Source organism: Bacteroides sp. AF39-16AC (assembly GCF_003602735.1).
GTDB lineage: Bacteria > Bacteroidota > Bacteroidia > Bacteroidales > Bacteroidaceae > Bacteroides > Bacteroides uniformis.
Map to the genome: position 1 here is coordinate 1 of NZ_QTLN01000030.1, position 46,455 is coordinate 46,455.

The 46,455-nt window shown below is 44.1% G+C and carries 43 protein-coding genes and 1 tRNA gene; 7 read left to right on the top strand and 37 right to left on the bottom strand.

Features of this window, described 5'->3' with window-relative positions:
- From DW039_RS18190 to DW039_RS18245, 12 genes are all read right to left on the bottom strand, one after another.
- A partial coding sequence (locus DW039_RS18190; protein WP_120382210.1) for a polysaccharide biosynthesis protein occupies positions 1–704 on the bottom strand: 704 nt, incomplete at its 3' end.
- A gap of 42 nt (positions 705–746) precedes the next feature.
- Positions 747–1,706: a glycosyltransferase family 2 protein gene (locus DW039_RS18195; RefSeq protein ID WP_118274886.1), complete on the bottom strand. Its 960-nt coding sequence runs from the start codon at positions 1,704–1,706 to the stop codon at positions 747–749.
- Positions 1,707–1,714: 8 nt separating this feature from the next.
- Positions 1,715–2,851: a hypothetical protein gene (locus DW039_RS18200; RefSeq protein ID WP_133302543.1), complete on the bottom strand. Its 1,137-nt coding sequence runs from the start codon at positions 2,849–2,851 to the stop codon at positions 1,715–1,717.
- A complete protein-coding gene (locus DW039_RS21525) occupies positions 2,826–4,070 on the bottom strand; it encodes an O-antigen ligase family protein (RefSeq protein ID WP_250722215.1) in 1,245 nt (414 codons plus the stop codon). Before DW039_RS21525 ends, DW039_RS18200 begins: the two co-directional genes overlap by 26 nt.
- Positions 4,033–5,154 (bottom strand): glycosyltransferase family A protein, encoded by a 1,122-nt coding sequence (locus tag DW039_RS18210; RefSeq protein ID WP_120382196.1) that lies wholly within the window; start codon positions 5,152–5,154, stop codon positions 4,033–4,035. Before DW039_RS18210 ends, DW039_RS21525 begins: the two co-directional genes overlap by 38 nt.
- 303 nt (positions 5,155–5,457) lie before the next feature.
- A complete protein-coding gene (locus DW039_RS18215) occupies positions 5,458–6,492 on the bottom strand; it encodes a glycosyltransferase family 2 protein (protein WP_120382197.1) in 1,035 nt (344 codons plus the stop codon).
- Positions 6,489–7,934 carry a lipopolysaccharide biosynthesis protein gene (locus DW039_RS18220; protein ID WP_120382198.1) on the bottom strand — a complete coding sequence of 482 codons (1,446 nt, stop codon included), beginning with the start codon at positions 7,932–7,934 and terminating at the stop codon, positions 6,489–6,491. Before DW039_RS18220 ends, DW039_RS18215 begins: the two co-directional genes overlap by 4 nt.
- Positions 7,935–7,949: 15 nt before the next feature.
- Complete coding sequence (locus DW039_RS18225) at positions 7,950–8,891, bottom strand: UDP-glucuronic acid decarboxylase family protein (RefSeq protein ID WP_178069633.1); 942 nt, start codon at positions 8,889–8,891, stop codon at positions 7,950–7,952.
- Positions 8,892–8,912: 21 nt separating this feature from the next.
- Entirely contained in the window at positions 8,913–10,229 is a 1,317-nt protein-coding gene (locus DW039_RS18230) for a UDP-glucose/GDP-mannose dehydrogenase family protein (RefSeq protein WP_120382199.1), read from the bottom strand.
- 20 nt (positions 10,230–10,249) lie between these two features.
- On the bottom strand, positions 10,250–10,636 hold the full coding sequence (locus DW039_RS18235) for a hypothetical protein (RefSeq protein WP_238338814.1): 387 nt from the start codon (positions 10,634–10,636) through the stop codon (positions 10,250–10,252).
- 309 nt (positions 10,637–10,945) lie between these two features.
- Positions 10,946–11,428, bottom strand: a complete 483-nt coding sequence (locus DW039_RS18240; RefSeq protein ID WP_118274867.1) for a UpxZ family transcription anti-terminator antagonist — start codon at positions 11,426–11,428, stop codon at positions 10,946–10,948.
- Between the two features lie 45 nt (positions 11,429–11,473).
- The gene (locus DW039_RS18245; RefSeq protein ID WP_120382200.1) at positions 11,474–12,007 is read right to left on the bottom strand and encodes a UpxY family transcription antiterminator; all 534 of its coding nucleotides are present in this window, start codon (positions 12,005–12,007) and stop codon (positions 11,474–11,476) included.
- A gap of 1,394 nt (positions 12,008–13,401) precedes the next feature.
- Between DW039_RS18245 and DW039_RS18255 the strand changes: the two genes are divergently transcribed.
- The 3 genes from DW039_RS18255 (at position 13,402) to DW039_RS18265 (ending at position 15,607) form a co-directional block, all read left to right on the top strand.
- A complete protein-coding gene (locus tag DW039_RS18255) occupies positions 13,402–13,866 on the top strand; it encodes a DUF4494 domain-containing protein (protein WP_005831367.1) in 465 nt (154 codons plus the stop codon).
- Between the two features lie 79 nt (positions 13,867–13,945).
- Positions 13,946–14,611, top strand: coding sequence for a YggS family pyridoxal phosphate-dependent enzyme (locus DW039_RS18260; protein ID WP_039162784.1), 666 nt, complete (start codon positions 13,946–13,948; stop codon positions 14,609–14,611).
- 18 nt (positions 14,612–14,629) lie between these two features.
- Positions 14,630–15,607: a dihydroorotate dehydrogenase-like protein gene (locus DW039_RS18265; protein WP_035448822.1), complete on the top strand. Its 978-nt coding sequence runs from the start codon at positions 14,630–14,632 to the stop codon at positions 15,605–15,607.
- Between the two features lie 94 nt (positions 15,608–15,701).
- Here DW039_RS18265 and DW039_RS18270 read toward each other — a convergent pair whose 3' ends face one another.
- Complete coding sequence (locus DW039_RS18270) at positions 15,702–17,606, bottom strand: nucleoside-diphosphate sugar epimerase/dehydratase (RefSeq protein WP_120382201.1); 1,905 nt, start codon at positions 17,604–17,606, stop codon at positions 15,702–15,704.
- 184 nt (positions 17,607–17,790) lie between these two features.
- Positions 17,791–19,116 carry a PhoH family protein gene (locus tag DW039_RS18275; protein WP_005831374.1) on the bottom strand — a complete coding sequence of 442 codons (1,326 nt, stop codon included), beginning with the start codon at positions 19,114–19,116 and terminating at the stop codon, positions 17,791–17,793.
- A 168-nt stretch (positions 19,117–19,284) separates the two neighbouring features.
- Here DW039_RS18275 and DW039_RS18280 point away from each other — a divergent pair, with 168 nt between their 5' ends.
- Positions 19,285–20,538: a folylpolyglutamate synthase/dihydrofolate synthase family protein gene (locus DW039_RS18280; RefSeq protein ID WP_016274347.1), complete on the top strand. Its 1,254-nt coding sequence runs from the start codon at positions 19,285–19,287 to the stop codon at positions 20,536–20,538.
- Here the strand turns inward: DW039_RS18280 and DW039_RS18285 are convergent.
- The 7 genes from DW039_RS18285 to dnaN form a co-directional block, all read right to left on the bottom strand.
- On the bottom strand, positions 20,506–20,880 hold the full coding sequence (locus DW039_RS18285; RefSeq protein ID WP_005831379.1) for a RidA family protein: 375 nt from the start codon (positions 20,878–20,880) through the stop codon (positions 20,506–20,508). The two genes, DW039_RS18280 and DW039_RS18285, sit on opposite strands and share 33 nt — an antisense overlap.
- Positions 20,881–21,106: 226 nt before the next feature.
- The gene (locus tag DW039_RS18290; RefSeq protein WP_120382202.1) at positions 21,107–22,810 is read right to left on the bottom strand and encodes a serine protease; all 1,704 of its coding nucleotides are present in this window, start codon (positions 22,808–22,810) and stop codon (positions 21,107–21,109) included.
- Positions 22,811–22,813: 3 nt separating this feature from the next.
- A complete protein-coding gene (gene rlmB, locus DW039_RS18295; RefSeq protein ID WP_005831382.1) occupies positions 22,814–23,554 on the bottom strand; it encodes a 23S rRNA (guanosine(2251)-2'-O)-methyltransferase RlmB in 741 nt (246 codons plus the stop codon).
- A gap of 28 nt (positions 23,555–23,582) precedes the next feature.
- On the bottom strand, positions 23,583–25,253 hold the full coding sequence (recN, locus tag DW039_RS18300; protein ID WP_120382203.1) for a DNA repair protein RecN: 1,671 nt from the start codon (positions 25,251–25,253) through the stop codon (positions 23,583–23,585).
- A gap of 26 nt (positions 25,254–25,279) precedes the next feature.
- Positions 25,280–26,509: a bifunctional phosphopantothenoylcysteine decarboxylase/phosphopantothenate--cysteine ligase CoaBC gene (coaBC, locus tag DW039_RS18305; RefSeq protein WP_061412197.1), complete on the bottom strand. Its 1,230-nt coding sequence runs from the start codon at positions 26,507–26,509 to the stop codon at positions 25,280–25,282.
- Positions 26,510–27,280: a 3'-5' exonuclease gene (locus DW039_RS18310; protein WP_005831385.1), complete on the bottom strand. Its 771-nt coding sequence runs from the start codon at positions 27,278–27,280 to the stop codon at positions 26,510–26,512. It abuts the gene before it with no gap.
- A gap of 138 nt (positions 27,281–27,418) precedes the next feature.
- The gene (dnaN, locus tag DW039_RS18315) at positions 27,419–28,543 is read right to left on the bottom strand and encodes a DNA polymerase III subunit beta (RefSeq protein WP_005831387.1); all 1,125 of its coding nucleotides are present in this window, start codon (positions 28,541–28,543) and stop codon (positions 27,419–27,421) included.
- Between the two features lie 187 nt (positions 28,544–28,730).
- On the opposite strand from dnaN, the gene DW039_RS18320 reads away from it, so the two are divergent.
- Positions 28,731–29,099 carry a DUF3127 domain-containing protein gene (locus tag DW039_RS18320; RefSeq protein ID WP_005831391.1) on the top strand — a complete coding sequence of 123 codons (369 nt, stop codon included), beginning with the start codon at positions 28,731–28,733 and terminating at the stop codon, positions 29,097–29,099.
- Positions 29,100–29,266: 167 nt separating this feature from the next.
- On the opposite strand, the gene DW039_RS18325 is transcribed toward DW039_RS18320, so the two are convergent.
- From DW039_RS18325 to DW039_RS18345, 5 genes are all read right to left on the bottom strand, one after another.
- Positions 29,267–30,901, bottom strand: coding sequence for a DUF3352 domain-containing protein (locus tag DW039_RS18325; RefSeq protein WP_120382204.1), 1,635 nt, complete (start codon positions 30,899–30,901; stop codon positions 29,267–29,269).
- Between the two features lie 72 nt (positions 30,902–30,973).
- The gene (locus DW039_RS18330) at positions 30,974–31,741 is read right to left on the bottom strand and encodes an MBL fold metallo-hydrolase (RefSeq protein WP_005832365.1); all 768 of its coding nucleotides are present in this window, start codon (positions 31,739–31,741) and stop codon (positions 30,974–30,976) included.
- A 70-nt stretch (positions 31,742–31,811) separates the two neighbouring features.
- Positions 31,812–32,798, bottom strand: coding sequence for a UDP-N-acetylmuramate dehydrogenase (gene murB, locus DW039_RS18335; protein ID WP_120382205.1), 987 nt, complete (start codon positions 32,796–32,798; stop codon positions 31,812–31,814).
- A 17-nt stretch (positions 32,799–32,815) separates the two neighbouring features.
- Complete coding sequence (locus tag DW039_RS18340) at positions 32,816–33,664, bottom strand: DUF4348 domain-containing protein (RefSeq protein WP_120382206.1); 849 nt, start codon at positions 33,662–33,664, stop codon at positions 32,816–32,818.
- Between the two features lie 20 nt (positions 33,665–33,684).
- Entirely contained in the window at positions 33,685–34,641 is a 957-nt protein-coding gene (locus DW039_RS18345) for an NAD-dependent epimerase/dehydratase family protein (protein WP_005831407.1), read from the bottom strand.
- Positions 34,642–34,794: 153 nt separating this feature from the next.
- Between DW039_RS18345 and kbl the strand changes: the two genes are divergently transcribed.
- Positions 34,795–35,982 (top strand): glycine C-acetyltransferase, encoded by a 1,188-nt coding sequence (gene kbl, locus DW039_RS18350; RefSeq protein ID WP_120382207.1) that lies wholly within the window; start codon positions 34,795–34,797, stop codon positions 35,980–35,982.
- A gap of 141 nt (positions 35,983–36,123) precedes the next feature.
- Here kbl and DW039_RS18355 read toward each other — a convergent pair whose 3' ends face one another.
- From DW039_RS18355 to purU, 9 genes are all read right to left on the bottom strand, one after another.
- A complete protein-coding gene (locus DW039_RS18355) occupies positions 36,124–36,606 on the bottom strand; it encodes a ferritin (protein ID WP_005831414.1) in 483 nt (160 codons plus the stop codon).
- A gap of 142 nt (positions 36,607–36,748) precedes the next feature.
- Complete coding sequence (gene lysA, locus DW039_RS18360) at positions 36,749–37,909, bottom strand: diaminopimelate decarboxylase (RefSeq protein WP_005831416.1); 1,161 nt, start codon at positions 37,907–37,909, stop codon at positions 36,749–36,751.
- 153 nt (positions 37,910–38,062) lie between these two features.
- Positions 38,063–39,382 (bottom strand): aspartate kinase, encoded by a 1,320-nt coding sequence (locus tag DW039_RS18365; protein ID WP_005831418.1) that lies wholly within the window; start codon positions 39,380–39,382, stop codon positions 38,063–38,065.
- Between the two features lie 123 nt (positions 39,383–39,505).
- On the bottom strand, positions 39,506–40,213 hold the full coding sequence (locus DW039_RS18370) for a cell division ATP-binding protein FtsE (protein WP_044467697.1): 708 nt from the start codon (positions 40,211–40,213) through the stop codon (positions 39,506–39,508).
- Positions 40,214–40,236: 23 nt separating this feature from the next.
- Complete coding sequence (gene hisIE, locus DW039_RS18375) at positions 40,237–40,842, bottom strand: bifunctional phosphoribosyl-AMP cyclohydrolase/phosphoribosyl-ATP diphosphatase HisIE (RefSeq protein WP_009038209.1); 606 nt, start codon at positions 40,840–40,842, stop codon at positions 40,237–40,239.
- 121 nt (positions 40,843–40,963) lie between these two features.
- Positions 40,964–41,719 (bottom strand): imidazole glycerol phosphate synthase subunit HisF, encoded by a 756-nt coding sequence (gene hisF, locus DW039_RS18380; RefSeq protein WP_005831425.1) that lies wholly within the window; start codon positions 41,717–41,719, stop codon positions 40,964–40,966.
- Between the two features lie 56 nt (positions 41,720–41,775).
- Positions 41,776–42,498 carry a 1-(5-phosphoribosyl)-5-[(5-phosphoribosylamino)methylideneamino]imidazole-4-carboxamide isomerase gene (hisA, locus tag DW039_RS18385; protein WP_005831427.1) on the bottom strand — a complete coding sequence of 241 codons (723 nt, stop codon included), beginning with the start codon at positions 42,496–42,498 and terminating at the stop codon, positions 41,776–41,778.
- Positions 42,499–42,518: 20 nt separating this feature from the next.
- On the bottom strand, positions 42,519–43,109 hold the full coding sequence (hisH, locus tag DW039_RS18390; protein ID WP_008664882.1) for an imidazole glycerol phosphate synthase subunit HisH: 591 nt from the start codon (positions 43,107–43,109) through the stop codon (positions 42,519–42,521).
- Between the two features lie 89 nt (positions 43,110–43,198).
- The gene (purU, locus tag DW039_RS18395) at positions 43,199–44,056 is read right to left on the bottom strand and encodes a formyltetrahydrofolate deformylase (RefSeq protein WP_005831431.1); all 858 of its coding nucleotides are present in this window, start codon (positions 44,054–44,056) and stop codon (positions 43,199–43,201) included.
- Between the two features lie 359 nt (positions 44,057–44,415).
- Here purU and DW039_RS18400 point away from each other — a divergent pair.
- Positions 44,416–44,489 (top strand) — tRNA-Asp (locus DW039_RS18400).
- A 267-nt stretch (positions 44,490–44,756) separates the two neighbouring features.
- Here the strand turns inward: DW039_RS18400 and DW039_RS18405 are convergent.
- Both DW039_RS18405 and DW039_RS18410 read right to left on the bottom strand, forming a co-directional pair.
- Entirely contained in the window at positions 44,757–45,554 is a 798-nt protein-coding gene (locus DW039_RS18405; protein WP_120382208.1) for a TerB family tellurite resistance protein, read from the bottom strand.
- Between the two features lie 43 nt (positions 45,555–45,597).
- Positions 45,598–46,158: a hypothetical protein gene (locus DW039_RS18410; protein ID WP_120382209.1), complete on the bottom strand. Its 561-nt coding sequence runs from the start codon at positions 46,156–46,158 to the stop codon at positions 45,598–45,600.
- Between the last annotated feature and the right edge of the window lie 297 nt (positions 46,159–46,455).

The following is a 46,455-nucleotide window of genomic DNA, read 5'->3' on the forward strand; positions in this document are numbered from 1 at the left end:
TCCAAGGTGGCGGCAGGAGCCTTCTGCACGAACAGGTCACCGTTATGCCCGTGCTCAAACGCATAGATTACCAAATCCACGGCATCGTCCAGCGTCATCATGAAACGGGTCATGTTGGGGTCCGTTACCGTAATGGGCCTGCCGTTCTTTATCTGCTCCACCCACAAGGGAATTACAGAACCGCGGCTTGCCATCACATTGCCGTAACGGGTACAGCAGATGGTTGTACCGGCTTCCTCACCCAACGCACGGCCCTTGGCTATGGCAACCTTCTCCATCATGGCTTTGCTGATACCCATGGCATTGATGGGATAGGCGGCCTTGTCGGTAGAAAGCACCACCACATTCTTTACACCATGCGCTATGGCGGATTCCAGTACATTGTCCGTACCGATCACATTGGTCTGCACAGCCTGCAACGGAAAGAACTCGCAACTGGGAACCTGTTTCAAGGCGGCGGCGGAAAACACATAATCCACTCCCATCATGGCACCGTCCACAGACTGGCGGTCACGGACATTACCAATGTAGAATTTTACTTTGGGATTTTGCAGGTGATGACGCATGTCATCCTGCTTTTTCTCGTCACGACTAAAAATACGGATCTCTTTGATATCACTATCAAGAAAGCGACGAAGAACAGCATTACCAAAGGAGCCTGTTCCACCGGTAATAAGTAGTACTTTATTTCTAAATATTGACATATTTTTAAGTTTAATTTTTTCTAACTTACAATTGAAAATTTACTAAATTTTATAAATGTATTTTTTTACTAAATCTGCATTGTCTTTCAACAACAAAATCTGACTTTTAATAGAATCTAATTTAGTTCTTTTACTCCTATACTCCATATACCCCTTTACGTAAGGTACTATTGATTTAGGATAAAATAGTATTAAAAAAAGAGGCATCACAAAATTAACAACACAAAGAAACACATTCCACAAAATGAAAATATTCCTAATATATTTGTACTGAATATAGAACCGGTTTCGAAAGATTCTTTGCTGATAACTTTTAGATTTGTCAAAAAGCCGTTTTGCAGCCCCTACTGATGCAGAACCAATATGCCATGCGCGCGTTGTAACAACACATTTCGTATGCCACCCCATATAGGCTAACAGAAATCTAAGGTCCGTATCCTCCCATCCCGTTTCAAACATTTCATCAAAAAAAGAACCAGTCATTTTCTGTACAGATAAGATTGTACTTCTCCGATATATAGGAAAACTACCAGAAACTCCAAATGTATACCCATCTACTATTCCCATGTCCCCCAATTGCAAATGCAATTTAATTCCTAAAGCACCAGATGAATAAGTAGACTGTAATAACTTACCATTCTTCCAAGGATATTCTACTCCCGCCACACATCCCAAAGTGCTGTCACAATCAAGAGCTTTGACACATTCTTCTAAATAATTAGAATCAAGATAGACATCAGTATTAAGTAGCAGAACATATTCACCTTGCGCATGTGAAATACCAATATTCATACCTCTTGCAAAACCATAATTGAGATTGTTTTCCACATATATAAAAGTAGGATATGCTTTCTTTACTTCTTCTAAAGAACCGTTTGAAGAACCATTATCAACAAAAATGACCTCAAAATCTTTAAAACTCTGTGCACATATTGCTTTCAAACAATCTTTCAAATAATTATCACTATTCCAATTTAATATAACTATACTGACTTTAATCATATTATAAATCAATTAAATAGATGTTTCAACTCAAAAATAAAATCCTGATCTAACTTAGTCAATATAGAATTATCATATTTAAAATATTCTGTATTGATAGACTTCACTGCTTTAGCGAATGATTCTGGAGTGACTTCTTCTGAAAACACCACATATTCTGAGACCTTTGATTTTTTAATGCATGTCAAAGGTGAAGACACTGGTAACAAACCATTTGACATATATGCCAAAACTTTAGATGGAAAAGTATAATTTGACATTGAGTCATCTAAAAATCTAGTACAAATCCCTATATCACATTTAGCAAGAAAAGTAGCATATTCATTACCAGATAAACAACCATCATATGATACTATCTTAAATCCCATCTGTCTATTAACCTCCTCAATCCTACACTCCAAATCAAGTATTCCATCTTTTGAGCCATATCCCAAAATATGCATATAGTACTTATGAGATAAGAAACGACACATATCAACTGCCATCAATGCATCCTCATGACCGATAACTCCAGCATATAGAAGATGAATTTTACCATCTCCTAATGACGTTTTAGGCATATCCGCTTTGGAATATATACCATAGCATACCACTCCTTTCTGAGAAAACCCCGACAGTTTGGAAATTAAATCATTAATCAATAGATATCCTGCCGCATTTCTTAGATATTTTTTTTCTTTTTCTATTTTCAATTCACCATTGGAATAAACAGCATTAAATAGTTCTTCTACTTCAAAATAAATTTTCCGGTTACTGAAAAAACGGAAAACTTTAATGGGAAATACATAGGCTAATGAATGGTAAATTAAAACACAATCATCTTGTTTTACTTTAAAAATTAAATAATGCCATAATTGGCAATACATCCATAAACGAGACAGCACTTTCAATAATACATTGGAACGACAAAAAGTAGAAATGAATTTTAGGGTTTCTGCCTTATCAATCTTAATTGTGAGAGACTTATATATAAAAAAGGGATGTTCAAAATCTCCTTCAGAAAGAGATAATATATTAACTGTATAACCTGCTTTCTTTAAAGCTGATTTTATATAATCTATTTTAGTTACACCTGAAGGTTGAGTAATAATCCGCCTGCCCAAATCTGACTGTGTGTAGCTACAAAGATAATGGAGAGTACACATTCTTTTTTGAATTTAAAGTAAGATACTGCGTATATAGTAATATAGCTATTAAAAAAAATTTCTGCTCATTTATGCCAACATTTATAGTAAAACCAAATAAAAGAGGTAACATAAAAGCATATTCTTTCCAGGTCGTATGAAATCTTTTACGAAACATAAATAAAAACATAATATATGCAACAAATCCATAGGCATATATTAAATACAAATGCCCATTATGTGGTCTCCTTAAAAGACCATCTATATAAATATTGCTACCATTTCCCCATAAAACATATTGAAATATGTTTTTATTCTCCAAAAAGTCTATCCAAATTTTAGTTCTCGAATCGGAGGAATTTGATTCAAATCTGTCAAGTGCAAGATTCATATACTCCTCCAAAAATGTAAAGTCAACAACCAAAAACAAACAGAGTACCAGGCCGAATAATGTCAATACAAAAAAGAGTTTTGTCAAAGAAAAACGCCTTTTAATATTAAAAATTAAAATAAGACAAAAAGAAGAGATATAACAAATCCAAGATCCGGAACTCATTATTAATATCAAGCAAAATACAATAAGCAAGGACAATGTCAAAAAACGGCTAATCGAAAAAGAGATGTTACAACATAAAAATGTATAAATAGCGATTATTATATATCCAATATTATTAGGATCAGACCACAAGAAACTATACCTGTATATATACCCAGTACTATCATCTAAAATTTCCAATAAAGCATCTTTAGGATTTAAATATTCCTTAATTTCAATAAACAAATTAAAATCAAATAAATATAAAGCACCCAATACAGCAACATATAAAAGAAACCCCAACAAATACTTTTTAATCGACACAATATATGTTTCAAATATATGAATAAAGAAAAAGAAAAAAGACATATTCATAATGTATTGAAACATTCTTTTCACATTTTCCGATATACCATTAAAAAATAAAGATTCAGGGATTGTATAAATTGATATAAAGGTACTTACAATTATCATATATGAGAATATACGATATGCAGAGAAATCTTTTCTATTAAAAATATTACGCTTTTGAAGTAAGAACCAAATAAATATTGGTATTTGCGAATAAGCCATAGCCATCCTACTCATATATGGCAAAAAAAGAATATCAAAAACAGAAAAATGAAATAGAAATATCTCAATTTGAGAGATAGAAAACTTAAATACCCTATTTAAATATTTTTCTCCAAATCTTGTAACACACATATTTAATCATATCAGGAACATACATTTTCATCCGTAATGTTTCCTTTTTAAGTATTGCTAAACTCTGTTTTTTATACTCGTTTTTGGTAGTCAAATAAAAAAAGCCTCCTCCTTCATTTGTTAAAATATTATATTCAAATGGAATATGAATAGAAGCAAAAGAAATTATTGGCTTTTTTATAGTTTTCGATGTTATGACATAATTAGTATCAATATTGCATACATCTTTTGTAGAATATAAATCAAAGCAAACATCATATTCTCTGTCGTTTAGTATCAGATTTCGTTTTCTCATTTGGAAAAAACAATCATATACATAAATACTGCTTTTATCAAAATCACGAAATAAATATTTTTTATTAATCCCAAAGAATAATGAAGTAGTACAAATATTACTTTGATTTGTATGATGAACACCAGAAGATCCAAAATCGTTTGTAAATGAAACATATGGATAAACAAAATATTTATCCAAATCTATCATATAAGCTATATAGAACTTCTTCCAAGAATGAGTCCACAATTTAACTGACGCAGGGATATTAATATCCTCAAGACTTTTATTCAACGATAACCAACTTCGAAATGAATGCCATTGCCGTTTGGTCCATAATTGCCCCCAAGAAGATGGCCACTGAATAAAAAATGTATCATAATTATCTTGAAAAGGATAAAACTGATAAAAACCTATTTCCGTATATTTATAACTAAAGAGAGAAATACCTGCAATATTATCATTATTCAGGTAATAATAAGCCGCTTGCTTTGCATAATTATAAAAGTCTTTTGCAACATACAAGTCATCCTCTAAGACTATTACAGCATCATATTCATCTACTAAATCTCCGCAAGAAAGAATATTCTGTTTTAGTCCAATATTACTAGGATGAAGAATTATTTTTTTTGATCCAAATTCCCATTGAAAACTTTCAGCTAAATATCGTATATTATTTATTCCAGAATAATCAATTGAAAATATCAAATCAACCTCTTCTCCAATATAATTAGCACCTTCTAATGATACTAATAATCTATTTAATGAATCTACTCGATTGTAGCAAGGTATTACTATTCCTATATTCATATTATATTATGCAATCAAATTCATACAAACTACTCAACTTCATCTATTAACGATAGCCATTTCAGATACTTTGTTATTACCTTTCAAGAGAGTAAACTCCTTATGAGTATCAGCAAGCATCGAATAGCGATATATATCTACGAGCTACATAACAGCGGTCTTACATCATAATTACGAAATTATAACTAGCTTTTATAATGATTACCCAAACAACTGTACTATATTCCTCAAATTAAATCCTCTACAAAACAAGATTTATCTCTAAAACAAAAAACAATAATGTAAGTAACTAATATTCAATTATCAACCTCCTATTTTTTTTATTCTACAATAAACTCTTTGCATTAAAATAAAAGCAGAATCTATTTTATTAGCAACAAAAGGGTTTAAATACAAATAAGGCCACATAATGCCATAAAAAGGTTGTTGATTTACAGTCCTTATATATTTAACAGAATATGATGGTATTAAATTGAGGTATTCTTTTTTCTGCTTATATGATAAATTCCTAGCTGAAATAATATCGCGCACTAAATTAATTTTCTTTAACAGAAAATAATATGTTAAATTCATATCTTTCAAATACCCTCTACTCAATATGTAATACTCCATCTTATCCAAAATTCCAATATACTGAACCAGCCTTTGTTCTTTCATTACTTTTCTCTGCATATCATACGTTACCGAATGTTGATTATTTACGGTATAGAAATAGGTCACTTGAGATGTTTGACACAATATTTTTATAGGTTTAAATAATTGGAAAGTAAAAAAGACATCCTCATTAACATTTGATGGTATACATTCAACCTCCCATGCTCTGAGCATCGAAAGTCTATATAACTTATTCCACGTTTGAACATAAAAACCTTTTGCAAAAAAGAATTTACCAAAAACATCGTTACCTTGATAACAAATGTCCTTCAATATATTCTTAGCAATTGATTTTCCTTCTACATCACAATAAGAAAATGAACCAATAACAATGTCCGCATCATTCTTACAAGCCATATGATATAATGATAATATACAATCTCTTGAAAGACAATCATCACTATCCATGAAAAACAAGTATTCACCTTTCGCTTCTCTAATTGCGGAATTTTTAGTTGCTCCAGTACCCTGATTTACAACATGGTCTATTATGCGAACATCTTTCCCCCTTGGATGTGTTGATACAATCTCGCTGACAATTTCCATACTACGGTCTGTACCCTTATCATCCACTATCAAAAACTCGATACTATCAAAAGTCTGATTTAGAGCAGAAAGTAATGCACGCTCTACATACTTTTCCACATTGTAAACGGGCATAGCCAATGTTACCTTGTAATTCATTTATTATATTTTTTGATTTTCAAATAAGATAGCAAGTAGCTGAATTCTTTAATACGAAAAACGAAACTGAAAAAGACTAGACATACTGCACCAATCAAAAGTCCACCAAACAACTGAATATATACATTTGAAATTATCAACAAAAAAAGATGAGTTACTACGCCCACTCCAATTGATACAAGGAAAATTGGCAATATAGCTTGAAACTGTTGTCGGAAGCCGGTGTTCATAACCTTTTTCGTAAAAACTATAATAATTCCCATATCAAGTATATTATAGGATAAGATTCCGAGACATAGGATTTTCAATCCTAAAGGCATAGTTAGCAATAGAATTACGATTGCCACAATCTTCTTTATTATTTCAGCTTTCAAAAAATAGTCGGAACGCCCCCTTACATTCAGCATCTGATTGTTTATCACCATTACCGGATACCACATATAAGCAATGCAAAGTATGGATAACAATTCTGACATGGATACCCATTTATCAGTAAGCAGAACCAAAACCATCGGTTTTGAGAGAACTGCCAATCCCACCATCAATGGAAAAATTATATAGCAAGACATTCGCAGATACTGAATGAACGAACTACTTAATCGCTCTTCATCATGCTGCATTTCACACTGAATTGGATAAATGGCTCTTGTAATCACACCGACAATATTCACTGACGGATATTGAGCTAAAGAATAGCTCCGATTATAATATCCAACATCAGTCGCAGAGTATTTACGACCAATCACCAAGGTATATAAGTTCAAATAAATAGTATGCAGTAATCCTGATAGCAGCAATTTTGATCCAAAAGAGAACAATCCTTTAAAAGACTGCCATGAGAAAATAAAAGCCGGCATCCATCTTGCAAACACCCATAGCAATAGTGTATTCAGCAAATTATTAAGCAAACTCTGACAAACCAATGCCCAGACTCCATAACCATAATAAGCCATGGTAATGCCACAAATACCACTTACAATAACAGCAATAAGTGATGCCTTAGCCTGTGTCTTAAAATTCAATTGAATAGTCAGCTTAGCACGCTGGACTATTGATAATGCAGATATAATTATATTAAGGCCTACCCACTTCGTTATTATATCCAGTAGCGGTTCTTTATAAAATAGCGCAATATAAGGAGCGGAGAGAAACAGTATCAGATAGACTACTAACGAAACTACAATATTAAAATAGAACACTGTGGAGAAATCGATTTCTGTCCTATCCTTCTTCTGTATCAGCGCATTCGAGAATCCACTTTCGATAAATGTCTGGGCTATGGCCAAAAATATTCCCAGCATTGCTATCAGCCCATACTCCGAGGGAGCTACCAAACGGGCAATGATAATACTCAGCACAAACTGTATGCCTTGCACGGAGAAACGTTCCACCGCACTCCACAAAACACCCCTTACAGCCTGGCTTTTTAAAGAGTCCGACATGAAACAAATTACTGCTTACTTGCTTATTTTTCCAGCAAAATACGCAATCGTCTTCTTCAAGCCGTCTTCCAGCTTTATCTGCGGTTCCCAACCATCCAGTTTCTCTTTTGCCAAACTGATATCCGGCTTGCGTTGCTTCGGGTCATCACCAGGCAACGGACAAAAGACAATTCTGGATTGTGAATCCGTCAGTTCTATCACCTTCTCAGCAAGCTCCAGCATTGTGAATTCACCCGGGTTACCCGTATTCACCGGACCGATAAAGCTGTCATCCGTCGCCATCATACGCACCATCGCCTCAATCAAATCATCGACGTATTGGAAACTTCTGGTCTGACGGCCGTCACCGTAAATTGTAATATCCTCGCCTTTCAAGGCTTGGACAATGAAATTCGATACCACACGACCGTCATTCGGATTCATACGTGGACCGTAAGTATTGAATATCCGGATTATCTTGATGCGCACGCCATTCTGGCGGTGATAATCCATGAATAGGGTTTCAGATGCACGCTTACCTTCATCGTAGCAGGACCGAATCCCGATAGGATTGACATTACCCCAATAACTTTCTACCTGAGGATGAATGGCAGGATCACCATAAACCTCGCTCGTGGATGCCTGAAGTATTTTGGCTTTCGTACGTTTTGCAAGCCCCAGCATGTTCATGGCTCCATAAATGGAGGTCTTCATCGTCTTTATAGGATTATACTGGTAATGGGGAGGTGAAGCCGGACAAGCCAGATTATAGATCTCATCCACTTCGGCATGATAGGGAGTGGTGACGTCGTGGCGTACCAATTCGAAATTATGATCATCGAGCAGATGACGAATGTTGTCCTTACTGCCCGTAAAATAGTTGTCAAGGCAGATTACGTCATTGCCTTCCGCCAACAAACGTTCACAAAGATGGGAACCGATAAAACCCGCTCCACCAGTTACTAATACTCTTTTCATTTCCAATACAGATAATCAGGATTACTTTTGACCGATGCGGGAATAAATGAAACCCAACTCTTGCAATTCCTCGCTGTCATAGATGTTACGGCCATCTACTACAATATAATTGTTCATTGCTTTATGAATGATGGCCCAACTCGGCATACGGAACTGTTTCCATTCCGTCAGCAAAGCCACAGCATCCGCATCTATCACAGCTTCATACATGTCCTTACAATATGTAACCGTATCGCCGATACGCCGTTTGCACTCGGCCATTGCAACTGGGTCGAAAGCCTTCACTGTAGCACCCGCTTCCAGCAGTTTTTCTATAACTACCAAAGCTGGAGCCTCGCGCATATCATCAGTCTCTGGCTTGAAGGCAAGTCCCCATACAGCAACCGTTTTACCTTTCAAATTTCCATTGAAAGCAGCATTCAGTTTGTCGAACACAATACTCTTCTGTTTCTCGTTCACAGTCTCCACGGCTTCAATCACCTGCATGTGATAACCGTTCTCAATGCCGGTATGTACCAGGGCCTTCACATCCTTGGGAAAGCAGGAACCACCATAACCACACCCGGCATAAAGAAAGCGGCTACCGATACGGGAATCAGTCCCCATACCCTTACGGACATTGTCTACATTAGCTCCTACACGTTCGCAAAGATTCGCTATATCGTTCATAAAGCTGATGCGCGTGGCAAGCATGGCATTCGCCGCATATTTGGTCATTTCAGCAGAGGGGACGTCCATCATCAGAATGGGATAACCGTTCAGCGTAAAAGGACGGTAGAGCCTTTCCATCAGTTTACGGGCACGTTCACTCTCCACACCTACCACAACACGGTCAGGAGCCATGAAGTCCTTGATGGCAGCCCCTTCCTTCAAAAATTCAGGATTAGAAGCAACGTCAAACTCGATGTTTACACCCCGTTTGTCCAGTTCTTCCTGGATGGCGGTACGCACTTTCTTGGCTGTACCTACCGGAACCGTACTCTTTGTTACCAGAACAACATGTTTATTAATATTGCGCCCAATCGTGCGGGCTACCTCCAGTACATATTTCAAATCGGCACTACCATCTTCATCGGGAGGAGTACCCACTGCACTGAACACCACTTCCACTGCATCTAGGCAAGTGGTTAAATCCGTAGTGAATTGAAGACGACCGGCTTTTACATTACGCTCTACCAGTTCATCCAGCCCAGGTTCATAGATGGGCATGACACCATCTTTCAACTTTTGAATTTTCTTCTCGTCAATATCAACACAAATAACATTGATTCCCATCTCAGAGAAACAGGCTCCTGATACCAGGCCTACATAACCGGTACCAACAATTGCAATATTCATATATTTATAGTGTAACTAAATTATTCCTTGATTTTAAAGAGACTGCGCAAGCTGTCTTGTAAGGGGTCTGAAACCCAGAACACATTACGCTGCTCCATATTGGTATCTCCATAACCTATGACAGCAGAGGTATACATGGGGTAGGAAGTTCCCTTGCTACGATTGTTTTTCCAATGGAAAGCACGGAGGTTCAGCAGATTATTCCATAAAATTTCTGGAACGCCAAGCTGCTTCAGTTTAAAGACCGGATAGATATGGTCTATCTCCCAACCGAAAATACTTTCATGATTATTGAATTCATTATAGGCAATCCATGCACCGCAAGCATCCTGACGGACACGGGTAGCATCATAGCCAGAAATAATTCGTGCAGACTGCCAAACTATATCTTTTAAGTCACCAGACATATACAAATTAGAATTGATATTCTTTCTTTCATACTTTCCATTACTTCGCTAAAAATGGAAAGCTAACTAAACAGTTTTCTCGACAAAATATTCAACAGTTCTTCGGAGCCATATATTCTCAAAAAGAAAAGTACAAATGGTATTACCCACATTTAGACATCAATGATTCACAAAAACAATATGCTATCTCAAACCTACACATACACATTAGTTAAAAATATTTCACAGCCTACATTTGTTAATATTTTAAAATTCACTCAAGATGGAAAGCCACTTATAGATATATAGTTTTTCTATAGCTATTATTTTCTATTCCATCATCTCAAACGGACAAGGATTTTCTTCAATATTATTCAACTCCTCTATTATTTCCACTTCTTCCACAGTCAAGGCCGACTTATCCCAACTAGATATAATGGTATGAGCCTCCTTCAGCAAGGATTCTTCATAAACTTCCCCATAAGTATAAGACAATAGGCGTACCTTAAGCAAAGAATCTGGAAGTTCTTCTAAAACATTATAAATACGGTCTAAAATCAACTGCTTTTTCTGTTCTTTATCTCCGTAATCATAAATAGTAATATTATACCCCATCAATAGAGCCAGACACAAATTCGCCTCCTCTTCAACATCGGAACTTTGAGCAGAAAAAAGAGAATCGGACTTAACAAGCACTTCCTTATTCAACCGGCAAAAAGTGTCGGAATAGACCGGCTCACCGTCCATACCAAGATACATCAGTTCATGAGCTGCATGCTGAAGCTCAAGAGCACGGGAAGTTAAATCATTCATTATTATGATATATGATTAAAATATAAGATTATACTTATTTAGAAGTCACCCGATTATTTTCAGATAGGATTTGGGGACTTTGATACTTGCCGTCAAAAGATCTTTAATACGGATAACGACGTATGTTTTATTGGCTTCGATGGCAACCTCACCTTCAATACCGCTGAGTTCGCCTTTGATAACTTTTACTTTATGCCCAACAGTAAGAATTTCGCTATCGAGGCTGACACCGTCAGGATTCAGATCCATTACGAACATAAAGTCCTCCATTTGCTTATCTGGTACCACTAGCATGGAATGTGTAGCAAGGTCTTTCATATAAAAAAGGGGGACATTATAAATGTTGGAAATATCGCAGGCTGTCTGCTTGGTAGAATGAACAAATATCAGATTGCGGATTACCGGAACTTCGCTACGCTTACGACGATACTTCAATTGAGAAATGACAAAGCGCGTGGGAAGATAATAGTCAAGCTCCAAAAGCTCTTCCGATTTAAGTCGGTCCAAAGATTTCCGGACTGTGAATTCCTGCTTGTCACGGGTGCGAGCCGCAAACCAATATTTCTGTTGTTCAGTCACTTAGAAATTTTCTTTCGAATGAATTAGCTCAGTTCCGGGTGCGCTTCGCGGTTTGAACGAGACATTTTCCCACCCAAACCGTATTGTACACTTTTGCAATGATAATAAGCTATTAAAGAAGATATTAGACTCATAAAAGTGTCCAATAAACGTTCGTTTAATGAACGCAAAGATAAGCTGTATTTTTTGAACTAACAAAATGTTTAATAAAAATATTCCCAAAGTGATTTCTGTTTCATATTAATCTATTGAATTGCAGTAGTGTACGTCTAACATTTAACATATTAAAGTTCTGTTCCTTTTTAACTTTTATGCCTCTACTTATTTTCTTAAAAATAGACGTTTATTAAACGAACGTTTAAAAAACACCTCATCATTTCCAATATATCATTCTACATTCCAATATCTTACCCTTATAAATGCATTATTGAAGTTTCGTAAATATACCTACTGATAAATGGGAATTTATCGCACAGAACGCAAATGAAATAAAAGCCCACTTCCATAACCTATGGAGAGAGTGAAAGCCCATGGATTTCTATCTAAAACACAAGCATTCCTTTGCGTTTCGCCCTTGCTTGGTCTACTGTTGCATAAGGAGTTAGTGACGCCTAACGGCCATAAACAACCCTGCTAATGGCCATGAAGCAATCGTTTAACGACCATAAGCAGGGTTGTTCATGGCCGTTAGGCGTCACTAACTCCAAGGCTTTTACAGATGAAGTACGTAGCCCGCGCCTATTGCGCACAAGGTGCAAACGTATTGTACAGCAACTTAAAAGACATCAGACTCCACTATTCATAGTCGGGCAAACTCGAAAATGCAGGAAAACTACACTGACCGATTTATGTAACCCACGCGCGGTATTATATTAAAGAACAATAAGTTACGACAAAACTCAGACGTTTTCGGCAGGTGGAAGCAAATTTTGCTTCCACCTTTTCAGGTTGCTTCCACCGCAGAGTAAATGCCGATGGATAGGGAGATGCAGGAGGTGGGTGGAAGTGTGGAAGCAAAACAGATGCAAATTTATGTTTCAGCAACACGCCTCAAGTTTTAAAAAAGATGTAGTACAAAGGCATAAAACATAATAAGTGTTACAAATACACACTTTATGCCCCGACACTCTTGCAAATGTCGAAAAAGTCCGTACCTTTGCAATGTGTTTTTCATAGTATTAGATTTAAGGTTAACAAAGGTTGGAGTACAGCGGTACTCCTTTTTTTATGCCCATACGTACCGTCCCGGTTCTCCAATAAATTTTTCACGTAAAATGCAAGGCAACTTTTTATATCCATTTAGTTTTTGGCTATCTTTGCACTGCTTTCGGCGGGCATAGGCACGCATAAAGCAACTTAACTAACAATAAATCAATAATTAAAAACAGAAAATTATGGCAATGCATACATGGTTTGAATGTAAGATCCGTTACGAGAAAACAATGGAAAATGGAATGAACAAGAAGGTGACCGAACCGTACCTGGTGGATGCCCTCAGTTTTACGGAAGCGGAAGCACGCATCATCGAAGAGATGACGCCGTTCATTTCGGGAGAGTTCACCGTATCGGACATCAAACGTGCCAACTATAGCGAATTGTTCCCCAGCGAAGAGGAAGCTGCCGACCGCTGGTTTAAATGTAAACTGGTTTTCATCACACTGGACGAGAAAAGCGGTGCGGAAAAGAAAACCTCTACCCAGGTATTGGTGCAGGCTGCCGACCTGCGTGATGCAGTGAAGAAACTGGATGAGGGCATGAAAGGCACAATGGCCGACTATCAGATAGCATCTGTAGCGGAAACCGCCATTATGGATGTATATCCGTACAGTGCAGAGCCCGACGACAAACCGGAAGTTTAATTTAAGTGATGAGTTATAAGTTATGAATTATTATTGCGAGCCATAACTTATAACTCATAACTCATAACTCAAAAAAACGATGATTGCAGAGAATTTAAAACAAGTACTGAGCGAACTGCCTGAAAAGGTACGGCTGGTGGCTGTTTCCAAATTTCACCCCAACGAGGCGATAGAAGAAGCGTATCGTGCCGGCCAGCGTGTGTTCGGAGAAAGTAAGGTGCAGGAAATGACTGCCAAATACGAAAGTCTACCCAAAGACATAGAATGGCATTTCATCGGGCATCTGCAAACAAACAAAATAAAATATATCGTTCCTTACGTAGCGCTGATTCATGGCATAGACTCCTACAAGCTGTTGGCCGAAGTGAACAAGCAGGCTGCCAAAGCCGGAAAAACCGTCAACTGCCTGCTGCAGCTGCACATTGCCCGGGAAGAGACCAAGTTTGGATTCAGCTTTGACGAATGCCGGGAAATGCTGGCAGCCGGTGAATGGAGAAAGCTCAATCATATCCGGATATGCGGATTGATGGGCATGGCCACAAATACGGACAATGACGAACAAATCAAAACTGAGTTTTGTTCTTTAAGTAGCTTCTTCAATGAAGTGAAAACCAAGTGGTTTGCCGATGCAGAGTCATTCCGGGAATTGTCCATGGGAATGTCTCACGATTACCACGAGGCCATTGCAGCCGGGAGCACCTTAATACGTGTAGGAAGCAAGATTTTTGGAGAAAGAAACTATTAACCATAAAAAATCATTATCATGGCAACATTAGAAACTACTTTTGCAGGGCTGAAACTCAGAAACCCCATTATCGTCAGCAGCTCCGGACTGACAGACAGCGCCGCCAAGAACCAGAAACTATCTGAGGCCGGCGCAGGTGCCATTGTGCTAAAATCACTCTTTGAAGAGCAAATCATGATGGAGGCTGACTGGATGGGAGACCCGAACATGTACCCCGAAGGCAGTGACTACCTTGTAGGATATATCCGCGAACATAAGCTGGGTGAATATCTGAACCTGATTAAGGAAAGCAAAAAGGTTTGCAATATCCCCATCATAGCCAGCATCAACTGCTATCAGAATGCCGACTGGGTGGAATTTGCCGCCAAAATAGAAGAAGCCGGTGCAGACGCACTGGAAATCAATATCCTTGCACTGCAGACGGATGTACAATATGTTTACGGCAGTTTCGAGCAACGCCACATCGACATTCTGAGCCACATCAAGAAGACGGTCAAGATACCCGTCATCATGAAGCTGGGTGACAACCTGACCAACCCGATAGCGCTGATAGACCAGCTGTACGCCAACGGTGCCGCCGCAGTAGTGCTGTTCAACCGCTTCTACCAGCCGGACATCAACATTGAGAAAATGATACAAGTATCCGGTAACGTATTCAGCAATGAAGCCGATTTGTCTAAAGCCCTGCGCTGGATAGGCATCGCTTCGGCAGCCGTAAACAAACTCGATTATGCTGCTTCCGGTGGTATCCACTCGCCCGAAGGCGTTGTCAAGGCAATATTGGCAGGTGCTTCGGCCGTAGAGATATGCAGTGTGCTTTATCAGAATTCAGCTACCATCATTGAAGAATACATCCGCTTCCTCAACTTGTGGATGGACCGCAAAGGTATGGAAACCATCAGCCAGTTCAAAGGTATTCTGAACGTAAACGACCCGAAGGGAGTCAATACCTTCGAACGTACACAGTTCTTGAAATACTTCTCTTCACATGAATGAGACAAAAGGCTGACAAGAAGACAATAAAATTGAAAGGGTGATAACACTACAATGACGTTATCACCCTTTCATTTTATACTATACCGCTATCTTTTTATTTCTTCTTATCCAGCGCCTCAAAGCAGGAATTCTTGCTCACGAACTCCGGAACAATATCCTTCATGGCAGCAACAATTTTCATCTGGTCATAGGTGTAACTTACATCAATCAGCTTCTGGATACGCTCCTTCACCTCGTCATAGTCATACTCACGCACCGTGGCAATCATAATCTTCTCATGGTAGGTGGGTTTTGTAAGCTCCTTCACATTCAAGAGTTCCTCGTAGAGCTTCTCGCCATGACGAAGACCGGTAAATTCAATCTTCACATCCGTACGTCCGGAAAGGCTGATCATACGCTTGGCAAGATCCACAATCTTCACCGGCTTACCCATGTCGAAGATGTAGATTTCACCGCCATTGCCCATACTGCCGGCCTCAAGAACAAGGCGGCAAGCTTCGGGAATGGTCATGAAGTAACGGATTATCTCAGGATGGGTCACTGTTACCGGGCCGCCACGCTGAATCTGGTCGCGGAAACGGGGAATGACAGAACCGTTGGAACCCAGCACATTGCCGAAACGCGTAGTGATGAACTGAGTGACATGGCCTCCCTCCTTCTGCAACTTCTTCGCAAGAGACTGCACATAAATCTCGCAAATACGCTTGGAACAGCCCATCACGTTTGTAGGGTTAACAGCCTTGTCCGTAGAAATCATCACAAACTTCTCGGCACCGTATTTCACGGCAAGATCGGCAACGGTGCGCGTACCGAATACGTTCACCTGGATGGACTCGGAAACGTTGTCCTCCATCATCGGCACATGCTTGTAGGCGGCCGCATGGAAAATATACTGGGGCTTGAACTCCCTGAAGATATCCTCCATGCGCGTGGCATTGGAGATGTCGGCTATGATGGTCTCGGCATCGATGTCGCGCCAACGGTCCTGAAGTTCCAGACGGATGTCGTGCAGAGGAGTCTCGGCTTGGTCCACTAAAATAAGCTTGTAGGGATTGAACGAAGCCACCTGGCGCATGATTTCGCTGCCGATAGAACCGGCGGCGCCCGTAATCATCACACGCTTGCCTTCCAGATGAGAGGCAACCTTATGGATATCTATCTCGATGGGATTGCGCTGAAGCAAGTCCTCAATCTGAATTTCCTTCAGCTGCGTACGGCTCAGCGCCTGACCGTTCCACTCACTCAAGGGGGGTGCGGTCATCAGTTTGATGTTGTGCACCAGCAGGCGGTCAGCCATGTCGGACTTCTTCAGTTCCTCCATCTTGGCGGGAGAAATGATGATGGTCTGCACATCCCGGTCGTTCAGCACATCAATCAGCGTATCGTCGTTAGGGAACACCTTGACACCCATCATCACCTTATTGATAAGTTCAGGTTCGTCCGCAATGAATCCGCGCAGACGGTAGTGGTTGCGCAGATTGACACGCAATGCCTTGGCAATGTTGACCCCGGCTTCCTTGGCACCGTAAATGAACACATTGGCACTATGGGTGCCGTCGAAGTTCAGCGCCTCGAAGAAAGTCTTGACAATCACACGGGAGCATGCCATCATGGCAAAGCTGATGATATAGGACATGAACAGCACGCTGACCGGAGCCAGGTTAAACTCCAAATAGCTTTCCGTCAGGACGCTCGTTATCATCAGCAGTGCATACGACACCGTCAATGACACAAAAATGCGCATGATATCCACAAAGGAGGAAAAGCGCAGTACATTGGAATACGTACGGAAAACACGGAAGAAAATCAGGTTGACAGCAACCGTCCATAAAATGGTCTTGTCAATGGTAGATGATTCCAGAAAAATGCTTCTGAAATCATATCGGAGAGCATAGGCCAACAGACTGGATATGACGATGATAAATACATCAATTAACAGAATAGTCCATATCGGAAGCACTTTCGCGGAAAGATACCGATGAAAAAAATTTCGCTTCATTTCGCTTGACAGTTTTGTTTTAGGCGAGGCAAAGATACACTATTTTAGTCAAAACAGACAATAAATCGATAAAAAAATGTTATAACAATTATTTATCGTCTATAAAGAAACCATCCCACCTCCCCCGTTTTAACAGTCAGAAAGCGGGATAGAAATAGTTTTGCCCCGGAAAATGCGGTATCCGCTACATCAGATTACTTGCCAACTCGCTCAACTGGCTGCGCTCCCCTTTCACCAGATTGACATGGGCAAACAAATTCTGGTCTCTCATGCGGTCTATCATATAAACAAGCCCATTGGACTGACTGTCCAGATAGGGTTGGTCTATCTGCTGAATATCACCGGTAAACACCATTTTTGTGCCTTCACCGGCACGGGTGATGATGGTCTTAATCTCATGCGGAGTCAGGTTTTGGGCTTCATCAATAATACAGTAGGTCTCGCTCAAACTGCGCCCGCGGATAAAGGCTAATGCCTCGATGACCAATTGTTCACTTTTTTGCATATCCTCCAAGCGTTTCACTTCAGAGGAATTGGCAGCGAACTGATGCTTGATTACATTCAAATTATCGAACAAAGGCTGCATGTAAGGAGCCACTTTCTCATTGGCATCACCGGGAAGGAATCCAAGGTCTTTATTGGATAGGGCCACGATGGGACGTGCCAGGAGAATCTGCTTGTAGTCGGTAAGTTTTCCCAATGCGGCGGCCAATGCCAGCAGGGTCTTGCCGGTTCCCGCCTTGCCGGTCAGGGCAACCAACTTGATGTTCGGGTCGTTCAGCACCTCAAAAGCAAAGCTCTGCTCGGCATTGCGCGGCTCAATGCCATAATTCTTTGTCTTGTGGACCCGGCAAATCGAATGGGCAAAGGGATTATAACGCGCAAGCACACTGCTGCGGTCACTCTTCAGCACAAAACATTCGTTGGGACGAATGATGTCCTTAAAATCGAACTCGTTGATGTCCAGTCCTTCTTTGGAAGAATAAATGCGATCTATCAGCGCAGGGTCAATACCCTCGAACACTTCATTCGACTTTTCGAATATATCCACATTGATTACCTTATCATTGATGTAGTCTTCGCACAGCAGACCGATGGAACGCGCCTTCATGCGCAGATTCACGTCTTTCGTGACAAGGATGGTTTTCATTTTAGGCTTTTTGGTGGAAAGCCAGTCCACTACCGACAGAATCTGATGGTCGGGGATGCGTTCGGGAAAGGAATCACGTACTCGGGGAGAGTCCACCATGCCTGCCACCACAAACAGACGGCCTAAGCCCTCTCCCAATGGCGCCCCTTTGGTGAACAGATTATCATCGGTAATCAAATCAAGCTCACGGACGAACTCACGCGCATTGAAATTAATCTGCTCATTACCTTTCTTGAATTTGTCCAGTTCTTCAAGGACTACGATGGGAAGATAAATGTCATTCTCTTGAAAATTCTTCAAACAGTTATAATCGTGAAGAATCACATTCGTATCAATCACAAAATTTTTCTTAGCTCCCATACACGTTAGATTTAAATTGTTAATACCTTTGCATAAGCTTAAGATAAGCTACACTGCAAGCAATTTCAAGCAAGCTTGATTGCGTTCGGTCTGCATTATCTTTGTCGCTTTTAAAGATAACAAATTAATAGGGAGAAAGGATTGCTTCTCCGTTAAATATTATAAAAGATGGATTATCAGGACACTTTAACTTACTTATATAACAGTGTGCCCATGTTTCAGCAAGTGGGCGGCTCAGCATACAAGGAAGGATTGGAAAACACTCTGACCCTGGACGCACACTTCGAACATCCCCACCGCAGTTTCCGCAGCATTCATGTGGCCGGTACCAATGGAAAGGGTTCCTGCTCGCATACGCTTGCCGCCATACTGCAAGAGGCAGGATACAGGGTCGGGCTCTATACCTCGCCCCATCTGGTGGATTTCCGGGAGCGCATCCGGATTAACGGACAGCCTATACCCGAGGAATACGTCATCCGTTTTGTAGAGCAGGAACGTGGCTTCTTCGAACCCCTCCATCCCTCTTTCTTTGAGCTGACCACCGCCATGGCCTTCCGCTACTTTGCCGATGAAAAGGTGGATGTAGCCGTAATCGAGGTGGGACTAGGCGGACGCCTGGACTGTACCAATATCATCCGTCCGGATGTATGCATCATCACCAACATCAGTTTTGACCATACCCAATTCCTGGGGGACACCTTGGCAAAAATCGCAGGAGAGAAGGCAGGAATCATTAAAAGCGGTATCCCCGTTGTAATCGGCGAGACCACTCCCGAAACGAAACCGGTATTTCTGGAAAAAGCACAGACAACGGGTGCTCCCATCTACTTTGCCGAGGAGAATGACCGTGAAGACTATCCCGGAATAGAATACGAACTGAAAGGGCTCTACCAGCAGAAAAATGCCCGGACCATCCTCACCGCCCTCCCGCTACTGAAAGAAGCCGGCTACCGGCTGGACGGACAAGCAGTGCGCAGTGGCTTTGCCCGTGTGGTGGAACTGACGGGCTTGATGGGACGCTGGCAAAAACTGCAGGACTCGCCCACCCTGATTTGTGACACCGGCCACAATGTGGGAGGCATCACCTACATTACAGAACAACTGAAACAACAGGCTTACCGCCAGCTACACATCATCATAGGCATGGTGAATGACAAGGATATACGGGGGGTACTGGCCCTGCTGCCCCGGGAAGCGACCTACTACTTCACCAAAGCCAGCGTGAAGCGAGCATTGCCCGAAAGCGAACTACAGGAGCTTGCCGAAGCAGCAGGGCTGGAAGGACATTGCTATCCTGATGTACCTGCCGCCGTGCAGGCCGCACAAGAAAAAAGCCTCCCGGAAGATTTCATCTTCGTGGGAGGCAGCAGTTTCATTGTGGCCGACTTGTTAGCGAACCGCGATGCACTCAATCTCTACTAAGGCATCTTTGGGCAGCGCCTTCACTGCCACAGCCGAACGTGCCGGGAAAGCACCGTCAAAATAAGTGGCATATACCTTGTTCATATCAGCGAACAAGGACATGTCTGCCAGGAAAACAGTTGTCTTCACAATATTCGCCATACCCAGCCCTGCCTCTTCCAGGATATGCTTTATATTCTCCAAGGACTGGCGAGCTTGCGCTTCCGCACCTTCAGCCATCACTCCGGTAGCTGCGTCAATAGGCAACTGACCTGATACAAATACCATTCCGCCGGCTTCGATAGCCTGGCTATAAGGGCCTATGGCGCCCGGTGCCTTCTGGCTGCAAATCACTTTCTTCATGATTGTCAAAGTTTGTTTTTATTAATAATCGAGTCTATTTTCCTTTTTTGAAATAAAAAAATCCGAAGTATATGCAGTATTCCGGAAATCCACGCATTTTATAAATAAAACAACGTAATTTCACTCATAACCTGTTATACCTAGACTTAACTCATTTAACACGGGGGAGTTCCCCAAAACAGAGGCTCTGCTTGCGAAAGCAGAGCCTTTATTCTATCCCATCCCTTTACTTGCAATGCTTCTCAATCAAAGCATCCACATTGGGGTCACCCAATTCCTTTGCCTTGGCAAAGCTGGCACAAGCTTCCTTGTCCTTCTTCATCTGCAGCTGGGCGATACCCATCAGACGGTAGGCTTCGGCATATTTAGGGTCTTTCTCCAGAGCAGCCTTCAGCACATTCAACGCCTCCTCGTAACGTCCCACGCGAAGATTCACCACTGCCAGTTCGGCACGGTAGGTCAAATCTTCCGGATTCAGTTCGATGGCCTTCGCCATATCGTCCAGCGCACGCTGGTACTGCTTGGCCTTCAAGGCAGCCTGCTCACGGTAATAGTAGAACATGTCGTTCACTTTACCGTTCACGGCATTGTAATAGGCGTCATAATCCAGCATGGCATTACGCGCCTGGTCTGCATTCATACGGGCTTGGGCACGCTCCAGCAAGTAAGGGGCGGCTTCCTCCGTATAGGGCTGGGTAAAGCGGGCCACACAACTGTCCATCAGAGCCAGTACCTCTTCGGCAGGTGCCTGCATCAGTTCCTTGGTCTTGGCAGCACTGAAGAAGGTAGCCGGAGAGGCCAGAATGGTCTTATTCACTTTATCATAGCTGGTAAATGCCGACGGATAGTCCTGCTTGGCAAACAGGATGTCACCCTCCAACTGGACATAAACCGGAAGCTCGTCAATGGCTATCGCTTTCCGTACCTCGTCCAGAGCCTTGTCGAGCGACCAGTCCTTATAAACTTTCTCGGGCTTGCCCAATGCATAATTATAGATTATCTTGGCCCGGTTGTAATACACATCATCTTTCTTTGCCGCAACCTCCAAAGCCTTATCCATATCTGCGGCGACCTTATCCATGGAAGCATCTTCACGGGACATGAACAGATGCTGGGAAGCGCGGCGCAGATAACCGTCGGCACTGGCAGGATATTGTGCAATGAAATCGTTCAGAGTCTCCATATACTTCTCCGGAGACAGTTGGGAAGAAGCCATGTAGAGGAACACCAAAGCCTGCTCTTCGGTATCGGGCAATGCCTTCTTGATACCGATGCCCTTCAATGACATATCTCCATAAGACAATGCGGAGATATTCTGCGACATGGCGAAATTGGCATCAATGGCATAGCAGATGGTAGCCGTGTCTTGTCCGGAGGACTTCTGCGCAAGGCCGAAGACCTGCCCGTCCACAGTCATCAGCGGACAACTCACCATCTTGTCCTTCAAACGCATATCAAGTGTATAATAGGAATAGTTACCGGAAATCTTATCAGCTTCCTTTACTTTCCCGGCAGTGAAGGAACGGTCCTTCTGGGTGGAATAAGGCAGCAGATATACATCCGCACCGACGGCCGGAGCCACAGCAGCCAAAGTGAGTGCCGTGACTTTCTTTCCGGGGATGCCGACACGGAACTTGACAACATCGTACATGTCATCGGCCCCCATAATGGCCTCCACCGGCATCTGTGCCCCGTCCGAGCTCATCACAACGGCGCGCCGGGCACCTTTGAACAAGGTGTAGTCAGAAAGCGCAACGCCATCTTCAGTGACAAAAAAGCCGTTTCCAGTATTCAGTATCTTATCGTTCTGGTCGTAGGTCACCACCGAAAAAACGGCACGTTTGGCTTTGTCTACCCACTTCGGGGCTTGTGCCACACTCCACTGAGCCAATAAACAGAGAGTGAGCATCAACAGCAATTTCTTTTTCATATCTTAGTTGGTTCTTTGTTTTACCGCTTCATAAATCAAAATGCCGGCTGCAACGGAAACATTGAGGGACTCAATGGTTCCCAACATGGGAATCTTCACCCACTCGTCACACAACGCCAGGTTGTCATAGGACACCCCCTTGTCTTCGGCACCCATAATGATGCACATCGGACCGGTATAGTCGGCTTTGGTATAGTCGTAATCGCCTTTCTCCGTGGCTGCCACGATATGGAAACCACTATTCTTGAGGAATTGCAGGGTCTCTTTCAGGCTGTGTTCGCGGCAAACGGGCAAAGTGTGCAAGGCTCCTGCCGAGGTTTTCATGGCATCTGCGTTGACAGATACACTGTTCCGTGCAGGGATAATCACGGCATCTACCGCCGCACACTCGCAAGTACGGGCAATGGCACCGAAATTGCGGACATCCGTGATGCCGTCGAGCATCACAAACAGAGGATTCTTGCCCTGCTCGAAAAGGAAAGGTACCAAGTCCTCCGTCTTCTGGTAAGTGACTGAAGAGATGAAGGCAATTACTCCCTGGTGATTCTTCCGCGTCACGCGGTTGATGCGTTCCACCGGAACGCGCTGTACCGGTATCAAAGTCCCTTTCAAGACAGCGAACAGCTCTTTTGACAAATCACTCTGAATGTCCTTCTTTACCAATATCTTGTCTATCTCTTTTCCTGCCTGAATGGCTTCTATCACGGCACGAACGCCGAAAATCATTTCACTGTTATCAACCATATATGGGTATTTACTATTTGACGATTTACTATTTACTATTTGATACTTCCAGCAATGCTCTGGCATTGTTCAGTGCGGCTTCGGTCAGCTTAGCACCACTCAGCATATGGGCTATTTCTTCCACACGTTCATCGTCGGTCAGACGACGGATGTGACTGTTTGTTTCTGTCTCGTTGTCCTGCTTGTACACCTTATAATGGGCGCGTCCGCGGGCAGCAATCTGGGGCAGATGGGTGATACTGATTACCTGGCGGTCCTGCTCGCCCATCTCCTGCATGATATCCGCCATGCGGTCGGCTATCTCGCCGGAGACTCCGGTATCTATTTCGTCGAATACAATGGTAGGAAGCTTGACGGCACCGGCTATCATTGCTTTAATGGAGAGCATGACGCGGGCTATTTCACCACCCGAAGCTACGGAGGAGACGCTTTGCAATGCCCCGTTCTTATTCGCGGAAAACAAGAAGTTCACAGTATCCGCCCCGTGTATGCCCGGCTCTTTGCGGGCACCTATCTCTACCTGGAAACGGACATTGGGCATGCCCAACGGAACCAGCCGCGCAGCCATCTGCTTCTCCACTTCACGGGCAGCGGCAGTACGCGCCTTGGTGAGGACGGCAGCCTGCTTTTTCACCTTATTATATAAAGCGTCGCAACGCGCTTTCAGTTCCTCGATGTGCTCGTCGGACGAAGTGATGGCGGAGAGTTTGGCGGCGTATTCATCCGTCAGCGCCAGAAGTTCACCGACAGTGGAAACGCGGTGCTTCTGTTGGAGCGTATAAATCAAGTTCAGACGTTCGTTCACTTCATCCAGACGTTCGGGGTTGAACTCTATTTCATCCTCCTTACCCGACACTTCCTGCGAAATATCCTTCAACTCGATATAAGTGCTTTCCATTCGTTCGGCAAGTTCCCCGGCAACCGGATAAACCCTCTGCAGGCCGAGCATCGTATTCAGGCATTCCTTCAGCCCGGACAACAAGCCTCCTTCGTCCGAGTAGAGCGTCTGCCCTACCCGATAGAGTCCGGCCTTTATCTCTTCCGCATGACTCAGCGTATCTGCCTCTTGCTCCAGCTCCTCCTGCTCACCGGCAGACAAGTGTGCCTCTTCCAACTGTTCCAGTTGGAAACGGATATAGTCTTCGTCCGACTTATCCTGATTGGCACGGGCAACAAGGGCCTCCAAATCCTGCTGTGCCTGCTTCCATGCTCCGAAGATATGCTGGTAAGCAGACAAGGCCTCTTCGTTATGCGACAAGATGTCCAGTACATTCAACTGAAATCCTTCCTTGTTCAGCAATAGGTTCTGATGCTGGGAATGCACGTCAATCAGCTGTTCTCCCAGCTCCTTCATCTGAGCCAATGAAGCAGGCGTGTCATTGATGAATGCCCGGCTCTTGCCCGAAGCGGACACCTCGCGGCGCAGGATGCATTCTTCCTCGTACTCCAACTCATTCTCCTCAAAGAAAGGCTGCATACCGTAAGCGGAAATATCAAAACGGGCCTCGATAATGCACTTCGAAGCTCCTACACGAATGGCTTTCACATCGGCACGCTGTCCCAGCAGCAGACCGATGGCACCCAGAATAATGGATTTTCCAGCACCGGTCTCACCCGTTATCACCGAGAAACCGCTGTTGAAGCTGATATCGAGCTTTTCAATAAGCGCATAATTCTGTATGTAAAGCGAACGCAACATAAGGATATTGACGATTTGACGATTTACTATTTACTATTTAAATCTTTCACCAGACGGTCTACGATGTCGGCAGCCACTTCGGCTTTGGACTTCAAGGGGTAGTCCGTCTTTCCCTGGTGGTCTATGATACTGATTTTATTGGTATCGCAACGAAAACCGGCTCCCTTGTCGTTCAGGGAGTTCAGCACGATGAAGTCCAGATTCTTGCGGTTGAGCTTGTCTTCCGCATTCATCTGCTCGTTATGAGTCTCAAGGGCAAAGCCTACGAGGAGGCGCCGTTGGTGCTCTGTATCGTTCTTCAGATTGCCTAAGAAAGCGGCTATGTCGCGGGTAGGTTTCAAGTTCAAACTCATCTCCCCGGTCTTTTCACGCTTGATTTTCTCATCCGCCACTTGTTCGGGGGTGTAGTCTGCCACGGCAGCCGTCAAGATGGCGGCATCGGCATGGACAAAGGCGGCGGATGCAGCCTCGAACATCTCCTGCGCCGACTCTACCGCATGGTACTGGTGCATCGGGAAGTAAGTGCCTTGCTGCACCGGACCGGCAATCAGTATCACCTTGGCCCCTCTGGCGGTACATTCATCTGCCAGGGCAAGTCCCATCTTGCCGGAAGAATAGTTGCCGATGAAGCGCACCGGGTCTATCTTCTCATAAGTAGGTCCTGCGGTTATCATCACTGTCTTGCCCACCAGGTCGCCCTCTTTGGCAGCAAAGTACATTTCCAGGTGGCGGATGATATTCTCCGGCTCCTCCATACGGCCTTTCCCCACCAGATGGCTGGCGAGTTCTCCCGTAGCAGGTTCTATGATGTGGTTTCCATAAGAGCGGAGTGTATCCAGATTCTTTTGGGTGGAAGGATGGGCATACATGTCCAGGTCCATGGCAGGCGCCACAAACACCGGAGCTTTGGCGGAAAGATAGGTGGTAATCAGCATATTGTCTGCCACGCCATTCGCCATCTTGCCGATGGTGGAAGCCGTAGCCGGGGCTATCAGCATGGCATCTGCCCACAGACCGAGGTCCACATGGCTGTTCCAGGTGCCATCGCGTTGGGCAAAGAACTCACTGATAACCGGTTTGCTGGTCAGGGCAGAGAGCGTGATAGGGGTAATAAATTCTTTTCCGGCAGGCGTAATGACCACCTGCACCTCTGCACCACGCTTAATCAGTCCGCGAATAATATAGCATGCTTTATAGGCGGCAATGCTGCCCGTAATGCCCAATACTATTTTCTTCCCTTTCAGTATATTTGCCATTTATTTCTGAGTCATTTCACGCAGACGTATCTTGGTCAGCGTGGCTTTGGTATTCAGGGTAAAATCACTGTTCAGAATCCAGCTGTAATAGCCGGGATCGCGCTTCAGGACATCGGATACCGACATGCCCTTGTACTTGCCGAAGTTGAATACTTCCACACCTTTGTCATCGTAGACCATACGACCGGCAAAGTCCACATTCTTGTTGAAGCTGGAATAGTCGGCAAGGAAAGCCACGTCATTCTGCAACTCCGGATAGCGGTCCAACTGCGACATCAGCACTTCGTAGGTGGCACGTGTATCAGCCTCTGCCGTATGGGCGTCTTCCAAATTCTTGCCGCAATAGAATTTATAGGCAGCAGACAGCGTGCGTTGCTCCATCTTGTGGAAAATGACCTGCACGTCCACAAACTTGCGGCGGCTCATGTCAATGTCCACACCGGCACGAAGGAACTCTTCCGCCAGGACGGGGATATCAAAACGGTTGGAGTTGAAGCCCGCCAAGTCGCATCCTTCAATGTCATTGGCAATGTTGCGCGCCACTTCCTTGAATGTGGGGCAGTCGGCTATATCGGCATCGTAGATGCCATGAACGGCAGATGCTTCGGCAGGAATGGGCATTTCGGGGTTGATACGCATGGTTTTGGACTCCTCATTCCCGTTGGGATATACCTTGAGGTAACAGATTTCGACAATTCGGTCTGAGTTGATATTGGTACCCGTAGTCTCCAAATCAAAAAAGACTATCGGATTTTTCAGATTCAATTTCATTGTTTTTTCGTTTTATAAGCTCTGGCTATGAGCTATAAATTATAAGTTTAACTTACAAGCCACGAGCTACAAGTACCGTGCGGCATAATTGCGCAGCCACTTGTAGCTCGTAGCTCATAATCCGATTGCTAATATTCATCAGTCATTCAGCATCATCGGCATCAGCAGCATCAGCAAGTCTTCGTTCTCTTCCTGCTCTACCGGAATAATGACACCTGCACGTGAAGGATCTGCCAGTTCGATAACGATTTCATCGGCAGAAATGTTATTCAGAATGTCAATCAGGAAAGTGGACTTGAAACCGATGCTCATCGGATTGCCCGCATATTGGCAAACCAGTGTTTCTTCGGCCGATGTAGAGAAGTCGATGTCCTGTGCGGAGATGACAATCAGATTCTCCTGCATACGGAGCTTGATAAGGCTGCTTGCCTGCGAAGAGAAGATAGACACGCGGCGCAAAGCACCGAGCAGTTGCAGACGGTCTACCGTCACTTTATAAGGGTTGTTCTGCGGAATCACAGAGTTGTAGTTGGGATAGCGTCCTTCGATAAGACGGCACACCATGCGGTAGCTTTCCAATGTGAACACAGCGTTGCGTTCGTCGAACTCGATAGTCACCATGCCTTGCTCTTTCGGCAGCAGATTCTTCATCAGCGAAGCCGGCTTCTTGGGCAGGATAAAGGCGGCACGTTCGTTACCTTTGGCAGCCAGTGTCTTGCAGCGCACCAGCTTATGACCGTCTGATGCCACCATCGTGATGTCCTCCGTTGTGATATCGAAATAGATACCGTTCATCACGGGACGAAGCTCGTCATCAGCCGTAGCAAACACGGCACGGTTGATACCACCCAGCAACACTTGTGCATCCATTTCCACACGTACGGCATTGTCACCCAACATGGCAGACTGCGGGAACTCGTCCGCATTCTGCCCCATCAGGCTGTATTTACCGTTCTGATACTGTACCGTGATTTCAAGGGAATCCGTATTGATTTCAAAAGTCAACGGTTGTTCGGGAATTTCCTTCAAAGCGTCCAAAAGGGTTTTGGCTGTGACGGCAAAACGGCCGTCCATATCACTTTCATTCACTTCGACCGTAGTGACCATCGTCGTTTCACTGTCGGAAACAGTTGCAGACAAGGTTCCGTCTTGCAGTTCAAAGAGGAAACAATCCAAAATAGGCAACGCATTCTTCGAATTAATCACACGGCTGATAGCCTGCAAATGACTGGAGAGCGCAGTACTCGAAACGATAAATTTCATATCTTCTGTATATTTAAGTTTTTTATTTTGCTAACGTCTTAGAAACCGTTTTTATCTTTTTCAAACTGACGGACAAAGTTAAAAAAAGAATTCCCTACGACAAAGAAATAGCAAGAAAAAACAGCCGAATATTCGTCTCATATTCCTAAAAAATTGTAACTTCGCCGCATCATTTAAAAAGAAAACAATGGAATTTACAGGAAAAATCATCGCTATACTCCAGCCCAGAGGCGGAGTTTCCAAGTCAGGTAACGAATGGAAATCACAAGAATATGTGATTGAAGACCATGGCCAATATCCGCGCAAAATGTGTTTTGACGTATTTGGAGCGGACAAAATCGAACAGTTCAATATTCAGATGGGCGAAGAGCTGACAGTATCTTTTGATGTAGACGCACGCCAATGGCAAGACCGTTGGTTCAACAGTATTCGCGCATGGAAGGTAGAACGCGTAAGCACTGCCGCACCCGCTCCGGGCGCTCCCGTTCCACCGCCGGCTCCCACTGCCGCACCGGAATTCCTCGCAGGGGATGCAAAGGATGACCTGCCGTTCTAAGAATATGTTATAATTCACCACAGATTGCACAGATTAACACAGTTCATTCTAGAATTTTGATAATCAAGATTTTTTAGCTGTTTTAATCTGTGCAATCTGTGGTGAGTGTGTATTTTGACTTTCCTCGTGCTTATTTTCCCTCAGCACTCTACAGAATGACCGATTAATCACCCTTTATAAAGCAATACGATATTCGGATAAACCACCCCTTCTGTACAAGTGAATTGTACTGCAAGCATGAAATGACGGAAGAAGTTGGATTGACGGAAGAAGAAGTTCGGTATCAGACGCACATACGTTTCAGGCTGGCTCAGCATCATCTCCATATCCACCATCATCACAAAATTATATATGGGTGAAAGACTGCCTATACCCTCTTCGTACACCGGTGTTCCGTCTAACACATCTCCACTCTCCACCGCCTCAATATAGGCCGAAAGGCTCAGTGCATCGGGAGCCAGCAACAGACTACCCCGATAGAAACAGGCAAAGGTATAAAGGGCAGACTCCGTGATGCCCGTCAGCTGGGTGAGCAGCGTGTTACGGGGCAACACATATTTAGGGAACTTCCTTGCTTTGGGATACAACGAATTATTTGAAACCACCTTCGGCATAAGCGGAGCGTCCTCTTCCTTGGGGGTACTGTAAAGCAGAGACTGCAAGCGGCGTTCCGCTGCCAGTTCATCCTTGAGAGGGATACACATCACGGCGCAAGGCAGCTTGTCCAACGTGTCTTTAGACTGGAACAAGCAAGACATCACGCTCTCGCCCGCATGCTCATTCAAGTAAGCAATCCACTCCTCGTCGCGCTGCTTGATATAGTCTGAATAGGTGGCCTTGGCATACTCCTGACTGGCAGTAAAGCCAAACCAGGAATTTCTGTCAGACATTGCCCAGCGATCGTAAAAGAAAGTGGAAGACGGAAGCAGAGCCCCGGAAAATCCGTCCTCTACCGGCTGCTGCACCCGCAAGGCATTGATAAACGTCTGTGTGGAATCCGCCCCATGGCTGATGCCGGAGCAATAAATGGCATCTTCATTGAACTTCATGTCAAACTCCGCCCAACTGCCCAGCTGCGTCTGCGAACGGATACCATCCGTAGGCTTCCCCATATCCACTCCTTTCATACGCACATAGACCGTGGCAGCCACGTTACTCTGCTTGCCCGCGTACATAGTGCGGAAAGAAGGGAGGTTCATCAGGGACTTTTTGCTGCGCCGCGCATCAATCACATGTTCTATCAAACGCTTCTGGAAACTTACAACCAGAAAATCGGGAGTGAAGTAGGCAGCCAGGAAACGACCGTCTGCCATGGGATAGATACGTATCTCCTCTCCCTTGTAATCGAAATACTTGGAAGGAAACGAACTGGAGCAGTACTTCTCCACAAAAGATTCCACCAACTCATAATCACCCGAACCCAAACTGCAATACAATACTTGGTTCATCGGTGTATCCGGCTCGTGAAAGCTAATCAGCATCTTGTTCATCTGTTTACTCAGTCCATGCGGAGTATCCTCCACCAAAGTATACAAATACTTCTTCAAGTAAACAAAAAGCTCCGATACGTATAGAAAATGATTGTCTTTGCTGCAATTCAGTTCATTGATATCCTCCACGAGGTCTGCCATACGGTCGGTTTCGAGTATGGCTGTGGCATCTTGCGGCACCAAAGTATAAAGATTGAAATCCTGCCGGTTCTCCACCGAATTCAACCGCAGGAAAGAATACACACCAAAACCGGTACATAGCAGCACTATGGACACAACGACAGCTATCTGTATGAGGAGTCGGAGTTTCATGGCATTTATTCATCAACTTTTGGCAAAAATAGCATTTTCTACTAATAAAACGAAACAAATGTTTCAAAAAGTTTAGAAATCTATTTCAAGTCCATCGTAGGCAAAGTGTACATGGGGTGGCAGCTGCTTTTCGATATCGGCATGAAGCCCTGCATGATGGCTCATATGGATGAAATAGGTCTCTTTGGCACCAATACGTCCGGCAGCCTCCAACGCCTCCGAAATACTCTGGTGCGTAGGATGCGGCTTTGGCCGTAAAGCATTCATTACCAAAACGTCCAAGCCCTTCAATTGTTCATAAGATTCCTCAGGCATCATGTGCATATCCGTGATATATCCCAGCCGGCCGCCAATGCGGTAGCCCAGGATGGGAAGCCTGCCGTGCATCACCCGTAAAGGCAGCACTTCCGTCCGGTTGATGTGGAACACCTGCCCCGCCTCCACTTCCTGCAGATAGATACGCGGAACTCCCGGATATACCTTATCGACAAAGCAGTAAGGCATCCTTGCCCGCAGATGGGCAGCAGTGTAGGCATCGGAATAGATAGGGATATCGGCAAAACGACCGAACGGGCGCAAATCATCCAGACCACCCACATGGTCATAGTGTTCGTGTGTCACCAGTACGCCGTCTATCTTCTCAAAAGAAGAAGCACGCAGCATCTGTTCCCTGAAGTCAGGACCACAATCTATCAATATCACCGCATCATCCGTATGCAGCAGGGATGACGCACGCAAGCGGTTGTCCCGCGGGTCAGTGGAAGTGCAGACCGGACAAGTACAGCCTATCTCAGGCACACCGGTCGAAGTTCCACTTCCTAATATTCTGAGTTTTCCCATTGACTAAATCAAATAAATTTCTAAAATCAGGTTATATACAACAATGTTTGGGTGTGTCAAAACTCTCTTACTATTTTATCAAACAAACTTCCGGGTGAATATCAATGCCGAATTTCTCGCGGACAGAAGCCCGCACGGCATCCGAAAGAGCGACAATATCCGCTCCCGTGGCACCACCCGAGTTCACCAGCACCAACGCCTGCCGGCCGTGCACCGCAGCAGGCCCCAGCGCCTTGCCTTTCCAGCCACACCGGTCTATCATCCAGGCAGCCGGTATCTTTACCCGACCGGCATCCACATCATAGTGGGGCATGTCCGGATATTCCCGTTGCAAAGACTCGAACTGCCGACGCGGCACGATGGGGTTCATAAAAAAACTACCCGCATTGCCCAGCACCTTCGGGTCGGGCAACTTGCTTTGACGGATGTCTATAATCACGCGGCGCAAAATTTCCAGATTCAGCACCGGATATTTCTCCAGCTCCTGCCGGATAGTACCGTAATCCAATGTATAATGTTCCCGTTTACTCAAGCAGAAGTTCACGTAAGTCACAATCACGGCCTTCATCTCCGGTTGCTTAAACAAGCTCTTTCTGTAGGAGTAGCCGCATTCATCCACCCCGTAGATACGCTTCTCCCTTGCCATATTTATGGTTTCCACGGATGTTATCAGGTCCTTTACTTCCACACCATAAGCACCGATATTCTGTACTGCACTTGCCCCGACCTCACCCGGTATCAGCGAAAGGTTCTCGGCACCATACCAATGTCGTTTCACACACCAAGCCACAAAATCGTCCCATACCACACCAGCACCCACACGCACCCACACGTGCTCCTCATCCTCTGACGTCACCTCCAGGCCACCGATACGTGAATGCAGCACCGTGCCTTCATAATCCTTGATAAAGAGCAGGTTGCTCCCTCCACCGATATGCAGCCAGGGCGCAACGACCTGTCCTGCCGCAATCAGCTCCCGCAGTTCATCCTCCGAACCGTATTCCAGAAATCTTGCAGCAGTAACGTCAATTCCAAATGTATTGGGTATCTTCCTCAAACCTTTCCTCCTTTATTTTAAATGCTCGTGTCTTCATATTTGTACAGCTCCCATCCCTTACTGCGTTTGCGGAAATAGAAGATATTGGAGTATCCGTTGCCTATGCCATTTACCTTCAGTATTTTGGTGTCCGACAAGTCCTCATTCTTCTGTCCGTAATTGATATTAGACAGTCTGTCGGCAGGCATTACCGGACGGAAGGCATACCACTGGTCCACATCCAAAGTGGTTTCCAGGATAGAGAACTCGTCGTCAGGGTCTATGGTGATGAATTGTAGCGGATGGCTGATATGCTTGCTCTGATAGACACTGTCCGTCACAAAACGGGTATAGAATTCCACGAAGTCCTCATTTTCGCCTTTCTCCATCTCGCGCAGGTTGATGGCTTCGAGCATCCACATTCCCCGCTTCTTCTCAAAATAATAACGCTTCATCATACGCGTTTTCAAGAAAATCCACTCCACTTGTACCGATGTCAGCGTAGTATCGCCCACCATGTCCATATCCTCTTCCTTATCAAAAAGCAAGGTGTAATAGTTCTGCTTGGTAAACAGATAATCGTGCTTCCAGAAGTCCGCCTCTATCTTCAGCGGAGTGTCACGGTCATAATAGGGCAAAGGAAATACCGTCCTCTGCCTTTGCAGGGCATCATCCGAAGCATAATTGAAGATAAAATCATCAAACAGCTCGTCTGCCTCCATCGGCTTCGGTTCTTCCTTCACTTCTGCTTCCAGCAGCGTATCGGCCTTGTGACCGGCCGAATCCACCATTTCCGTAATGGTAGCAAAGGGATCCATTTTCGCCTTTTTGTTTCCGCACGAAATCAAAAAGGTGAACAACAAAAATCCCAATAAAAGTTTTTTCATTCTTTACGGACCGCTTACGGTCACTTGTTTAATTTAGCTCTTAATTTCTCAAGCATGTCTACGGTCATGGACTCCAGGTCGTACTGCGGCATCCAGTCCCATTCCTCGCGTGCACAAGAGTCATCCAGAGAGTCGGGCCAGCTGTCGGCAATGGCCTGCTTCAGCGGATCAATCTCGTATGCCATCTCAAAATCAGGCATATGCTTCTTAATTTCCTGATAAATCTGTTCCGGGTCAAAACTCATGGAGGCGATGTTGAAAGCGTTGCGGTGCTTCAGCCTTGCCGGTGCCGCTTCCATCAGCGAGATGGCCGCGTTCAGTGCGTCGGGCATATACATCATATCCATATACGTGCCGGCCTTCACCGGACATACGAATTTTTCTCCCTTCACGGCAGAGTAGAAAATATCCACCGCATAGTCCGTAGTGCCGCCACCCGGAGGGGTCACGTTCGAAATGATTCCCGGAAAACGTACCGAGCGTGTATCCACACCATATTTTGTATAGTAATAGTCACTCAACAATTCAGTCGTCACTTTTGTCACCCCATACATGGTACGCGGACGCTGGATAGTGTCCTGCGGTGTCTTCACATGAGGCGTAGCTTCGCCGAACGAACCGATGGAACTCGGAGTAAACACGGCACAATTGTACTCACGTGCCACTTCCAGTACATTCCACAACCCGTCGATACCGATTTTCCAAGCCATGGCCGGACGGCTTTCGGCAACTACCGAGAGCAAGGCAGCCAGGTTGTAGATAGTATCAATCTTGAACTGACGTGCCACCACCTCGATGGACTGACGGTCTGTCACGTCGGCAATGGCCGAAGGGCCGGATGCTTTCAATTCTCCCTTGGGCATAGCACTCGGAATGTATCCTGCCACAACATGGTCATCGCCATAACGTTTGCGCAACTCCAGCGTGAGTTCCGACCCAATCTGTCCGGTAGCTCCAATTACCAAAATATTCTTCATACGAGTTATTTATAAGGTTTCGTTATTATATATGGTGCAAATATACATACTTTTTTTTCATATTTCTGCCATATTGATATTGTTTATTCCAAGAAAAATGATGTTCTTTGTGGGAAATGTAATGACAACGTATTACCTAAAAAATAAAATGCTATGTACGGTAAAATGAAAGACCATCTCAGCAAGACACTTGCTGAAATAAAAGAAGCCGGACTCTACAAGGAAGAGCGACTGATTGAGAGTGCACAACAAGCTGCCATCAGCGTAAAAGGCAAAGAGGTGCTGAACTTCTGTGCCAACAATTACCTGGGACTGTCCAACCACCCGCGGCTGATTGCCGCCGCCCAGCAGATTATGGAACGCCGCGGATACGGCATGTCGTCCGTACGCTTCATCTGCGGAACGCAGGACATCCACAAGGAACTGGAAGCAGCCATCTCCGACTACTTCAAGACTGAAGACACCATTCTCTACGCCGCTTGTTTCGACGCCAATGGCGGTGTGTTCGAGCCCCTCTTCACCGAGGAAGACGCCATCATCTCGGACTCCCTGAACCATGCTTCCATCATTGACGGCGTACGCCTCTGCAAAGCCAAACGCTATCGCTACGCCAATGCCGACATGGCCGACCTGGAAAGATGCCTGCAGGAAGCCCAGGCACAGCGTTTCCGTATCGTGGTTACAGACGGGGTATTTTCCATGGACGGCAACGTTGCCCCGATGGACCGGATTTGCGACCTTGCCGAGAAATACGACGCGCTGGTCATGGTGGACGAATCACACTCCGCCGGCGTGGTAGGCCCTACGGGACACGGCGTAAGCGAACAATACGGCACCTACGGACGCGTGGACATCTATACCGGAACCTTGGGCAAAGCCTTTGGCGGCGCTTTGGGAGGATTCACTACCGGACGCAAGGAAATCATCGACCTGCTGCGCCAACGCAGCCGTCCGTACCTCTTCTCCAACTCATTGGCTCCGGGCATCATCAGCGCCAGCCTCGAGGTATTCAAGATGCTCAAAGAGAGCAATGCCCTGCATGACAAACTGCTGGAAAACGTGAACTACTTCCGCGACAAGATGACCGCCGCCGGTTTCGACATCAAGCCGACACAAAGCGCCATCTGCGCCGTCATGCTGTATGATGCCAAACTCTCCCAGATTTATGCCACCCGCATGCAGGAAGAAGGCATCTACGTCACCGGCTTCTACTACCCCGTAGTGCCCAAAGACCAGGCACGCATCCGCGTACAAATCTCTGCCGGACACGAAAAGGAGCATCTGGACAAATGTATCGCTGCATTTATTAAGGTGGGGAAAGAGCTGGGAGTGCTGAAATGAGTGATGAGTTATAAGTTATTTGCTTGTGCTTTCCCTTGCGGATATAAGCCCTTCATCAACAAATAACTCACAACTTATAACTCATAACTAAAAAAAATCCCGCGACTAAAATTAGCCGCGGGATTTTTTTTAGTTTCTCTCTTATCTACGTTCTCCCAGTTTTGAGTCAACGAAGAAGATTCCGGCATCACCGGCTTTCTTTATCATATCTACAATGCCGTCGGCAGTAGCTTCTTCTTCTACCTGCTCGCGCACGAATCCCCAAAGGAAGTCTTGTGTAGCCTTATCTTTTTCGGCAGAGGCAACATCTACCAATTCATCAATCATTTTGGAAACACGGCGTTCGTGCTGGGCTACCTGCTCGAACACTTCCAGTGGAGTACCGAAGTCATTGGGAACAACATCAATCTTGTCCAGTTTGGCCTTACCGCCACGCTTGATGATATAAGAAGCCATTTCACAAGCATGAGCTTTTTCTTCAGAAGCCTGCTTCTTCAACCAGGAAGCCATGCCGTTATAACCTTCTTTCTCCATATAGAAAGACATTGCCAGATAAAGGTTGGAAGACCACATCTCAGCCGTAATCTGCTCATTAATTGCATTCTGTAATTTTTCTGTAATCATAATCGTATTTATTTAAATTGAAATCATTACAAAAGTAACAAGAAACCTTAAAAGTTGTTCACGCAATAACATTTTTTATATAAAAACAGAAGCCTTGGTATAATAAATGCTTCGCCATTCATGCAACGCATCTCCAGCCTCTCTATACCAGCTCGTCCGACGTATATCCTTGAGGCAGCTCACGGCAGTTATAGCCCGAAGCCATAATTTCGCCATAAGCCCCTGCCGAACGGAGGGCGATAAGGTCGCCACGCTTCACCCCATTCAAATCAATAGCCTTACCGAATACATCAGAAGACTCACAGATGGGCCCTACGACATCATAAGCCTGAACCGGCGCATCCGAAGTGATATTCTCTATCTTATGGAACGCTTGGTAGAGTGCCGGACGAATCAAATCCGTCATGCCGGCATCCAGAATGGCAAACTGCTTGTTGGTGCCCTGCTTCACATAAAGCACCTGCGAAATCAATGAACCGCATTGTCCCACTACCGCACGTCCCAGCTCGAAGTGGAGCGTCTGGTGGGGACGGAGTTTCAGATGGCTGTTGTAAGTCTCGAAGTAGCTTTTGAAGTCGGGTATCGGCTGACGGTTGGGGTGACCGTAGTCAATGCCGAGTCCGCCCCCCACATTGACGTGCTCGATGCGGATATGGCGAGCTTCCAGCTTATCCTGCAATTCGTTGACGCGGTTACACAAAGCCACGAAATCGCCCATATCCAATATTTGGGAACCGATGTGGAAATGCAGTCCGATGAATCTCAGGTTCTTCATATTCTGCGCAATGTCTATCACATGGTCCATATCCTGCATGCTGATACCAAACTTGTTTTCGGCCAGCCCAGTGGTAATATTGGCATGGGTATGGGCACCTACATTGGGATTGATACGGAAAGCCACATTGGCCACCTTACCTTTAGCGGCAGCCAGCTCGTTGATAATCTCCAGCTCGGGGACAGACTCCACATTAAAGCAGAAAATGTCATAATCCAGCCCCAGATTGATTTCCCAATCAGCCTTGCCCACCCCTGCAAAAACAATCTTGCCAGTGGGAAAACCTGCCTTGATGGCTGCACGGATTTCACCGCCACTTACACAGTCGGCACCCAAGCCGTTCTCGCGGATAATGGCAAGCACCTTGGGATTGGCATTGGCCTTCACAGCATAATGCACCGAATAGTTACCATATCGGGCAGCTTCCGTACGGATGCACGAAAGTGTGTCGCGCAAGACCTTTGTGTCGTAGTAATAGAAGGGAGTACGCAATTCGCGGAATTTATGGATAGGGAATGTTCCTTTCATATAATAATCGTAATCTTTGTTTAGTTTAAAAAAAGGAAGATGAAAGAGGTGTCTACAAATAATTTTTCAGACGCAGATGACGCAGATTACACAAATAGGAAGCAAAAAGAATCTGCGTCATCTGTGTAATCTGCGTCTGAAAAATATCAAGAGTTATTCCTCATTGAACAGCGCATCACTGAGTGACTGCAACGCTGCCTTCTTGTCGCACTCGCGGATGAGGAAAGAAATATTATAGTTGCTACCACCGAAAGAAATCATACGTACCGGTATGTCGCGCATGGCATCCAATGCCTTGGCTTCGAAACCGACGTTTTCCCATTCGAGGTCGCCCACCACGCAGATGATGCACATGTCCTTGTCCACCGTCACTGTGCCATACTTCTTCAAGTCATCCAGAATTTCATTGAGATGCTTCACATTATCGATAGATACGGACACACCCACTTCTGAAGTACAAATCATATCGATGGAAGTCTGGTAGCTCTCGAATATCTCGAAAACCTTACGCAAGAATCCGTGAGCAAGCAACATGCGGCTGGATTTTATCTTGATGGCCGTAATGTTGTCCTTGGCAGCCACCGCCTTAATCTTACCTTTCTCCGTATCGTTGGAAATCAGCGTACCCGGAGCAGTGGGGTCCATCGTATTGAGCAGACGGACGGGGATATTGGCATACTTGGCAGGCTGGATGCAGGTAGGGTGCAGAATCTTGGCACCGAAGTATGCCAGCTCGGCGGCCTCTTCGAAATGCAGATGACGCACCGGCGCAGTCTTGTCCACAATACGGGGGTCGTTGTTGTGCATGCCGTCGATATCCGTCCAAATCTGGATTTCGGAAGCGTTGATGGCAGCACCAATCAGCGAAGCCGTATAGTCGCTTCCGCCACGCTGCAGATTGTCTATCTCGCCGTAGGCGTTGCGGCAGATGTACCCCTGAGTGATATAAATCTCAGCATCCGGATGCAGTTCCAGCTGAACCTGGAGCTTGTCCTTGATATAGACCGGATCGGGCTCGGCATTCTTGTCCGTACGCATGTATTCTAAAGCCGGAAGCAACACAGACTTCACGCCGCATTCCTGCAGATAGTAGTTCATCATGGCGGTGGAAATCAACTCGCCCTGAGCCAACACCACTTTCTCCTCAAACAGAGTGAAGAGGTCTTTGGTATAAGAACGGATATAGTCAAAATGTGATTTGATGAGTTCCAGGCCTTTCTGTTTATACTCCGGAGTAGCAAAGAGTTCATCAATGTGCTGGCGATATTTACTTTCCAGCTTGTTGATAATCTCGTTGGCACCTTCCGGATTCTTCTTGTACAGATAGTCCGAAATCTCAACCAATGTGTTTGTGGTACCCGACATGGCAGAGAGAACCACAATCTTACGTTCACCATCGGTAATCAATTTGGCCACTTCCTTCATTCGCTGAGCCGAACCTACTGAAGTACCTCCAAACTTTAAAACTTTCATTTTCGTTCCTGTATTAATTAGTTTATAGTTACAAGCTACGAGCTACAAGTAGGCAGCTGCGGAGCTTTATCGTTAATTTCTGTTCTTTATAAGAATCAGTAGTTAGAGATAACTACTTAACTACTAATCATTGGTTACTGCAGGGGCGTATTCTGCTGTAACATCAGTCATCAGATGGTCTGCGCACCGGTACACCTTGCCGGGAAACTCTCGCAGCAACTGCAGGTTGTGCGTGGTCATCACCACCAGTGCGCCGGCTTCACTGATGCCGTGCAGAAGTTCTGCAATGGCATGTCCGGTTTCCGAATCCAGGTTTCCGGTAGGCTCATCCGCAAGGATTATCTCCGGAGAGTTGAGCACTGCACGCGCAATCACAATGCGCTGTTGCTCACCACCCGACAGTTCATTAGGCAGCTTATATCCTTTGTTGCTCATCCCCACCAGGTTCAACACCTCTTCTATTTTGTCCTTAATCTCCCCTTTGCTCTTCCAACCGGTAGCACGGAGAACAAATTCAAGGTTATCGTACACCGTACGGTCTGTCAGCAACTGGAAGTCCTGGAATACGATTCCCAGCTTACGGCGCAACTGCGGGATGTGCTTACGCTTAATATGGAGCATGTCATACCCCAATACTTCAGCCTCGCCCGATGCAATATCCAGTTCGCCATAGAAAGTCTTGAGCAGGCTCGTCTTGCCGGAGCCCACTTTACCTACCAGGTACACGAACTCCCCTTTGTGAAGTTCCAAATTCACATCGTTCAGTACGCACAACTCCTGCTGGTGTATCTCTACGTCCGTATATCTTATCAGCGCCTCGCCCACCCCCATTTTAATTATTAATTTTTAATTACTTAATGTTTCTTCCACGTCGCACTGTGACGTTCCTCCAATTCACGCGCAAGGTCTTCAATGCGGTATCCTTTGGATGTGAGCAGCACAATGAGGTGATACAACAAATCAGCTCCTTCATAAATCAGGCGTTCGTCCGTACCGTTGCAAGCCTCAATGACGGTTTCCACAGCCTCTTCGCCTACCTTCTGTGCCATTTTGTTGATACCGGACTGGAAAAGACTGGTCGTATAGGAACCTTCGGGCATTTCATCATAACGCTTACAGATGAAATCCTGAAGAAGCTTTAGAAACATAACCGGCTGTTCGTTCTTCTCACCCCAGCAAGTATCTGTGCCGGTATGGCAAACCGGGCCTACGGGATGTACCTGCACCAGTAACGTATCCCGGTCACAGTCTTCCTTCATGGAAACCACATTCAGGAAGTTGCCACTCTCCTCGCCTTTCGTCCAAAGACGGTTCTTGGTACGGCTGAAGAAAGTCACCTTTCCAGTTTCCACCGTCTTGTCATAAGCCTCCTTGTTCATGAAGCCAAGCATCAGCACCTTAGCGGTATCTGCATCTTGTATAATCGCCGGAACGAGTCCGTTCATCTTGTCAAAATCCATTCTATTTACGATTTAGCTATTTACTATTTACGATTGATATTATTTTAAGTGACTGGAGACTTATGATTTGCTTGAGTAATCCCAATCGTAAATCGTAAATCGTCCAATCGTAAACTCACCTTCATCTTCTCATCGCAATTCCTTGGGCACAAAGATACGATTTTAATTCGGGAATTTTGATTTCTCCGAAATGAAAAACACTGGCTGCCAGGGCAGCATCTGCTTTTCCCTGCAAAAAGACGTCACGAAAATGTTCTTTGGCACCTGCCCCTCCCGATGCAATGATGGGGATGGACAATCCGTCGGCAAGGCTGGAAAGCGCTTCATTGGCATAACCGGTCTTGACACCGTCGTGATTCATGCTGGTGAACAATATCTCGCCCGCACCACGTTCCTGGGCTTCTTTTGTCCACGCAAACAGTTCCTTATCCGTTTCCACACGACCACCGTTCAAGTAGCACCGCCATCCCTTCTCTGTCTGTTTGGCATCAACTGCCAGTACACAAACCTGAGAACCGAAGTTCTTCGCAATCTCGTCTATCAATCCGGGACGGCGGATAGCTGAGGAATTGATGGAGATTTTATCGGCACCTGCATTCAGTAGCCTATCCACGTCACCCAGTTCATGAATGCCTCCACCTACAGTAAAAGGAATGCTGATATTCGCAGCTATGCGTTTCACCAATTCAGTGAAAGTCTTACGGCCTTCAAAACTGGCTGTGATGTCGAGAAAAACCAGTTCGTCGGCACCCTGCTCACTATAAGCACGCGCCAGTTCTACCGGGTCGCCCGCCTGGCGGAGGTTCACGAAATTGGTACCTTTCACTGTCTGCCCATCTTTAATGTCGAGGCAAGAAATGATTCTTTTTGCTAACACGGCGGTTTGAGTTATAAGTTATGAGTTATAAGTGATTAATTTTCAATTTTCACCTTTCAACTAACAAAGTTTTCCAGTTCTTTGAAGGTGATGCGGCCTTCGTACAGAGCCTTACCGAAAATAACGGCAGGTATGCCGACAACTTCCAAATGGCGTATATCATCGGCACAGCTTACGCCTCCACTGGCTATCAGATAGAGTTCAGGATGGTGCTCCAGTATCTCCTTATACAACGCTATCGATGGTCCTTGCAGCATTCCGTCACAACTGATATCAGTACAGATAACCTTACGGACCCCCTTCTCTACATAGTCTTTCAAGAACGGAAACAGTTCGCAGCCACTCTCATCCTTCCAACCATTGACGGCTATTTTATGCTCTTTCACATCAGCGCCAAGAATAATTTTCTCGGAACCATACATTTGAAGCCATTTGCAGAACAATTCGGGATTCTTCACAGCAATGCTGCCACCGGTCACCATCTGCGCACCGTTCTCAAAAGCTATCACCAAATCTTCATCACTCTTCACCCCACCTCCAAAATCAATAATAAGAGACGTACGCACAGCTATCTGTTCCAACGTACGGTAGTTTACCACATGATGGGAAGCCGCACCGTCCAAATCGACCACATGAAGTCTGCGGATACCATGAGCCTCCAGCTCCAGGGCCACTTCCACGGGATTTTCGTTGTACACCTTCTTGCTGTCATAATCGCCTTGGGAAAGGCGTACACATTTTCCGTCAATAATGTCAATAGCGGGAATCAGTTCTATCATTTTATTTACGATTTGACGATTTACAGTTCCAGGAAATTCCGCAAAATACGCTCTCCCACACTTCCACTCTTTTCCGGATGGAACTGTGTGGCGTAGTAATTGCCTTTATGCAAAGCGGCACTGAACGGATGAATGTAATCCGTCACGGCTGCCGTACAATCATTGACTGGCACATAGAAACTATGTACGAAATAAACAAACTCTTCTTTAGTAAAGCCTTTAAAAAGTCCGCTATTCGTCCGGGCAATGGTATTCCATCCCATATGAGGTACTTTATCCTCGTGCCTCTGCGAAATGAAACGTTTCACATCAGTATCAAAAATACCCAGGCAATCCACATCCCCCTCTTCAGAGTGGCGGCACATCAACTGCATGCCCAGGCAAATGCCCAATACCGGCTGGCGTAACTCCTTTATCAGCCTATCCATACCACCGGCACGCAAAAAGTCCATAGTGGTTTCCGCCTCTCCCACACCGGGAAAGATAACCTTATCGGCAGCACGTAGCACAGCCTCATCCGCCGTAATCACTGCCTCTACTCCCAGACGCTTCAAAGCATAATCCACCGAACGGATATTGCCTGCATTATATTTGACAACTGCAACTTTCATTTTTTTAATTGAGAATTGACCATTGAAAGGTAATAATTGAAAGGTAATGACAAGTTCCCCACCATCAACTATCAATTATCAACTATCAACTAATTAAATATTACCGTTTTGTTCTTATATGCCAACACCTTGCGTTCAATATGCTTCTGAACAGCACGAGAAAGCACAATCTTTTCCAAGTCCTTACCCTTGTTCACCAAATCCTGCACAGTGTCCTTGTGTGTAATACGCACCACATCCTGCTCTATGATGGGACCGGCATCCAATTCTGTGGTAACATAGTGGCTGGTAGCTCCAATAATCTTCACTCCACGTTCAAACGCAGCATGATAGGGCTTCGCTCCCACAAATGCCGGAAGGAAAGAGTGATGGATATTGATTATCCTATTGGGATAAGCGTTTATCATTTGCTCGGAAATGACCTGCATGTAGCGCGCCAGCACTATGAAAGTTATCTTATGCTTTGCCAGTAACTCCATTTCCTTCTTCTCTTGTTCCTCCTTTGTCTCTTTGGTAATGGGGAAAAGATGGAAAGGAATACCGAAACGCTCGGCCACGTGCTGCAAATCGGGATGATTGCTTATAATAAGAGGTATCTCCACATTCCACTCACCAGCGGTGTAACGCGCCAACAAGTCGAACAAGCAATGGGACATCTTTGAAACAAAGATAGCCATACGCGGTTTTGTATCGGAGAAATAGAGACGGAAATTCATCTCATATTTCTGTGCATACAAAGTGGCAAAATAATCCTCAATCTTTTCCTGAGGCACCAGAAAATCTTTCAATTCCCATTCAATACGCATAAAAAAGATATTCTCTACATGGTCTACATACTGATCCAGATAGATAATATTACCTTTATTCACCGTTATAAAGTCTGTTACTTCTGCCAATATGCCTGGTTTGTCAGGGCAGTGTAGCAACAGTTTGGCTGTTTTCATCATCCTAAAATGTTTTTTATCATTTTTCAAATTACAACATTCTCTTTTTGAGTTCGCAAAAATAACGATTTATTGCAAAACAACGAACTTTTCGAGCAAGAAGTTTAAAACAAGCTCCGAAATGTTTCGTTTTCTCCAGGAAAGGTTTTCATATCAAGAATAAAACAGTGCATAAACGTATTTCTAAACAGTTGTTAAATTTACTTTTCTCTTATTTTTCCAATCTTCTCAATATGAGGATATAAAGCAAATACAGCACAAAACGCTTGGAAAAAAGTTCGCCATAGCTATTGCAGATATCAAAGAAATGCCTACCTTTGCAACCGCAATCAAGAGAGATAGCAACGAAAGAATGAAATAATGGTGCGTTAGTTCAGTTGGTTAGAATACATGCCTGTCACGCATGGGGTCACGGGTTCGAGTCCCGTACGCACCGCAATAAATATTGATTATCAATAATTTGCAAAACCAACACCCGATATTACACCCTAATATTGTAATATCGGGTGTTGGTTTTCATTTAGGATTTCATTTTGCTATTTCCTCGTTGCTTTCTTTACATATCCCGTCATAATGCAGTTTTAAAGTAATAGAATTAGTGAAACAACGTGTGTAAATAATATAAGCGCAATTCAGAAACAATCAGAGTTGCGCTTTTCTTTTGTTTATAAATTCAATGATTTATTTACACAAGGGCATAGGCTTACATTTCATTAAAGACTGTTTGCATCAAATAATCAAGAGTTTTATCAGGCTCAAATCCGAATTTGTATGCAATATCGCCAATAAGTCCTTTTTCTTCATCTGTCATTTGCCCACCAGCAATCATTATAACAACCATATCGTATAATATACGTAACTTTTTACGATCATCAGCAGGAGGCATGAAACTAATAGATGTAGCATTATTATTCACCCGATTGAGATGTTCCTCTGTCATATTTTCACGTTTCATGATAGTTTCTATTAATTGTCGCTGAGTTGGATTTCTAATTCCATTGGCTTTAGATATAGCAATCACACACATCAAATGCCATAGCTTAACTTTGGTTTCATATGAATCATCTTCTTTGGGAGTAACTTCTATTTGGTCGAAAATAGGAATAATAAACTCTACTATTCGCGAAGGATTAGTTATTGTAAATTGTAATTTTGCTAACTTTCCCTGTTTATAAAATAGCGATAGCATGTCGGGGCACATGTATTCTCCTATTCCACCTGCGAATAAATCTGTACTCAATAAGATCCTATCTTTATTTTCGGATTTCTCTTTGAAAAAACCGTTTAAGTTAATAAACTGTCCTAATTTTTGGTTAGCTATTATATAGCTTACTCCTTCAGATTGAGTATCTAAAATTATAGAGGTTGGAGTTACACTATGTTCTACAACACCTCCGTTTTCCCAAATATTAACATTGTCTGAAATAACCTTGACGGATGGTATTGTAATAGAACCTTGAGATTCTAAAAGGTTTATGGAAAATTGGTCATATGTTTCCATTGTAATTTATGTAATTTAGAGAATATAATATTGGAATATAGACTTAACGAACCGTATCTGAATATTTCACCAAATAAGGCTCAATATTGAAATTACTTCTTCTATACTTAGTTATATAGAAATTATTAGCAAACTTTGTTAGAGTACGATTTATGTAAGAGTGCATAATGTCTATTTTGTCCTGCTCAGGCAGTTGTTCTTTTACCCGAGCTTTTAAAACAGCTTCCATCATTAAAATGATTTCAGAAATAATCCGGAAAAGATCAGTATCAATAAGTCTATTAAATTCATTTATGTGTTCAGTAACGAAAACATCAAAAGCGTAATAAAAGGCTTCTTCTCCTCTATCTTCGTAGTCTATTGTATCAATAAGTTTTTGGATGTCATCCGCAAAATCCTTCTCACCGTAAACTATCTCCACATATCTTCCCAAACGAGGATCATAAGAAGGAAAACTTATTAAAGGTTCTGGAGCTGGAGCAACATGGCAAGTTATTACAAAATCAGTGGCTTTCATTGAAAACTGAAAGACTGTACATTTCTTGCCTTGAATAATCTGATGATTAATAGAAGGCTTTTTACTACCAAATTTAAAAAATCCCATTTTGATTATGTCTTTAACACTTTTCCCGTTCCTTCAGAGAAGTTTTGTTAAAATAGTAAAGCGTGGAACTGCAATGCCATGTCTTAGTTTGAAGGTCCTGAGAAAACCTGAGATACAGATATGGATATAGCAGCCCACGCTATAGCGTGAGAACCACTATGCCCTCCTTGTATCTCATTTTGAAAGTTTCTCAGGTTTTCAAACTACAAGATAAGCATAACGCTTCTTTAATTTCTATATGTATTGGATGTAGCTAACACTTGAAAAGGGACCCGGAACAACATTTAAAAAGTGCCC

Coding starts and splice junctions, on each gene's coding strand:
- DW039_RS18195 (WP_118274886.1), bottom strand. CDS start 1,706: ATGATTAAAGTCAGTATAGTTATATTAAATTGGAATAGTGATAATTAT.
- DW039_RS18200 (WP_133302543.1), bottom strand. CDS start 2,851: ATGTGTACTCTCCATTATCTTTGTAGCTACACACAGTCAGATTTGGGC.
- DW039_RS21525 (WP_250722215.1), bottom strand. CDS start 4,070: ATGTGTGTTACAAGATTTGGAGAAAAATATTTAAATAGGGTATTTAAG.
- DW039_RS18210 (WP_120382196.1), bottom strand. CDS start 5,154: ATGAATATAGGAATAGTAATACCTTGCTACAATCGAGTAGATTCATTA.
- DW039_RS18215 (WP_120382197.1), bottom strand. CDS start 6,492: ATGAATTACAAGGTAACATTGGCTATGCCCGTTTACAATGTGGAAAAG.
- DW039_RS18220 (WP_120382198.1), bottom strand. CDS start 7,934: ATGTCGGACTCTTTAAAAAGCCAGGCTGTAAGGGGTGTTTTGTGGAGT.
- DW039_RS18225 (WP_178069633.1), bottom strand. CDS start 8,891: ATGAAAAGAGTATTAGTAACTGGTGGAGCGGGTTTTATCGGTTCCCAT.
- DW039_RS18230 (WP_120382199.1), bottom strand. CDS start 10,229: ATGAATATTGCAATTGTTGGTACCGGTTATGTAGGCCTGGTATCAGGA.
- DW039_RS18235 (WP_238338814.1), bottom strand. CDS start 10,636: ATGTCTGGTGACTTAAAAGATATAGTTTGGCAGTCTGCACGAATTATT.
- DW039_RS18240 (WP_118274867.1), bottom strand. CDS start 11,428: ATGAATGATTTAACTTCCCGTGCTCTTGAGCTTCAGCATGCAGCTCAT.
- DW039_RS18255 (WP_005831367.1), top strand. CDS start 13,402: ATGGCAATGCATACATGGTTTGAATGTAAGATCCGTTACGAGAAAACA.
- DW039_RS18260 (WP_039162784.1), top strand. CDS start 13,946: ATGATTGCAGAGAATTTAAAACAAGTACTGAGCGAACTGCCTGAAAAG.
- DW039_RS18265 (WP_035448822.1), top strand. CDS start 14,630: ATGGCAACATTAGAAACTACTTTTGCAGGGCTGAAACTCAGAAACCCC.
- DW039_RS18270 (WP_120382201.1), bottom strand. CDS start 17,606: ATGAAGCGAAATTTTTTTCATCGGTATCTTTCCGCGAAAGTGCTTCCG.
- DW039_RS18275 (WP_005831374.1), bottom strand. CDS start 19,116: ATGGGAGCTAAGAAAAATTTTGTGATTGATACGAATGTGATTCTTCAC.
- DW039_RS18280 (WP_016274347.1), top strand. CDS start 19,285: ATGGATTATCAGGACACTTTAACTTACTTATATAACAGTGTGCCCATG.
- DW039_RS18285 (WP_005831379.1), bottom strand. CDS start 20,880: ATGAAGAAAGTGATTTGCAGCCAGAAGGCACCGGGCGCCATAGGCCCT.
- DW039_RS18290 (WP_120382202.1), bottom strand. CDS start 22,810: ATGAAAAAGAAATTGCTGTTGATGCTCACTCTCTGTTTATTGGCTCAG.
- rlmB (WP_005831382.1), bottom strand. CDS start 23,554: ATGGTTGATAACAGTGAAATGATTTTCGGCGTTCGTGCCGTGATAGAA.
- recN (WP_120382203.1), bottom strand. CDS start 25,253: ATGTTGCGTTCGCTTTACATACAGAATTATGCGCTTATTGAAAAGCTC.
- coaBC (WP_061412197.1), bottom strand. CDS start 26,509: ATGGCAAATATACTGAAAGGGAAGAAAATAGTATTGGGCATTACGGGC.
- DW039_RS18310 (WP_005831385.1), bottom strand. CDS start 27,280: ATGAAATTGAATCTGAAAAATCCGATAGTCTTTTTTGATTTGGAGACT.
- dnaN (WP_005831387.1), bottom strand. CDS start 28,543: ATGAAATTTATCGTTTCGAGTACTGCGCTCTCCAGTCATTTGCAGGCT.
- DW039_RS18320 (WP_005831391.1), top strand. CDS start 28,731: ATGGAATTTACAGGAAAAATCATCGCTATACTCCAGCCCAGAGGCGGA.
- DW039_RS18325 (WP_120382204.1), bottom strand. CDS start 30,901: ATGAAACTCCGACTCCTCATACAGATAGCTGTCGTTGTGTCCATAGTG.
- DW039_RS18330 (WP_005832365.1), bottom strand. CDS start 31,741: ATGGGAAAACTCAGAATATTAGGAAGTGGAACTTCGACCGGTGTGCCT.
- DW039_RS18340 (WP_120382206.1), bottom strand. CDS start 33,664: ATGAAAAAACTTTTATTGGGATTTTTGTTGTTCACCTTTTTGATTTCG.
- DW039_RS18345 (WP_005831407.1), bottom strand. CDS start 34,641: ATGAAGAATATTTTGGTAATTGGAGCTACCGGACAGATTGGGTCGGAA.
- kbl (WP_120382207.1), top strand. CDS start 34,795: ATGTACGGTAAAATGAAAGACCATCTCAGCAAGACACTTGCTGAAATA.
- DW039_RS18355 (WP_005831414.1), bottom strand. CDS start 36,606: ATGATTACAGAAAAATTACAGAATGCAATTAATGAGCAGATTACGGCT.
- lysA (WP_005831416.1), bottom strand. CDS start 37,909: ATGAAAGGAACATTCCCTATCCATAAATTCCGCGAATTGCGTACTCCC.
- DW039_RS18365 (WP_005831418.1), bottom strand. CDS start 39,382: ATGAAAGTTTTAAAGTTTGGAGGTACTTCAGTAGGTTCGGCTCAGCGA.
- DW039_RS18370 (WP_044467697.1), bottom strand. CDS start 40,213: ATGGGGGTGGGCGAGGCGCTGATAAGATATACGGACGTAGAGATACAC.
- hisIE (WP_009038209.1), bottom strand. CDS start 40,842: ATGGATTTTGACAAGATGAACGGACTCGTTCCGGCGATTATACAAGAT.
- hisA (WP_005831427.1), bottom strand. CDS start 42,498: ATGATAGAACTGATTCCCGCTATTGACATTATTGACGGAAAATGTGTA.
- hisH (WP_008664882.1), bottom strand. CDS start 43,109: ATGAAAGTTGCAGTTGTCAAATATAATGCAGGCAATATCCGTTCGGTG.
- purU (WP_005831431.1), bottom strand. CDS start 44,056: ATGATGAAAACAGCCAAACTGTTGCTACACTGCCCTGACAAACCAGGC.
- DW039_RS18405 (WP_120382208.1), bottom strand. CDS start 45,554: ATGGAAACATATGACCAATTTTCCATAAACCTTTTAGAATCTCAAGGT.
- DW039_RS18410 (WP_120382209.1), bottom strand. CDS start 46,158: ATGGGATTTTTTAAATTTGGTAGTAAAAAGCCTTCTATTAATCATCAG.